This is a genomic window from Neisseria perflava (assembly GCF_024170405.1).
Taxonomy (GTDB): Bacteria; Pseudomonadota; Gammaproteobacteria; order Burkholderiales; family Neisseriaceae; genus Neisseria; species Neisseria perflava_B.
In genome coordinates this window covers 1-57671 of record NZ_JALJYC010000012.1, presented here as the reverse complement: position 1 = coordinate 57671, position 57671 = coordinate 1, and the positions used below count along the sequence as shown (strand labels likewise).

Here is a 57671-nt window from a genome sequence, read left to right as displayed (position 1 = left end):
GCTTGGCCGACAATACCATTAGCGTCGGCCAGACCCTGCGCGTGAAACCGGCCGGTTATGTTGCGCCTGCCGGAGCAACGGCTGCTGCGTCCGCACCTGCGCCGACCCGTTCTGCGCCGGTTGCCAGCCAAGCGGCTACTCCGATTGTTTCCACCGGCGGTACGCGTACTGTCAGCGGCATTACATGGCAGCGCCCGACTAACGGTACGGTGGTGACCAACTTCGGCGGCAGCAGCAAAGGTGTGGACATTGCCGGTACGGCAGGTCAGCCTGTTGTGGCGGCGGCCGACGGTAAAGTGGTGTATGCCGGTTCGGGTTTGCGCGGCTATGGCAACCTGATTATCATCCAGCACAATTCTACTTTCTTGACCGCTTACGGTCATAACCAAAGCCTGCTGGTTAACGAAGGCCAAATGGTGAAACGCGGTCAGACCATTGCCAAAATGGGTAACAGCGACGCCAACCGTATCCAACTGCATTTTGAAGTGCGCCAAAACGGTAAGCCGGTCAATCCTTCTACTTACGTCGCATTTTAAACCGACCGATTCGTAAGCAACGCCGAAGGCCGTCTGAAAAATATACTGAAGGAAATTTTATTCTTCAGTATATTTTTCAGACGGCCTTTTTTTATTTTATCTGTTTGAAATATCGTCTTCTTTACTCGAAATAGAGCTTGTTTATCGTGTCGATATGGCGTATATTGGACACTCGTCCAATATAATCCCGTTAGGAAACGTGATGATTAATGCAACCGAAGCGCAGTTTGTTTCCGCCGGTATTCATCTTTACCCGCGTTGCGGCTATCAGAAACTGTCGGAAGAGGCCGTAGCCGCCCATCTGAATGCCGACGTTGAGCGGTTTCGGCAGCTGTTTGCGGATAAAGACAAGTTTGTGAAAGCCATGCTGCGCGAATACCGCGACCGGGTATTGGGGCGGGTATCGTTTGATTTTTCTCCCGGCCTTTCTTCCCGAGAGCGTTTGCGCCAGCTTCTTTGGCGTTTGGCGGTGGTTATCCGCAGTAATCTGCCGTGGGTCAACCGCTTGTTGCTGGATAGCGCCGACGGTGTGGTAATTATCCGCCGTGCGCTTAAAATGCAAAATGAAATCATGGCATTGGGTGTAATGGCGGCGATAAGGGCCTGTCATGCGGATGGAGACAGAGATGTTTCCGATTTGGAATTGCTCAACCAATATGATTTTTTGCAGGGTGCGGTATTGACGCCGATGGTGTTAAACGTGCGCTTTCAGAAATTTGATATTTTGTCGGACGACATTTGCTGCCGGGTTCCCGATTTATTGACCGATGCATTTATCCAACAGCGGATTGATTGGGTATTGAACGCTTTATTTCCGGAATAAATTTAGGTGGTGGATAAAGGCCGTCTGAAAATATCTGCGGCTTGGGTTTTCGGACGGAATACGATTAGGGTTACAAGAGAAGAAAAATCAAGATGACAGGCAGCAGAGCACACGATAAATTTATACAGGCGGGCTTGGTGCTGTATCCCGATTTGGGCTACCGCAAATTGTCGGTACGCGCATTGGCGGCGGAGGCGGGGTTGAGCCCGGGCATGTTCCACCATTTGTTTGCCAGCAAAGACGAATTTATGCAGGAAATGCTGGCACGCTGTGATTACGAAGTATGGGGCAGCTGGGTGGTGGAGAATCTGCCGCAGACGAATCCGTTTGAGCGCTTGCGCGAGGTAACCCGCCTGTTTGCATTGAATACCCGTAATCATTTGAAAATGGCTCACCGGTTGTTGACTGACAGTGCCGACGGTGTGGATGTGATTAACCGTTCGGTCAAGCAATCTATTACCGCGCGCACGGAGGTGTTCCTTGAGCTACTGGAGGCATGCGGCCAATGCGATAACAGCCGCCCGGCAACAAGTGCGCAGCGTTTGGGCTATTTCAATGCAGCGGTTATCGGCCCGATGATTGTCGGCACGAGCTTCCGGCAGATGGATTTACTACCGGATTCATTAAACTGCGAGGTGGAGAATGTGTTGACCGACGAAGCCATTTTGCAACGTATCGACTGGAGCTTGAACGCACTGTTTCCCGGTTACATACCGGACGATAGGTAGCAGCAATAGCGTTTTGTTTCTTTTATATTAATCCACCTGAACCCTCAAACAGGAAAGAAATCATGAAAAAAATCATCACGATTGCCGTTGTCGCCGCGCTGGTTGTCGGCGGCGGTTGGTATTACTGGCAGCAACAGCAAGGCGCTTTGCCCGAGGGCATCGCCCAATCCAACGGGCGCTTGGAGCTGAACCGGATTGATGTGGCCAGCCTGTATGCGGGGCGGGTGGAAAAAATCTTGGTGGACGAGGGCTCGGAGGTGAAAGCAGGCGATGTGTTGGCGGAACTCTCTTCTGACACCGCCGTCAGCCAACTGGCAGCAGCGCAGGCGGCAGCGCAGCGCCAAGAGGAGGCGGTTGGTCGCGCCCAATCTGCGCAGGCGCAGACGCGTGATGCGGTGGCGCGTGCGCAAGCCAACGTCGAATCCAGCCGCCAGCAGCAGCGCGTGGCAAAATTGGAATTGGATAACGCCCGCCGTTTGTTGGCCGACCAACTGGTGTCGCAATCGGAAGTCACCAAACGCCAAGCGGATTACGAACGCGCCGCCGCAGCAGTGAAAGCCGCAGAAGCAGCGCGGGATGAGGCGCAGGCGGTGGTGGCGCAAAGCCGTGCGCAGATTGCCGAAGCGAAAGCCGGGGTGGAAGAGGCCAAAGCCAGAGTGAAAAGTGCGGCCTCTACGCATGACGATATGCAGATTCGTGCGCCGATTGACGGGCGTATCGACTACAAAATCGCCGAAGAGGGCAATGTTATCGGTTCGGGCAGCAAAGTGGTGAGCCTGCTCGACCCGAGCAATGTGTATATGAATATTTTTCTGCCGACCGACAGCATGAGCCGTCTGAAAGTCGGCGACGAGGCGCGGATTAAGCTGGACGGCATTGATGCCGTGTTCCCCGCCAACATCAAATTTATCTCCACCGACGCGCAATTTACGCCCAAATCGGTGGAAACCGCGAGCGAACGCGCCAAGCTGATGTTTAAAATCAAATTGCAAGTGCCGTCTGAAACTGCACAAAAATACAACCGCCTGCTCAAAGGCGGGCTGACCGGCAACGGCTATGTCAAAACAGGCAGTAAGACCGAATGGCCGTCTGAATTGGCGGTGAAACTGCCGGATTGAAGGCAGCCAGCCATATCCGAACAATCATACGGTTTTTCAGACGGCCTTGCGCCCACAGGCCGTCTGAAAAACCAGCCCCAAGAGCAGAATCATGAACGATACCGATAAACAAGCTCCGGCCGTTGCCGTTTGCGGCGTTTCCCACCGCTACGGCAGCGTGCAGGCGCTCGACAATGTGTCGCTGGCAATTCCGCGCGGCAAAACGGTCGGCCTGATCGGGCCGGACGGCGTGGGCAAATCCACGCTGCTGTCGCTGATTGCCGGTGTCAAAATCATTCAGGAGGGTGAGGTCAAAGTATTGGGTGGCGATATGGCGGATAAAGACGACCGTTTGGCCTTGTCGCACCGCATCGCCTTTATGCCGCAGGGCTTGGGGCACAACCTCTACCGCACGCTGACGGTGTATGAAAACATTGATTTTCACGCACGGCTCTTTGGCTTGGGCGCGCAAGAGCGCGAAGCGCGGATTCAAAGGCTGGTGGAGGCCACCGGTTTGGCACCGTTTACCGACCGCGCTTCGGGCAAGCTCTCGGGCGGGATGAAACAGAAACTGAGCCTGTGCTGCGCCTTGGTACACAATCCCGATTTATTGATTTTGGACGAGCCGACCACCGGCGTCGATCCCTTGTCGCGCCGCCAGTTTTGGACGCTGGTGAACGATTTGCGCCGGGAAAATCCGGGCATGACGGTCATCGTGGCGACCGCCTATATCGAAGAGGCGCAGCAGTTTGAACTGCTGCTGGCGTTGGACGGCGGCAAGCTGCTGGCCGACAAGCCGACGCAGGAAGTGTTGCGCGAATACCATACCGATGTATTGGAAGAAGCCTATATCAAAATGCTGCCGCCGGAAAAACAAACCGGCGCGGGTGGCCTGGACATCACGCCGTTCGTGCCCGACCCCAGTCTGCCGCCCGCCATCGAAGCGCACGGCCTGACCAAGCGTTTCGGCAGCTTTACCGCTGTTGACCATGTCAGCTTCACCATCCAGCAGGGCGAAATTTTCGGCTTTTTGGGTTCCAACGGTTGCGGCAAATCCACCACCATGAAAATGCTCACCGGCCTGTTGGAAGCCACCGAAGGAGAGGCCGAGCTGCTGGGCAAACCCGTCAATGCGGGCGATATGCAGACCAAAATGCGCGTCGGCTACATGTCGCAGGCGTTTTCGCTGTATGAAGAACTGAGCGTGCGCCAAAACCTGCAGCTGCATGCCGACCTCTACCAGCTGGGTGACAAAGGCGAAGCGGCGGTCAACGACGCCTTGCAGCAGTTTGAGTTGGCCGATGTCGCCGATACCGCGCCCGCCGCGTTGCCCTTGGGCATCCGCCAGCGCCTGCAACTGGCGGCGGCCTGTCTGCACCACCCCGAAGTGTTGATTTTGGACGAGCCGACCTCCGGCGTCGATCCGGCGGCGCGCGATTTGTTTTGGCGCTATTTGCTGAAGATGTCGCGCCAAGACCGCGTGACGATTTTCGTGTCCACCCACTTTATGAACGAAGCGGGGCGTTGCGACCGCATTTCGCTGATGCACAAAGGCCGCGTGCTGGCGGTGGGCACGCCGCAGGGCTTGACCGAGGAGAAACAAGCGCCGGATTTGGAAGAGACGTTTATCCAATACCTGATTGAGGCGGAGCAAACCGATGAAAGCAGTGCCGATGTTGCCGCAAGGCCGTCTGAAAACCCAACGGCGACAAGTCAGAATGGAGAAGTCAATACAGTTGAAACACATGTTGATTTAAATACCGTTTCAGACGGCCAAGAGCCGCAGGAAACGGCTGCCGAGATTGCCGCACGCGTCATCGGTCATGACCGGCAGTCGCAGGGTGACGATATGCTTTCAGACGGCCTTCAGACAGCCCAAGCGCAGCAAGCAGCTGTTAGGCCGTCTGAAAAAGCCGTAGTCGCAAAAAACGATAAAGAAGAAGCAAATACCGTTGTATCAAATACAGATAAAAAACCTTCAGACGGCCTGAATGAAGCTGCCGCCCGCCAACGCGATACCGAATCGCTGAAATACTGGTTCGCGACGGTATGGACGTTTGCCGGACGCGAAGCGAAAGAGCTGCTGCGCGACAAAATCCGCCTGTTTTTCGCCGTATTCGGGCCGGTGATTATGATGGCCTCGATTGCATGGGGCGTAACCTTTGACGTGCAGAACCTGAAATTTGCGGTGTATGACCGCGACCAGACCAGTGCCAGCCGCGGTCTGGTGGAATATTTCGCTGGTTCGCGCTATTTCATCGAGCAGCCGGAAATCGAAAACGAAGCGGACATCGACACGGTATTGAAAAGCTCGAAAGCGGTGTTGGTGATGGATATTCCGGGCGGGTTCGGCGAAAAACTGCTCAAAGGCGAACAGCCGGAAGTCGGTTTTTATATCGACGGCGCGATGCCGTTTAATGCTTCCAATATCCGGGGCTACGTCGGCGGCATTATGCAGATGTATGCGCAGGATTATGTCAAGGCCACGGGGCTGCCGGTTTCCTTGCAGGCGCCGGCGCAGATTGTGCCGCGTTACCGCTACAATCAGGATTTCAACAGCATTAATGCGATTGCGCCGGGCGTGATGATGATGGTGCTGGTGATGATTCCGGCGATGATGTGCGCCATCGGCGTGGTGCGGGAGAAAGAAATCAGTTCGATTTCCAACCTGTATGCCTCGCCCGCTTCGGTGTCGCAATACATGATCGGCAAGCAGCTGCCGTATATCGCGGTGGGCATGGTCAACTTTGCCGCGCTGCTCTTGATAATGGTGTTGTGGTTCGGCGTGCCGGTGAAAGGCTCGCTGCCGGCGCTGGTTTTCGGCACGCTGCTGATGGTGGGCGCTTCCACCGCGATGGGGCTGCTGATTTCAACCTTTATGAAATCGCAGCTGGCGGCGATTTTTGCCACGGCCATCATCACCATGATTCCGACCGTCAACTATTCCGGCTTCCTGTATCCGCTTTCCACCATCAGCGGCGGCGGCTATGTAATCGGCAAGCTGTTTCCTGCCTCGTGGTACATGACCGTCAGCGTCGGCACGTTTACCAAGGGCTTGGGCTTTGGCGAATTGCAGGAGGAATATGTGGTGCTGGCCGTGTTTGCGTTGGTGTGCATGACGCTTTCCTGCCTGCTGCTGAAAAAACAGGAGAAATAAGATGCGCGCATTACGCAATATCATGACGCTGATGATGAAGGAGTTCCGCAGCCTGTTTGGTGATCCGACGCTGATTATCCTGATTGTGTTTGTGTTTACCGGCGCGATTGTCAGCGTGGCCAAGGGCATCAGCACCGATGTGAAAAACGCCACCGTCGGCATTATCGACCTTGACCGTTCGGTGTTGTCGTACCAAATCCGCGATGCTGTCCAGCCGCCGTTTTTCCAAACGCCGAAGGAGATTACGCGCGAACAGTCGGACGAATTGATGGACAAGGGCGAATATATTTTCGTGTTGGAAATTCCGCCCGAGTTCGAGCGCGACGTACTGGCCGGGCGCAGCCCCGAAATCAACCTGCTGATTGATGCTACGGTGATGACGCAGGCGGGCGTGGGCTCGTCGTATCTGACCCAAATCATCAACCACGAAGTAAACGCGTTTGCCGCGCAATCCGGCGCGTCGCCGGTGAATGTGGTTATCCGCCAGAGTTTCAACCCCAACGGCGAAAGCGCGTGGTTTATGCCGGTAATGGAGGTGGGCAGCATGGTGACCATGATTACGCTGGTGCTGGTGGGGGCGGCGGTCATCCGCGAGCGCGAACGCGGCACCATCGAGCATTTGCTGGTCATGCCGGTGAGCGCGTTCGAGCTGATGATGTCGAAAATCCTCGCCAACGGCGCGGTGATTTTAACGGCGGCGGTGTTGTCGATGTGGTTTGTGGTGCACGAATTTATCGGCGTGCCGCTGCACGGTTCGCTGTTGCTGTATGCGGCGGGGGTAACGGTGTATCTGTTTTCCATCGCGTCCCTAGGTATTATGCTGGCGACGGTGGCGCCGACGATGGCGCAGTTCGGCCTGCTGATGCTGCCGGTGTATATCGTGATGCTGCTGTTTTCCGGCGCCTCGTCGCCGCGTGCCAACATGCCGGAATTTGCCCGCGCCATCAGCGAATATTGGCCGCTGACGCAGTTTGCCCAATTTGCGCAAAACGTGTTGTTCCGTGGCGCGGGTTTGGGCATCGTGTGGCCGCAGATGGCGGTGATGGCGGTATTGGGCGCGGCCTTTTTGGGCTTCGCGCTGTTCCGCTTCCGCAAAATGTTGGAACAGCAGGGATAGGGCGTCTGCCGATTCGTTTTCAGACGGCCTCAACGTCTGAGGCCGTCTGAAAAAACAAGGAAAAATCATGAAACTCAAACAAACAACCGCTTTATGCGCCGCTGCGCTGCTGGCGCTGTCCGCCTGCCAAAATACCCAAGTCCCGCTAGACAGCAATGTCGCCGTGCCGCAGGCGTTCAGCCAAGCCGAAGCCGCACGCGGCAGCAGCGACATCGTGCGCTGGTGGTGGCAATGGAATGACCCCGTGTTGGGCGGTTTAATCGAGCAGGGCTTGGCGCAGGGCTATGACGTGAAAATCGCCGTCAGCCGCATGAACGAAGCCCGCGCCGCCAGCCGCGCTGCCCGCGCCGATTTGGGGCCGACCGTCGGCTTGAGCGGCGGCGGGGGCGTGTCGCGCGGCAGGGTGGATAATCCCTTAGACGGCAGCACGCGCCAGATCTTATCGCAATATCCGCAAACCTCGTCTTTAAGCGGCAGTAAATTGGATGCGGACGGCAACAGCTTATACGGTGGCCTTGTCGCTTCGTGGGAACCGGATATTTTCGGCCAAAAACGCAGCGACGCCGATGCCGCCTATTACGCTGCGCTCGGCCAACAGGAGCAGGTTTACGGTGCGCAAATGCTGCTGGCGGGCGATATTGCCGACAATTATTTCAATGCCCGCGCCGCGCAACGCCGTCTGAAAACCGCTGATCACACCGTCGCCACCATGCAGCGCATGGTGCAGTATGTGAAAGGGCGTTTTAAAGCGGGGCACGTCAGCGGCTACGAAGTCAATGAAGCGCAGGTGCAGCTGAGCGCAGCCGAAGCCAAACGCGCCACGATTCAGGCGCAATACGACGCTTATGTGCGCAACATTGCCGTATTGACCGGCCAAACGCCGCAGGGTTTCACGCTGCCCGCTTTACCGGCGGACGTGTTGGCGCAACAGCCCGCCGCCCCGAGCGGCCAGACGCCGCAGGGCATGATCGAACGCCGCCCCGATTTGCGCGCCTATGCCGCCCAAATCAACGCCTACGCCGCCAAACTCGCCAGCGCCAAAGCCGATTTGCTGCCGCGTTTTACCATCAACTTTTTGGGCGGCGGCGCACGTATCGGCATTGATGGCGACGACTCGCTCAAAGGCTGGGCAGGTCTGCTCAGCGTCGGCATCCAAACGCCGCTTTTCACCAGCGGCCGTATCAAAGCCAACATTGCCGCCGCCGACGCCCGTCTTCAGACGGCCTTGCTGCAATACGACAAGCAGCTGCTGACCGCGTTAGGCGAAGTGGATAGCGCCTACCAAAGTGTCAACGCCATGCAGCGGCAAGTTGGTCTGTTGCAAACCGCCTACCGCCAATCCGCGCAACACGCGGCGGATACGGAAAAACTGTTCCGCAACGACTACAAAACGCTGGACGACGCCTTGCGCGCCCATTTGGAAGAAGACCAAATGCAGGACAGCCTGACCCAAGCGCAGCTGGCGCGGGCGCAAACGCTGGTGGGGCTGTATAAAGCATTGGGCGGCGGCTGGACGGGTTTGGACGAAGCCGGTTCATGATTGCTGCGTATTTGAGGCCGTCTGAAAGCGTAAGCGGTTTTCAGACGGCCTTTGTTTTGCGACCGTCGGATTTGGGTTTGCAAAATTTAACATTAAAAATATCTGCCGAAAATTTTTTGTCATGCGCTTTTTCAGGGATTTTTACCGGTGTCCGCCATTTTCTCGGAATGGCTTTATTTCCTAGGAGATAGCCATGCGTGAAGCAAATACGGAAAAATCGCGATTCGGATACAAGGCTTGAATAATCAGGCAAAACGGCTGTCAAGAGGAAAAGTGTAAAGGCCGTCTGAAAGAGAAAACGCTGGCGGCGAACCCCAAATCCAGCGCTTGTCAAGACTGGAAATGCTTGGAAAAATACATTATATTGTGCTATTGAAACTTATCGAATACCGTATCTTGTGTTTTGAACCGCAGATAAATACTAGGAAAAACTGATGAACGATACCACCAACATGAAAGTTACCAAACGCGACGGCCGCTTAGAGTCGATTAATTTGGATAAAATCCACCGCGTTGTCACTTGGGCTGCCGAAGGCTTGGATAATGTGTCCGTGTCGCAGGTAGAGTTGAAATCGCACATCCAGTTTTACAACGGTATCCGCACCGACGACATCCACGAAACCATCATCAAAGCGGCGGCAGACCTGATTTCCGAAGATTCGCCCGATTACCAATATCTGGCCGCGCGTCTGGCGATTTTCCACCTGCGCAAAATCGCCTACGGCGAATTTGAACCGCCGCACGTGTATGACCATGTGGCCAAACTGACCGAAGCGGGCAAATACGACAAACACATCATCGAAGATTACAGCCGCGAAGAGTTTGACGAGCTCAATAGCTACATCGACCACAGCCGAGACATGACCTTCTCCTATGCCGCCGTGAAGCAGTTGGAAGGCAAGTATTTGGTACAAAACCGCGTGACCCACCAAATCTACGAAACACCGCAGTTTCTGTATATTTTGGTGGCGATGTGCCTGTTTAGCAAATACCCGAAAGCCACCCGTTTGGGTTATGTCAAACGCTTCTATGACGCGGTTTCGACCTACAAAGTATCGCTGCCGACGCCGATTATGAGCGGCGTGCGCACACCGACACGCCAGTTCAGCTCCTGCGTTTTGATTGAATGCGATGACAGCTTGGATTCCATCAACGCCACCACCAGCGCGATTGTGAAATACGTTTCCCAACGCGCCGGTATCGGCATCAATGCCGGCCGTATCCGCGGCTTGGGCAGCGAAATCCGTGGTGGCGAGGCGCAGCATACCGGTTGTATCCCGTTTTTCAAAATGTTCCAAGCAGCGGTGAAATCCTGCTCTCAAGGCGGCGTGCGCGGCGGCGCGGCAACCTTGTTTTACCCGATGTGGCACATTGAAGTGGAAAACCTGCTGGTGTTGAAAAACAACCGTGGTGTAGAAGAAAACCGCGTGCGCCATTTGGATTACGGCGTGCAAATCAACCGCCTGCTCTATACCCGCCTGATTAAAGGCGGCAACATCACGCTGTTTTCGCCCAACGAAGTGCCTGGCCTGTATGACGCTTTCTTCGCCGATCAAGACGAATTCGAGCGCTTATATACCCAATACGAGCAGGACGAATCCATCCGCAAGCGCAGCGTGCCAGCCACCGAGCTGTTCTCCACCTTAATGCAGGAGCGCGCGGGTACCGGCCGTATCTACATTCAAAACGTCGATCACTGCAACACCCACAGCCCGTTTGATCCGCATGTTGCGCCGGTGCGCCAGTCCAACTTGTGTTTGGAAATCGCGCTGCCGACCAAACCGCTGCAAAACATCAACGATGAAAACGGCGAAATCGCCTTGTGCACCTTGTCTGCCTTCAACTTGGGCGCATTGCACAATCTGGACGAATTTGAAGAGTTGGCCGATTTGACCGTGCGCGCGTTGGATGCCTTGTTGGACTACCAAGACTATCCGGTTAAAGCCGCTTATCACGCGACCATGAACCGCCGTACCCTTGGTATCGGCGTCATCAACTACGCCTACTATCTGGCGAAAAACGGAGTGAAATACAGCGACGGCTCCGCCAACGGCCTGACCCACCGCACTTTCGAGGCCATGCAGTATTACCTCTTGAAAGCGTCGGTCAATCTCGCCAAAGAATACGGCGCCTGCCCGCTGTTTAACGAAACCGTGTATTCAAAAGGCATTTTGCCGATTGATACCTATAAAAAAGACCTGGACGCCATCTGCGACGAGCCGTTGCACTACGACTGGGAAGGCTTGCGCGCCGACATCGTCAAATACGGCCTGCGCAACTCCACCTTGACCGCCTTAATGCCGTCTGAAACCAGCTCGCAAATCGCCAACGCCACCAACGGCATCGAGCCGCCGCGCGGCTTGGTAACCATTAAAGCCTCCAAAGACGGCATTTTGAAACAGGTGGTGCCGGAATTTGAAACCCTGAAAAACCAATACGAACTGTTGTGGCAAATGCCGAGCAACGACGGCTATCTGAAATTGGTCGGCATTATGCAGAAATTCGTTGATCAGGCCATTTCCGCCAATACCAGCTACGACCCGAGCAAATTTGAAGGCAATAAAGTTTCCATGAAACAAATGCTGAAAGACTTGCTGACCGCCTACAAATACGGCGTGAAAACCCTGTATTACCACAACACTCGCGACGGTGCGGACGATACGCAAACCGATTTACATGATGATGGTTGTGCCGGTGGGGCGTGTAAGATTTAGTAACGAGATAAACAATAAGTAATAATTTCATAAATTCTTTTTTGTAAGAGTTTTGAGATATAGGCTTATAGATTTAAAACTCGTACAAGAAGAAGTTTTTATTGTCCATTTATTTTAAGGGCACAAATGAACTTCAGTTATTTGTTAAATAAAATTTTTGAGAAATTAGCAGATTTAGAAAGCTTAGCTCAGATTCCATTTTTATGGCTTTTAAGAAAAATTAGTTTTTCTTTCAGATTTAGTACTAAAGATGGAATTGAAATCCAATTTGGGATAAATAGGAAATAAGTATGTCCTGTGAACATTTAGTCATGCATTACAGCACCTTTAGCAAAGAGAAAAACGATGCTTTGAAAGAGCCGATGTTTTTCGGCCAGCCGGTGAATGTGGCGCGTTATGACCAACAGAAATTTGAAATTTTTGAAAAACTGATTGAAAAGCAGCTGTCGTTTTTCTGGCGTCCGGAAGAAATCGACGTGTCGCGCGACCGTATCGATTATGCCAATCTGCCCGAGCATGAAAAGCATATCTTCATCAGCAATTTGAAATACCAAACCCTGCTCGATTCGATTCAGGGGCGCAGCCCGAATGTGGCGTTGCTGCCCGTGGTGTCGATTCCGGAGCTGGAAACTTGGATTGAAACCTGGAGTTTCAGCGAAACCATCCATTCGCGCAGCTATACGCATATTATCCGCAATATTGTGAACGACCCGGGTATTGTGTTTGACGACATCGTTACCAACAAATACATCATCGCCCGCGCCGAAGACATCGCCTGCTATTACGATGATTTGATTGAATATACCCAGTATTACAACCTGCTGGGCGAGGGGGCGCATATCGTTAAAGGCGAGCTGATTGAAATTTCTTTGCGCGAGTTGAAAAAGAAACTGTATCTGTGCCTGATGTGCGTAAACGTGTTGGAAGCCATCCGTTTCTACGTATCGTTTGCCTGCTCGTTTGCCTTTGCCGAACGCGAATTGATGGAAGGCAATGCCAAAATCATCAAGCTGATTGCCCGCGACGAGGCTTTGCATTTAACCAGCACCCAGCATATGCTGAACCTGATGCGCAGTGGTGCGGACGATCCGGAAATGGCGGAAATTGCCGCCGAGCTGGAGCAGGATTGCTACGAATTGTTTAAAAAAGCGGCCAATCAGGAAAAAGAATGGGCGGCCTATCTGTTTAAAGACGGCTCGATGATTGGTCTGAACAAAGAAATTCTCGGCCAATACGTTGAATACATTACCAATCTGCGTATGCAGGCGGTGGGTTTGGAACCGGCGTTTGAAGGCGCAAACCAAAACCCGATTCCGTGGATTAACGCTTGGCTGTCGTCCGATAATGTACAAGTTGCGCCGCAGGAAGTGGAAATTTCTTCTTACTTAATCGGTCAGGTTGATGCCGAAATCAGCGCGGACGATTTGGGCGATTTCGAGCTGTAAAGCGGAAGTGCAGTATCGTAGGGGGTTAAAAAACACTCTGCGATGTTTCATTCTGTGACAGGCCGTCTGAAAAACGTATTTTCAGACGGCCTGATTATCATCTTTTTCAGTAACCGGTTTCCCGTTATGCCATTGATTACCACCCGCGATAAAGTGTTTGAACTGCAAGCCGGCGAAACGCTGCTGGAGGGCTTGGAGCGCACGGGGCATGAGGTCGAATACCAATGCCGCAGCGGTTATTGCGGCTCGTGCCGCGTGAAAATCACGGCGGGCAAGGTCGGCTATGATGAACTGCCGCTGGCCTTTGTCGCGCCGGGCGAGATTCTGCCGTGCTGCTGCCGGATAACAGAAGATATTACGCTGGACTGCCATGTGAAGCAGGATGAGCCGGATTTGTTTGATGTGGATTTGTTTGGTAACGACAATCAGTCATAAGCAGATAATCGGGTAAGGGAATACCTAATAAAGAGGCCGTCTGAAACGGGTAAATTGTTTCAGACGGCCTCTTATCATTTACTGCGCAGGCTGTTTAAGGCGCTGCGCTGGCGGCAATTTCGGAAGCGGATTGTGTCGGCGCAGAGGCCGCGTCACCTTCGCTAAAGTCCGGCTCGGGTTCGCTTTCCAATACCTTGCCGTTCAGTTTCAACTCGCTGTTTTGCAAGGTCAGGCGGGTTTGGATATTGCCGTTTTGCAGGGTCAGGTATTGCTGGCGCGCCATGCTTTGTACGGTGCTGTCCACCATCAGGCGCAGGGTTTCGTTGATGTCGTCTAGGCTGGCGCGTCCGGCGGCTTCATCTTCGGGGTTGACGCTGAAAATGCTGCGGGCTTGGCTGATGGCCATTTGCTCCAGCAGTTTTTGCGGCACGTGCATGTTGAAATCCGCATCGGTTTTTTTCAGCATATCGGGCAGGCTATTTAAATCTTGCGCGTTCAGCCCGTTGAAGGCCATTTTGCCGCTGACATCCACTACGCCTTGCGGCATGGTAAATTTAAAAGTTTTGACGTTCAACACCGGATTTTGAGTAAACAGCGAAGCGGCTTTGGTTTTGGCCGTTTGCAGAAGCTCGCTGCGGATTTGCTCTTCGCTCATCGGTTTGTTGGCGATTTCAGCCAGCTTGGTTTTCAGTGCCAAGAGACCGGCGGCATCGAGGTGTTCGGCAGCCACATCAATATCCAGCGAGCCGTAGGTATCGGTGCCGTACACCAGTTTGTCGAATTGGAAACGGCCTTCGCTGTTAATAAATTTATCCGCTTCGCCGGTTTGGGTGGTAAAGCTGAGTTTATTGACTTCGATTTTAGACGGCGCGATGGTACCGGTCGGGTTGATAAACGCGCCGATTTGCAAATCGGTCACTAAGTTTACCAATTCGTTTAATTTAACATTGTAATCAATGCCTTCATGCCATTGCAGCAGGAATTTTTCCAGCGTCACGCTGCTCTTGCCCAAGGCGATTTTGTTGCGGCCGTCTGAAGTTTCCGATTGGAAATGCAGGTTGGTCAGCGCCACATCGCCTTTATCGGCCAATTTGATTTGCAGCGAAGGGACGGCGTAGTCATGCTTGTAGGCGGTAAAGCCGTTTTGATAGCCGGTGGTGCCGCTCAAGCCTTTCCATGCCAGCTTGATGCCGGAGAGCTCTTCGTAGTCAAACGCGGGCACGCTCAAGGCCATTTCGCCGCTGCCATTGAGGTAAACGGTGTTGCTCATGGTTAAGGGCGTGGCGTTGCCGAAGAAGCGCGCCAATACTTTGGCCGTTTCCGGTTGGTATTGGAACTCAGTTTCCACATGCGCGCGCGTGCCGAAACCGCCGGCAAACGGGCCGTGGCTGATGTGGTTGACCACGGTAATCGGCTCTTTCAATACGGTTTTCAGATTATCCGGCAGGTATTTTTGCGTATTTTGCAGCAACGTGGGCTTCAGGCGGATAATGGTGGTTTCAGTCGAGGTAAACCAGCCGCGCTCGTATTGGTGCGATTCAACGGTGAGAAAGCCGGATTCTTGCAGCAGTTTTTGCTGCGCACTCAGGCTTTCTTCCGCTTTAATGCCGAGATAGTAAGGCGTGCCGAGCGCGGCAGCGACAACGACGGCCGCAGTCGGGATAAGAAACTTTTTCATTGCTGCAAAAGAGAGGAAAAGAAAGCGCAAAGCATAGCATTTTTTGACGGGTTTGTCTTTGGCTTGGCAGACCGTCTGAAAGGCGGGCTTATGCTAAAATCAGATATCTGCCACCAAGGGTAAATGATGATGGGTTGGAAATTTTGCAGCATAATCGGGTGCGTTTTGGTCTTGGCTGCCTGCTCAACGGAGTGGAAGCTGAGTCGGGACAAAGGCTTGTCGCTGAATGTCCAGCAAATCGGCACAGTGCCGGAGGGCGGATTGAAGTCGGGGAAACCGATTTACAGGCGGGCGATATTTTGTTTTCATCGGAGCGCAGTATCCAATCGCTGGGTATCCGTTTGATTAACCGCTCAGCCGTCAGCCATTCTTTTCTGTATTTGGGTGATGGGATGATTGCCGAAGCGGTCGGCTCGGGCGTGCAGATTATTCCGTTGCAGCAGGCTTTGCGCCACACCAATCTGGCGGCGGTTTACCGCTATCCGGGTTTGGACGGGCAGGCGGTTTTTGAGATGAACCGCTTTGCGCGCAGTTTGGCGGGCAGCCCGTATAATTTCGGCGGTATCGTCAAACAGACGCCGTATTCGCTGACGCGCAAAGTGTGCGAAGTATCGGTGGTGCCGCGTCAGTTGCGCCATTTGTGTTTGAATTCGCTGGCTTTTGTTCAAATCACGCCGTTTGACAGCGAACGCTATTCTTGTTCGCAATTTGTGATTGAGGCGTTTAACCACGCCGGCAGACCGTTAACCAAAACCAAGCCGGAATGGGTCAGCCCGTCGGATATGCTGCATTTTCGCGAAGGCGATGTAACGGCGGTCATACCGGAGGTGCGGCTGAAATATGTCGGGCATCTGCAATGTACGGATTCTTTGTGGAACAGCAACTGCAGCAAAGTAGCGGTTAAATAGTAAATAGGTTTGCGTTTGCAAGCAAAGGCCGTCTGAAAACCATAGGGTTTTCAGACGGCCTCATTATGCTGCCTCACTAAATCAGCCTTTTTTCGCCGCCAGCATGCTGCGCAGATTCGCCAAATTGCTTTTGCCTTCTTCCTTGCTGACGACCGGCTCGCCGCCTTTGCGCCCCAAGAGCTTGATGTCTTCGGGCGGCATTTCGTCGATAAAGCGGCTGGGCTCGGGGAACTGCCAGTTGCCCATGCGCTTGCGTTTGAGGCAGTGGGTCAGGGTAAGTTGGCGTTTGGCGCGGGTAATGCCGACATACATCAGGCGGCGTTCTTCTTCAACATTGTCTTCTTCCACGCTGTCGCTGTGCGGCAAAATGCCTTCTTCGCAGCCGACCAAAAAGACATACGGATACTCCAAACCTTTGGAGGCGTGCAGGGTGGAGAGTTTGACCGCGTCGTTTTCTTCCTCGTCTTTGCCTTCGAGCAGGGTCATCAGCGCGATGGTTTGCGCGATTTCAATCAGGGTTTTGCCATCTTCCTCGCCTTTGCGTGCCAGCCAGCCGGTTAAATCGGTGACGTTGCGCCACTTGATTTCGCCGGCCTTGCCTTCTTCGTTGGCCAGCAGATGGTTTTCATAGCCGATTTCTTCCAACAAATCGTTGATGACTTCGCCCGCGTCATCGCCATCGGCACGGCTGCGGTAATGCTCCATCAGCCGCATAAATTCCTGCACATGCTCGCGGTTGGCGGCATTAAGCGCAGACAGCGCTTCATCGCTTTGCGCCGCCTGATACAGGCTGCACTCGTGTTCGTGCGCATAAGCGTTGAGTTTGCCTAGCGTTACCTCGCCGATACCGCGCTTGGGTGTGGTGACGGCGCGTAAGAAGGCGGGATCGTCGTCGGGATTGGCCATCAGGCGGATATAAGACAGCACGTCTTTAATCTCGGCTTTGTCAAAAAAGCTCTGCCCGCCGGAAAGCTGGTAGGGTACGCGCGCGCTGCGCAAGGCTTCTTCAAACGCCCGCGCCTGATGGTTGCCGCGATATAAGACGGCAAAATCGGCGTATTGGGTTTTGTCGCCGCCGACCAGCTTTTGCTTCACAATCTGGCTGACCACCCATTCGGCTTCGTGCTGCTCGTTTTGGCAGGCCACCACTTTCACCACTTCGCCCATGCCGAATTGCGACCACAATGTTTTTTGGAACAATTTAGGGTTGTTTTCAATCACCTTGTTGGCGATTTTCAAAATTCGCGCAGTGGAGCGGTAGTTTTGCTCCAGCTTGATGATTTTCATCTGCGGGTAGTCTTGCTGCATTTTGCGCAGATTTTCCATGTTTGCGCCGCGCCAGGCGTAAATCGACTGGTCGTCGTCGCCCACGGCGGTAAACATGCCTTCCGCGCCGGTCAGGAGTTTCATCAGGGTAAATTGGCAGGTGTTGGTGTCTTGGCATTCGTCTACCAAAAGATAGCGCAGGTGCAGCTGCCATTTGTTGCGCACTTCGCTGTTTTGCTGGAGCAGCAGAGCGGGCAGGCGGATTAAATCGTCAAAATCCACCGCCTGATAGCTTTCCAAAGTGGCCTGATAGCTGGCGTAGGCTTGCGCGGTTTGGTGTTCCCATTCGTTTTGCGCGTTTATCAGCGCTTGTTCGGGTGTTTGTAAATCGTTTTTCCACAGCGAAATCTGGTGCTGCGCCTTGAATACCGCTTCTTTGCCGCTGCCGCCGATGAGCTCGCTGATGATTTTGGCGCTGTCGGTGGCATCGAGAATGGAAAAATTCTTTTTATAGCCGATGTGGTTGGCTTCTTCGCGCAAAATGCGCATGCCGAGTGAGTGGAAGGTGCAAATCGTCAGCCCGCGCGTTTGCGACTTGGGCAGCATTTTCGCCACGCGCTCCTGCATTTCTTTGGCGGCTTTATTGGTAAAGGTAATGGCGGCCACTTGGTGCGCGGGATAGCCGACGTTGACAATCAAATGTTTGATTTTCTGCGTAATCACGCCGGTTTTGCCGCTGCCGGCACCGGCCAAAACGAGCAGCGGCCCGCCCAGATAATTGACGGCCGCCTGCTGTTGTGGATTGAGTTTCATGGCTAAATCAGGAAAGGGAATCAGGCGGCTATTATAGCATTGTGGCAGATAGAGAAAGGCCGTCTGAAAACGGTTTCAGACGGCCTGTTGCGATGTCATGATGGTGTGTAAACGATGTCATTTATTCCGCTTGCGCCAGCCATTCGTTAAGCGCGGTTTTCAGACGGCCTAAGCCTTCTTCCAAATCTTCATCGCTCAACAACAGGCTCGGCGCAAAGCGCACCACATTGCTGCCCGCCACCAAGACCATCAGGCCGTGTTTCAGCGCGGCAGACATGATTTCGCCCGCGCGTCCTTGATATTCGTCGCTCAACACTGCCCCCAGCAGCAAGCCCATGCCGCGTACTTGTTTGAATACGCCGGTTTCTTGGCCTATGCTTTCTAAGGCACGGCGCAATTTTTCACCTTGCGCCACAACATGCGCCAGCGTTTCGGGCGCATTGATGATGTCGAATGCACGGCTGCCGACGGCGCAGGCCATCGGGTTGCCGCCGAAGGTCGAACCGTGCGTACCCGGGCCGAAAGTGGGGGCGATGGTGTCGGTGGTCACAATCGCGCCGATGGGGAAGCCGCAACCCAGCGCCTTGGCCAGACTCATGATGTCGGGCACGATACCGTAATGCTCGTAAGCAAACAGCTTGCCGGTGTGCCCCATGCCGGTTTGCACTTCATCGAAAACCAGCAGTGCGCCGTGTTGGTCGCACAGGCGGCGGGCGGTTTCCAAATATTCTTGGGTAGCGGGCAGAATGCCGCTTTCGCCTTGAATCGGCTCGATAATCACGGCGCAGGTTTTTTCGCCGACGGTGGCTTCCAGCGCGGCGATGTCGTTAAACGGTACATGGGTAATGCCTTGCGGCAGTGGCGCGTAGTCTTGGCTGTATTTGGGTTGGCCGCCGACGGACACGGTAAATACGGTGCGGCCGTGAAAACTGTTGAGGCAGGCGACGATTTCGTTTTTCTCGCCGTTTGAGCGGTCGCGGCCGTATTTGCGCGCCAGTTTCAGCGCGGCTTCATTGGCTTCGGCGCCGGAGTTGCAGAAAAAGACTTTGTCGCCGAAAGAATGCTCGACCAGCTTCTGCGCCAATTCCTGCGCCGGGCCGGTGGTGTAGATATTGGAAATGTGCCACAGCTTGTTTGCCTGCTCGGATAGGGCTTCGATTAAGACGGGGTTGCTGTGACCTAAGGCGTTAACGGCAATCCCGCCCGACAAATCGACATATTCTCGGCCTTCGGTATCCCATACGCGGCTGCCGAGCGCACGCTCGGGAATCATCGGGGCGAAGGAGAAATTCGGGGTCAGGTAGTTATGCATGGCAGGATTCCTATGGGGTGGGTTGAGGGGAAAACGTATGGCTGATTATGCGCCGATTGTTAACAATATTCAATATCTGAAAAGGCCGTCTGAAAAACCGATGTGCATACGGTTTTTCAGACGGCCTTGGCTTGAATGGCATTAAATCGAAAATTCAATCAGCTCGTTTTGCGAGAATACATACACCTGCTTCGGCGACAAGGCCAAGGTTTGGCCGACGGTGAGGTTCAGGCGGGCGCTGTCGCTGCCGCCGAGGGTGATGTGTACGTCTTGCTTGCCGTGTTTGACGGTGACGTGGGTAAGCGCACCGACGGCGTGGATTTTTTCAATCGGCGCGGTAATCATGGCTTGCACCCCCTCGGCCGCAGGCTGCCATTCGTGCGGGCGCACGTAGCCGATGGCGGTCTGCTCCTGCCATTTGTATTGGCGGTCGAGCGGCCACGCAAAATCGCCGTAGTGCCATGCGCCTTTTTCGATACGGCCTTCAAAGGCGTCGGTTTCGCCGAGAAATTCGGTGACAAAGGCGTTTTCCGGTTTACGGTAAATGGCTTCGGCGCTGCCGGTTTGCTCGATTTTGCCGTGGTTCATCACCACGATTTCATCGGATACTTCCAAGGCTTCTTCTTGGTCGTGGGTCACCAAAATGCTGGTCACGCCGAGATTGTGGTGGATGTCGCGCAGCCAGGTGCGCAATTCTTTGCGCACTTTGGCATCGAGTGCGCCGAAAGGCTCGTCCAGCAGAAGAAGTTTTGGCTCGACGGCCAAAGCGCGGGCGAGGGCGATACGCTGGCGTTGGCCGCCAGAGAGTTGGTGCGGATAGGCTTTGGCCAAATGCGACAGTTGCACCAAGCCCAGCAGCTCTTCCACTTTGGCACGGATTTTTTCTTTGCTCGGGCGTTCGGCCTTGGGCAAAACGGAGAGGCCGAAGGCGATGTTGTCAAACACGTTCATATGGCGGAACAGGGCGTAGTGTTGGAACACAAAGCCGACTTTGCGCTCGCGCACGTGTTTGTCGGTTACGTCTTGGCCGTCAAATAAAATTTTGCCGTCGTCGGCATTTTCCAAACCGGCGATAATCCGCAACAGCGTGGTTTTGCCGCAACCGGAAGGCCCCAGCAGCGACACCAGTTTGCCGGTGGGGACATTGAGGTTGATGTTTTTCAGCGCGTGGAAATTGCCGAAGTGTTTGTTTAATTGTTGGATGGTGATACTCATGCGTTACGCTCCGCAGCGGCGAGTTTTTTCTCTTGGGTTTTGGTAATGAAATTTTGTACGGCCAGTGTCGCCAAGGCGAGCAAGGCCAATACGCCGGACAGGGCAAAGGCGCCGGTAAAGTTGTATTCGTTGTAGAAGATTTCCACTAACAGCGGAATGGTGTTGGTTTCGCCACGGATATGGCCGGAAACCACGCTCACCGCGCCGAATTCGCCCATGGCGCGGGCGTTGGTGAGGATAATGCCGTAAAGCAGCGCCCATTTGATATTGGGCAAGGTCACGCGCCAAAACATTTGCCAGCCGCTTGCGCCGAGAATCAGCGCTGCTTGCTCCTCGCTGTCGCCCTGCGCCTGCATTAAGGGAATCAGCTCACGCGCCACAAAGGGGAAGGTCACGAACAGCGTGGCTAAAATAATGCCCGGGATGGCGAAAATAATCTGAATGCCTTGCGCTTCCAGCCAGCCGCCCAAAACGGTATTCGCGCCGAAAAGCAGCACAAACATCAAACCGGCCACCACCGGCGACACAGAAAACGGTAAATCGAGTAGGGTAGTCAAAAGCTGTTTGCCGCGAAAATCAAAGCGGGTCAGCAGCCAGGCCATCGCAATGCCCAATACGGCATTGACAGGCACGACAATCGCAGCGGTAATCAGCGTCAGCTTGATGGCCGACCATGCTTCCGGATCGGTCAGCGCTTGGACATACAAATCCCAGCCGCCTTTCAAGGCTTCGTAAAACACCGATACCAGCGGCACGACCAGCATGACCAGCAGAAACAGCAGGGCTACGGCGGTCAGCATGACCCGCAGCCAGCGCGGTTCGGTCAGATTGGGATTAGGGGAGTTGGTTCTCATGGTTTGTCTTTTTTATGATTTGGATTATTGATTTTCAGACGGCCTATGCTTTCGCGCCCGCGCGTTTGCTCAAAGCCCACTGCATGATGTTCAGCGCAAACAGAATTACAAACGAAATCAGCAGCATAAACAATGCCACTGCCGACGCGCCCTGCACGTCAAACTGCTCCAGCTTGCCGGTAATAATCAGCGGCAGGATTTCCGACACCATCGGGATATTGCCGGCGATAAAAATCACCGAGCCGTATTCGCCGGTGGCGCGGGCAAACATCATGCCGGCGCCGGTCAGCAGAGCGGGGGTAATTTCTGGCAGCAAAACGCGGCGGAAAGTGGTGAAACGGCTTGCGCCCAAGGTTGCGGCAGCTTCTTCGTATTCGCCTGAGAGCTCTTCCAATACCGGCTGCACCGCCCGCACGATAAACGGCAGGCTCACCACCACCAGCGCAATCCAAATGCCGATGGGCGTAAAGGCGATTTTGATGTCAAACGGCGCAAACAGGCTGCCAATCCAACCGTTGGGTGCGTAGAGTGTGGCCAGTGCGATACCGGTTACCGCCGTCGGCAGGGCGAAGGGCAAATCCACCAGCGCGTTAACCAGGTTTTTACCCGGAAAATCATAGCGCACCAATACCCACGCTACCAACGTGCCGAACACGATATTGGTCAGCATGGCGTAAAATGACATTTTCAGGCTCAACCACACCGCCGCCAACACATTAGGCTCGGTAATGGTCTGCCAAAACGCCGTCCAGCCGATTTCGCCCGCTTTGGTCGCCATCATCGCAAACGGCAACACCACCAAGAGCGACAGGCACAACACAGTCAGGCCGAAGCTGAGGTTAAAACCGGGCAGCACGCTGGGTTTTTTGAGCAACAGCATAAAACAAAATCCCATGGTAATTTCACATTAGCGATACTGTAACAATGCCGTCTGAAAAAAGGAAAGAATGGATGGTTGTAATAAAAGATGGAATGGTTATATAACGTGAATTTGGCATGAGCAAAGAGGCCGTCTGAAAATACGGTAAGCGGATTTACCGGTATTTTCAGACGGCCTTTTTCGTGAAATGCGGCGGCAAGATGGTTACAGCGGCTGCACCGTAAACGGCATATCCACTTTCTGCCATTGCGCGCTTTCATAGGCCAGCGCGTCGGCAATCAGCGGATGTTCGTCCAGCCAGAGGCCGTTAATGCGCAAGACGAAGCCTTTGCCCGAATCATCGGCACGCAATTGGGTTTGCGCGGGTAATTCCAGCGGCAGGCGGGCGCGGCAGAACAGGGCGGCAAGACGCAGCGACAAAATCGCGTACCAGCGCATTTCATTGCCGCTGACGATATCAGTCATTTTCTTCACATCGCCACGGTGCCCCAAGGCCAGCTGCGCCAAAGCGGTCTGCTCTTTGCGCGAAAAACCCGGCATATCGGCGTTTTCCAGAATATAGGCCGAATGCTTGTGGTAGCCGGCGTGGGCGATGTCGGTGCCGATTTCGTGCAGACGACCCGCCCAGCCCAATAATTGCTGCCAGTATTTCAAATCCTGTATCGGCACATTTTTCGCCACGCACAGGCTTTCCATGAATTTTTGCGCCGTTTCCGCCACGCGGTTGGCCTGATTCAGGCTGACGTGGTAGCGTTTTTGGAATTCGGCACAAGTTTGGTCGCGCATGTCTTCGTTGAGCTGGCGGCCAATCATGTCATACAACACACCATCGCGCAGCGCGGCTTCCGTTACCCGCATTGTGCTGATTTCCAGCTCTTCAAACGCCGCCATCATCACCGCTAAACCGCCGGAGAAAACTTCGAGGCGGTCGGGTTTCAAACCCTCGAATTTGGCTTTTTTGACCGTACCCGCTTCGATAATCCGTTCGGCCAGATATTTCATGCCCTCATAGGTAATATCGGCGGCTTGCGGTTTTTCCGCCGCCAACACATCGCGGATGGATTTGGCCGAGCCGGAAGTGCCGACGGCAAAATCCCAGCCGTTGCGCTTCATCAGCTTGCTGATGCGCTGGATTTCGTTACGCGCGGCGGAAATGGCGGCTTGAAAATCTTTATTACTGATTTTGTTTTGGAAAAAACGCAGGCTGTACGTTACGCAGCCCAGCGGCAGGCTTTCGGTGGTGTCGGGTTTTAAATCAGCGCCGATGACAAATTCGGTAGAACCGCCGCCGATGTCGATGACCAGCATTTTGTCGCCGTTGGGCGGCAGGGTATGCACCACACCGGTGTAAATCAGACGCGCTTCCTCGCGGCCGGCGATGATTTCAATCGGAAAGCCCAGCGCGGCTTCGGCCTTGGGCAGGAACGCGCCGATGTTTTTTGCTACGCGGAAGGTGTTGGTGGCGACCACGCGCACCTGTTCGGGCGAAAAACCGCGCAGGCGTTCGCCGAATTTGGCCAAGCAATCAAGCGCGCGCTCTTGCGATTCTTCGCTCAATATTTTGTTTTCATCCAAACCGGCGGCAAAACGCACCATCTGTTTGAACGAATCAATCACTTTGAGCTGGCCGTTGTTGTTCTCGCAGATTTGCAGACGGAAGCTGTTGGAACCCAAATCGACGGTGGCAAGGAGGTTGGCAAAAGGTAAAGGTGCGGTCATGGCAGATACCGTTTGGAATAAAGACTGCTTATGTTACCTTGCAGTCAAACTGCTGTCATCTGTCGGCGGGCTTTGTATTTGATGTTTCTCAAGAAAAAATGGCCGTCGCAATATGCATTAAAACGCATACAAGGCCGTCTGAATTATACAAATTTTTCATGTTCTTTGTTTTTATTAACAAAAATTAAGATAGAATCTTGCCTGTTATATTGTAACAAGGAGTTTCTTTTGAATTTATCCGTCAAACTGCAAACCGCTTTTTTATCCGCCGTCGTTTTGGTGGCTGCGCTGCCCGCACAGGCGGAAGACCGCATTGTCCGCCCGGAAACCGCCGGTAAAACCGTTGCCGCCAATCAAGGCATTACGCAGGAGTATATGGACGAATTTGTGCAGCAGAAAATTCTGCGCCTGCCGCAACAGCAGCCTGCGCAGACAGCCGACAGCGTCATCCGCCCCAACCAGCCGCGCTTTATGATGCCCGTATCCAATTACCGCAAAAGCTCGGGCTACGGCTACCGCAACCATCCCGTGTTGCGCAAAGTCAAATTCCACAGCGGCGTGGATTATGCCGCTCCCACCGGTTCGCCGATTTATGCGGCAGAAAGCGGTAAAGTCGAATTTGCCGGTTGGAAAAAAGGCTACGGCAAAACCGTGATTATCCAGCACGACGAGCGTTTTGCTACTTTATACGGCCATGCCAGCAAATATGTTGTCAGCCCGGGAGAGGAAGTCAAACGCGGACAGCTGATTGCCTATGTCGGCAGCACCGGCCGCAGCACCGGCCCGCACCTGCATTTTGAGGTGATGGACGGTCAGCGCAAAGTGAATCCCGATGCATTTGTCCACCCGTAAAAAGGCCGTACCACAGGCAGGTTTTGCACGCTGCAAACGGTAAAATATTCAAAATCAACATGCTGCGGAAAAAATAACCTAAAACCGCAGGCCGGATATTCTTCCGGCAAGCCCAAAAGGTTGGCAAATATGCTAAGCTACGGTTTTAGGTTATTTTTTTAAGCATGAACGGCGGTTTTGCCGCCGAATAAGATTTTGAAATGAAACACAGCAATTTTACCGAATCCGAAACCTTTTCCTTGAGCCGCCGCCGTCTCTTGACGGTCGGCGGCGCATTGTTATGCGCACCGCAGCTGGTGTGGGCGGGGGCGCAGCGCGAAGAAACCCTGTCGGACGATGTCGCCTCGGTCATGCGCGGCTCGATTAACAATGTCAATCCCGCACGGCTGGTGTTTTCCAGTCAGGCCGAAGGCGAACGCTGGCTCAACGCCATGTCTTCGCGCTTGAGCAAATATGTGCCCGACGAAGGCGAACGCCGCCGCCTGCTGACTAACATCCAATACGAATCCAGCCGCGCCGGTTTGAATACGCAGGTAATTTTGGGCTTGATTGAAGTGGAAAGCGCGTTCCGCCAATACGCCATCAGCGGCGTGGGCGCGCGCGGGCTGATGCAGGTCATGCCGTTTTGGAAAAACTATATCGGTAAACCCTCGCACAACCTTTTCGATATCCGCACCAACCTGCGCTACGGCTGTACCATTCTGCGCCATTACAACAACATCGAGAAAGGCGATATGGTACGCGCACTGGCGCGTTTCAACGGCAGCCTGGGCAGCAACAAATATCCCAATGCGGTGTTGGGCGCGTGGCGCAACCGTTGGCAGTGGGGGTAAAGGCGGGCGGTATGCCGTCTGGAAATCAGGCGGATGCAAAGCAGCCTGATTACTGTATAATCCTGTTATCGAAATTCCTTATTTTCAGACGGCCTCTGCACCGCAAAGGCCGTCTGAAAACATTATAAAAAACAAAATGTCCAGAACCAACCGCGTTACCATGTTCCCGCACGAATGGCGTGCCAGCACCACTTTATCCGGCGTTTATGCCCTGCGTATGCTGGGCATGTTTTTGGTGTTGCCGGTGTTTGCCCTCTATGCGGCAACGCTGCCGGGGGCGGAAAAACATCAGGCGCTGGTCGGCGTGGCGATGGGGATTTACGGCCTGACGCAGGCGCTGTGCCAACTGCCCTTGGGCATGGCTTCCGACAAATTCGGCCGCAAAAAAGTAATTTACGCCGGTCTGATTGTGTTTGCGGCGGGCAGTTTTGTGGCGGCGGCAGCGGACACGCTGCCCATGCTGGTCGTGGCGCGGGCGGTGCAGGGTGCGGGCGCGGTAAGTGCGGCGGTAACGGCGCTGCTGGCGGATTTGACCCGCGAAGAAGTGCGCACCCGGGCAATGGCGATGATTGGTCTGAGTATCGGTCTGACGTTTTCCGTGAGTTTGGTGGCGGCGCCGCTGATGGCCGATTGGATAGGCGTATCCGGTCTGTTTGCGTTAACGGGGATTCTGACGCTTATCAGCATAGGCGTGGTGGCGTGGCTGACGCCGAATCCTGAAACGTCCAAATTACATGAAGATGCACAGGCGCAGCCGTCGCGCTTTGGCGAGGTGTTGAAAAATCCGCAATTATTGGGTTTGGACTTCGGTATTTTTGCCCTTCATGCCGCGCAAATGGCGCTGTTTACCGCGCTGCCGTTTGCCATGCTGGAGCTGGGTTTGGATAAAATCCAACATTGGAAAGTGTATCTGCCTGCCACCATTACCGGTCTGATTGTGATGGTTCCGCTGATTATCATCGGCGAAACGCGCAATAAATTGAAGCAGGTGTTTATGCTCGGCATTGCCTGTATCGCGCTGGCGCAAATCGGCCTGCTGTTCGGGCTGAATTCCATTTGGCTGATAACGGCCTATCTGATGGTTTACTTTATCGGTTTTAATGTGCTGGAAGCCAGTCTGCCCTCTATGGTGTCGAAAATCGCGCCAACCGATTTGAAAGGCACGGCGATGGGGGTTTATAACACTTTGCAGTCGGTCGGCCTGTTTGTCGGCGGCGCCTGCGGCGGATTATTGTTCCAGCATTACGGCTTCGGCGGCGTGTTTGCCTTTTGCAGTGCGCTGATGTTGTTGTGGTTGGCAGTCGCATGGCTGCTGCCCGCGCCCAAGCCGGTAAAAAATATCAGCCTGCGCGTACCGATCACTTGGCAAGGTCAGGAATCCGCTTTACACTCTGCGCTGACCGACTTGGCGGGTGTGGAAGCCGTCAGCTTCAGCCGCGACAAGCAAACCGTTTACATCAAAGCGTTGCAGAAAGGTTTTGACCAAGCCGCTGCCGAAAAAATCATCTCAGGAGTATAAAATGTCATCAGTTAACAAAGTCATCCTTATCGGCAACTTGGGGCGCGATCCCGAAGTGCGCTACATGCCCAACGGCGAGGCCGTCTGCAATTTCAGCATTGCCACCAGCGAAACTTGGAATGACCGCAACAGCGGCCAACGCCAAGAGCGCACCGAATGGCACAACATTACCATGTATCGCCGCTTGGCCGAAGTTGCCGGCCAATATCTGCGCAAAGGCAGCTCGGTGTATATCGAAGGCCGTATCCAAAGCCGCCGTTATACCGATAAAAACGGTATCGAGCGCACCGCTTACGACATCATCGCCAACGAAATGAAAATGCTCGGCAGCCGCAACAGCGGTGGCGGTGCGCCTTATGACGAGGGCGGTTACCAGCAGCAAAACTACCAATCTGCCCCCGCGCAACAGCAAGGCGGCTATCAGCAGTCCGCTCCGGCTTACCAGCAGGAAGCGCCGAGCGCACCGCCCGCCGCACCAGCCCGCCGCGCACCGGTTGCGCCCGCCGCGCCGGTGGATGATATCGACGACGATATTCCGTTTTAATTTTTTATCCGTATTGCCGCCATATATGCAGGCCGTATGAAAATAAGGGATTGTGAATACAGGTTCTTTGCTTTTAGACGGCCTCGACGGGGCAATAAGCGCGTGAAAAGCGTTTCAATATTGAATTTTCCCGTATCTTTGGTACAATACGTTTAATTGATTTTTACCACAGCAAGCCGCCGGCAACAGGCGGCTTGTATTTTTATTTTGCGCCGACAGATGATTGACCCATCCGTCGGCGCGTATGTCATTATAAAAAAGCGCCAAGCGCTTTTACGGAGAACCACCATGCAAAAAATTCCTTTGACCGTTCGCGGCGCAGAAATGCTCAAGCAAGAATTGCAACAGCTCAAAAGCGTTGCCCGTCCGCAAATTATTGAAGCGATTGCCGAAGCGCGCTCGCACGGCGATTTGTCGGAAAACGCCGAATACGAAGCGGCCAAAGAACGTCAAGGCTTTATCGAAGGCCGTATTGCCGAGCTGGAAGGCAAATTATCGCTGGCGCATATCATCAATCCGGCAGAAATCCATGCCGACGGCAAAATCGTGTTCGGCACAACGGTAACACTCGAAGATTTGGAAACCGAAGAGCAGGTGACCTACCAAATCGTCGGCGAAGATGAAGCGGACATCAAAGAGCGCAAAATCTATGTAGGCTCGCCGATTGCCCGCGCACTGATTGGTAAAGAAGAAGGCGACGTGGCTGAAGTGCAGGCGCCGGGCGGCGTACGCGAGTATGATATTATTGCGGTTGAATATATCTAAGCGTTGTTGCGTGTTTAACTGAACCATGAAAGGCCGTCTGAAAAGTGCATGAAATGAAATTGCAGATTTTTCAGACGGCCTGATTGCTAACAAAGGATTCAAAAGGAGGAAAACATGAACAGAATCGCGGCGGCATTGGCCGCATTTTGGTTGGGTTTGCAGGTGATGGCGGGCTATATCGCCGCGCCGGTCTTGTTTCAGATGTTGCCGAAATTGCAGGCGGGTGCGATTGCGGGCAAGCTGTTTGATGTGGTGTCGTATGTTGGCTTGGCGGTGTGGCTGCTGGTGTATGTCGTTGGTAAGCGCGAAGCAGCGCAACGAGCTGCCGGTTCGTTAAACGGCAAATTGACGGCTGCCATCATTATTTTACTGGCTATCAGCCAGTTTCTGATTACGCCGGTAATCGAAGCCATTAAAACGCAAATGACCAACTGGCTGCTGTCGCTGGTCGGCGGCTCATTCGGCATGTGGCATGGCATTTCCAGCCTGATTTATTTGTTGTGCGCGATTTTTGCCGTGGTAATGGTGTGGCGGATTGTACGCTGGGAGTGGCGTTAAATCGGCGAGTTGGCCAAGTGCCGTAGAGCAGAAAAGCAAACTGCGTAGGTTGGGATGAAATCCCAACGGAAGTTTAGGTGTAGGTTGGGTTTACAACCCAACCTACACCGTATAGATGGTTTGTTTTTAAGTAATTCCACTATATCGTCATAAAAAATGCCGTCTGAACGGGTGTAACAAAAATCCTTGATTTTATGTTCACACCTGTTCAGACGGCATTGTGGTATTTCACCTATTATTTTTTAGGCGACAACTGATCTACCAAGCCGCCGTCGGCAAAGTATTTCTTCATGATTTCTTCCCAAGTACCGAATTTTTCATTGGGTTTGAAGGTCTCGATGTCGGGGAAGTCGGCTTTGTGTTTGGCCAATACATCAGCGTTTTGCGGACGCAGGTAGAGTTGCGCGGCCAGCTCTTGTGCCGGTTCGCTCCACAGATATTGCAAGTATTCGGTTGCGGCTTGTTGCGTGCCTTTTTTCTCAACCACGCTGTCCACTACGGCCACAGGGCTTTCCGACAGGATGGTGTAGCTCGGATACACGATTTCAAACTGGCCTTGAGTCAGTTTTTTGCTGACATGGTTGGCTTCGTTTTCAAAGGTAATCAGCACATCGCCGATATTGCGTTGGCTGAAGGTGGTGGTGGCTGCGCGGCCGCCGTTTTCAAACACGGGCGCGTTTTTCAGCAGGGCGGCAACAAATTCTTTGGTTTTGCCCTCATCGCCGTTGTTCGCTTTCAAGCCGTAGCCGTAAGCGCCGAGGAAGGCATAGCGGCCGTTGCCGGTGGTTTTCGGATTGGCAAGCACGATTTGCACGCCGTCTTTGGTTAAATCGTTCCAGTCTTTAATCTGTTTCGGGTTGCCTTTGCGCACCAAGAAGACGGTGGTGCTGGTAAACGGCACAGCGTTGTCGGGCAGACGTTTCGTCCAGTCGGATTTTACCAATCCTTTTTTCTCCAATAACTCAATATCGGAGGTTTGGTTCATGGTAACGACATCGGCTGCCAAACCATTGGCTACTGACAGCGCTTGCTTGCTTGAACCGCCGTGCGACTGTTGCACGTCTATGCTTTCGCCCGGATGTTTGCCTTCGTATTCTTTAACAAACAGGGGGTTGTATTCTTTGTAAAAATCGCGTGCCACATCATAAGAGACGTTCAGCAGGGTAATGCCTTTGCCGTTGGCGGCTGCGGGCGCGGCGGAAGCGGCTTGATTATCGGCAGCCGGTTCGGATTTGGGCGAGCAGGCGCTGAGGGCGACGGCTGCGCTAACGGCAGCTAGGGTCAGGGTGCGGATGGTCATAACGGATTTCCTCAATTCATGGGAGATGGGTTTATTTTAACTAAATCGGGTAATTTTGGAAAATAATGTTTGCTTTGCAGCTTATCAGTTTTGCTTATATAAAGGCCGTCTGAAAATGCAAAACTTTCAGACGGCCTCGTCGGTTTAGAGATATTTGCGCATCAGTTCGCATTTGACTTTGACGGTTTCGCACAAGGGCAATACTGCCGAACCTAGCGAATCGTAGCCGTTTAAGCGGTAAAACGGAACGGAATTGAGCGAGGCATACAGCTTTAAAAAGCTCAAACCGGCCTGCCGCGCCAGTTCTTCAGCACGTTGCAGCAGAGCCGTACCCAAACCGTGATTATGAAACAGAGGGTGGACATACAGGGCATCCAGTTGCGCCTCTTTAAAATCCACTTGGAAAAAGCCCTGAATCACACCTTTGTATTCCACTACCCACAGCGCTTTGCTTGAGTCCTGAATGGTGGCATGGTAGCTTTCGATGTCGAGCAGGGCTTCCCAAGCTTTTAATACGCGCTCGTTGTAACTGCGGATACAGGCGTATTGCACGGCGTGCAGGTGGGCATTATGGATAAAACGGCAATCCCCCTCAGTTGCGGGGCGGAGTATGGTTAGCAGGCTCATAGAAAAACGGATGGTGTAGGGAGGGTTTTAACCCACCCTGTTTTTTGTTACATAACATAAAAGGCGGGTCAAGACCCTACAAAGGTTAGGCAAGGCCGTCTGAAAATTACAGGCTATTGTGCAGCTGCTGCGCTTTTTGCAGCGCAATGTCCGCATCGTCGGCCAAGGTAACGAAATGCCCCATTTTACGGCCTTTGCGCGCGGCTTTTTTGCCGTATAAATGCAGGTGGCTTCGGGTATCGCTTTGCAGTGGCAGCCAATTCGGTTCGCCGCCGTCATCCGCCCACACATCGCCCAAAATATTCGCCATGCAGCAGGCCGACAAGAGGCGCGTATCGGCCGGCGGCAGTTTGCACATCAGGCGTACCTGCTGTTGGAACTGGCTGGCGGCGCAAGCGTCAATGGTGTGGTGGCCGGAATTGTGCGGACGCGGCGCGATTTCGTTGACCACCAATTCATGCGTATCGCCGACCACAAACATTTCCACCGCCAACACGCCGATATAATCCAATTCATCCGCCAAACGCCGCGCCATCTGCTGCGCCTGCTGCTGGATGTCTTGCGGCAGACGGGCGGGTACGATGGAATAAGCCAAAATACCGTCTGCATGGATATTTTCGGCCGGATCAAAGGTCTGCACATTCTCGCTGTTCAAACGGCAGACAATCACGGAAATTTCGCCGCGTAAGTCCACCATTTTCTCCAACACGCAGTCCACGCCGCCATGCGCCGCAAATGCCGCACTCAGCTCTTCCAGCGTTTTCACACGGATTTGGCCTTTGCCGTCATAGCCTAAAGTCGCGGTTTTCAGAATCCCCGGCAAAAATGCCGCGCTGTCGGCGCTGATGTCTTCCGCTTTGCAGACGGCCTGATACGGCGCGGTCTGCAAGCCGGCTTTGCGTATCCACGCTTTTTCCTGAATCCGGTTTTGCGCAATTGCTACGCAGTCGCCGCTGGGCGATACGTTGGTATGCTGCGCCAAAAAACGCATGGCGTCGGCGTTGACGTTTTCAAACTCGGTGGTGACCGCCGCGCATTTGGCCAATTCGTCCAAAGCCGCTTTATCGTCAAACGGCGCACACAAATGGCAGTCGGCAAATTCTGCCGCCGGCGCATTCGGATCGGGATCGAGCACGGTCACTTTATAGCCCATGGTTTTGGCCGCTACGGCAAACATACGGCCAAGCTGGCCGCCGCCGAGTATGCCGAGCATGGAAGGAGGGAGGATGGGGGTGTTTTGCATGGTGGTTGTCATGGATAATGTCAGTTTGTATATGCGAATAAAGTGTTTTGATTGGCAATACTATCAAATTTTCAGAACTGTATTTTTTTAAGGCAGACAGAAAATCTGGCGATTTTCTGTCTGCCTACCAGCATAAATTACCGAAAAGAATAGAGATAAAAATGCTTATCTCAAATTTTCGTTACTTATCCAACCCCTCCTGCACCATCTGTGCCGCGCGTACTACTGCCCGCGCTTTGTTTTGGGTTTCGTTCCATTCGGATTGCGGGTCGGAATCGGCAACGACACCGGCGCCGCTTTGCACGTATAACACGTTGTTTTTAATCACGGCGGTGCGGATGGCGATGGCCAAGTCCATATCGTTGTTGAAGCTCCATACGCCGAGGGCGCCGCCGTAGATGCCGCGTTTGCTCGGTTCGACTTCTTCGATGATTTCCATCGCGCGCACTTTCGGTGCGCCAGAGAGGGTACCGGCGGGGAAGGTGGCGGCGAGGATGTCCATATTGGAAACTTCGGGTTTCAGACGGCCTTCTACGTTGGAAACGATGTGCATGACGTGGGAGTATTTTTCAATCACCATTTTATCAGTGACTTTGACTTCTCCGGTTTGGCTGATGCGGCCGACGTCGTTGCGGCCGAGATCGATCAGCATGACGTGTTCGGCGATTTCTTTAGCGTCGGAGAGCAGATCCTGCTCGTTGGCGAGGTCTTCGGCGGGAGTTTTGCCGCGCAGACGGGTACCGGCAATCGGGCGCACGATAACGGTATCGCGTTCGCGGCGCACGAGGATTTCCGGCGACGAGCCGACGATGTGAAAATCGCCGAAATCGTAGTAAAACATATACGGCGAGGGATTGAGCGTGCGCAGGGCGCGGTAGAGCGCGAGCGGGCTGTCTCGGTATTCCATGTAGCTGCGTTGGCTGGGTACGACCTGCATACAGTCGCCGGCGAAGATATAGTCTTTGATTTTGGCTACGCAGGCTTTGAAAGGCTCTTCGCCAAATTCGCTGACGGCTTCGGTTTTGGAGCTGCCCAAAGACAGGGGGATGGCGCTGCTTTGACGCAGTTGCAGGCGCAAATCTTCCAAACGCTCGCGGGCGCGTTCGTAGCCGTCGGACTGGCTCGGATCGGCATACACAATCAGGTGGATTTTGCCGCTGAGGTTGTCGATAACTGCCAATTCGGTGGACAACATCAACAGCATATCGGGTGTGCCGATGGGGTCGGCTTTGGGGGTGTTTTTCAAACGGTGGGCAAAATGCTCGAAGCTGTAAATGGTTTCGTAGCCGAAGTAGCCGCATAAGCCGCCGGTAAAGCGCGGCAGGGCGGGGATTTCAGGAGTGTTGAAACGCTTGTGGAAGGCTTCGATAAAGTGCAGCGGATTACCGTCGTATTGCTCGACGATTTCGCCGTTGAGATACACGTCAACGTGTTGGCCGTTGACTTTCAGATAGTGGGTGCACGGCAGGCCGATAAAGGAATAGCGGCCGAAACGCTCGCCGCCGACCACGGATTCCAACAGATAGGTATAAGGGCGGTTGGCAAGTTTGAGATAGAGGGATAAGGGAGTATCCAAATCCGCCAGCAGCTCCTGCACCAGCGGAATGCGGTTGTAGCCTTGCGCGGCTTGTGCCAGATATTCTTGTTTGCTAATCATTTTCAGACGGCCTTTGGTGGGTGGTGTTAATTTGTGTGAAGATTATACCTGCTTTTGCGGCGGGATAACAGCGCAAGGCCGTCTGAAAACAGACGGCTCGGCAGATTTATCCATACGGTATCGGAAATCAGAAGCTGGAATTTATGGAAATTTTGGTTTGGCGGGCACGCTTCCATTTAAATGCATAACCCAGCGCTACCGGAATGGCAGCCAGAATGATTTTAAATGTCCAACCGGCATACCACGGTTTTGCCACGACAATGGCTTGGCTCTCCGCTCCGGGCGCGATAAAATCTTTGACCGCATACCAATCCAGCCACGGCCACCAGCAGGCGACCAGTGCGCCGAGAAACAGCGGCCAAATTAGGCGGCTGAGACCGCGTTGCCACAGGAAGAAACAGACAACTGCCCACACAGCGGTCAATACGCTGATCAGCAAAACAGTATAGGCGGCCGCGCCGGTATAGGCGGCGAGGAAGTAGGTCAGGACGATCCACAGGACGGCCAGTATCAAAACGATTAATTCTTCGGGACGCTTGAACATCGCGGTTTCTCCAAGTATGACGGGCTGTTTATGGTTTGTAAGAACGCTACTATACCCGAAATCAACAGGCTTGAACACGGCTTCAGACGGCATTATGGTTTGCAGCGGACGGACTCTGTGGCAGAATCAAAAACGCTTTCAAACGGACAATTATCATGCGGCAAAAAATTATCATCAGTGGCCACAGCAGCGGTTTGGGTAAGGCTTTGGCAGAATATTATTTACAGCGGGGCATACCGGTTTTGGGTATTTCCCGCCGCGCTTTGCCTGAGCAGGCCGGGTTGCAGCAATGCGCTTTGGATTTATCTGACGGTTCGGCTTTGGCCGAAGTCTTGCAAAACGGCTTGTTGGACGCATTTATTGATGATGCGGATGAAGCCGTGCTGATTAATAACGCCGGTACGGTAGCGCCGAATGCGCTGTGCGGAAGACAAAGGCCGTCTGAAATTCTGACGGCGGTGCAGTTGAATATTGCCGCGCCTTTGTTGTTAAGCAACGATTTGCTGGCGCGCCAGCGTGAGGGCATGTGCTTGAAAATCGTCCACATCAGCAGTGGTGCGGGGCGCAAAGCCTATATCGGCTGGAGCGTGTACGGCGCGACCAAAGCGGCTTTGGATCAGCATGCTCAATGCGTGGCGGCGGAAGGCAAAGCCGGTGTCGGCATTATATCGCTGGCGCCGGGCGTGGTGGATACCGACATGCAGGCGCAAATACGGGCGCAATCGGTCGAGGATTTCCCGTTGTTGGCGCGGTTTCAGCAATTGAAGACAAACCATGCGTTGAGCACGCCGCAAACCGTAGCAGCTAAAATCGCCGCCATCATTGCGGATAGAGATTTCGGCAGTAAGGTCATTGGTGATGTACGAGATTGGAAAAAAGCGGGAAAATTGCTGGGTTTTCTCCTAAAAAAACAGTAAGCCGTCTGAAAACAAGGAATAGCAAAAACAAGGAATAACGACATGACGATGGATTTTCAAGCAACACTGAAAGCCTTGGGCAAACAGGCAAAAAAAGAAGCGGAAGTACGCGCAGCAGTGGAAGCGGAAGCAAAAAAACGCGTCGAAGAGGTGGTGGATTTTGCCAAAGAAATGGGCGGCTCGGTCAAGCCGCTGAAAAACACCAACCGCTACGAAGCCCCCCGCGATAAAACGCCGTTGAAACCGCGCCCGAAGGATGAGCAGACGCTGGCGGAAGAAGACTATTTCTATATCGGCCACGGCAGCACCGATTGGAGCGAGCCGCCGGCCACGTTCAGCAAAAACGGGCAGGGCAAAAACGACATCCAGCGCTTGAAAAATGGCCATTATCCGGTGGTGGCCGATGTGGATCTGCACGGCTATTCGCAGGAAGAAGCGCAGCAGGTGTTAAACGAATTTATCGAATTTACCAAAAAGCGCGGCGTGTGCGGCGAAATCGTGCACGGCAGCGGCTTGGGTTCGTCCGGTTATAAACCGGTATTGAAAAACATGACCCGCCGCTGGCTCATGCAGCACCCTGATGTTTTGGCTTATGTCGAGCCGCGTGCGAATAACGACGGCGCGGTACGGATTTTGCTCAAGCGCAACCGCCGCGATTCGGAGGAATAAATCCGGTGTCATAGCGGGCGTTGGTTAAGTTTGCAAACAAAAGGCCGTCTGAAACAGTTACTCGGGTTTCAGACGGCCTTTCTTCCGATGGAATAGGAGATTGTTTAGGAGATTGTTTATATATTAATTTAATGGGGATTTACATGCTTTAACGGTAGTGGGTTAAAGCAGGAGAAAATGGGCAGTCATCCAATTTATTGTTCAAAATCTCAAAAATTATGGCGTGGAAGATTCGTTTTTTGTGAGATTTAAAGTTTACTTTGTTGTTTTTAGAATTTTAAATGTTGTTATTGGAAAAACGGGTCATAGCGAAAAGCAATATTGGCCGTCTGAAACGCTAATGACGGTTTGCAAGCTGTTCTGATTACTGATAGGATTTACGCTGAAACAAAATGTAATCGTCACTCAAATCCGTTGTAGTTTTGATTTTTCTGTTTGAAATCATTACATTTATTGCGGTTTCGTTTTTTACGTTTTGCCAACGGTTCGTTTATGAGCTTTAATTTTTCATAATCGAAAATATATGCACCGGTTTGAAATTCTTAATTCTACTGACGAGAGAAGCCGGGATTTGTAACTCAAGAGAGGATAATTGATATGTCCACCAAGTCCAATCAAGTGACTGACGTTGATCCGATTGAAACACAGGAATGGTTAGACGCTTTAAGCTCCGTACTGGAAAACGAAGGTACCGAGCGTGCGCATTTCCTGCTGGAAAATCTGGTGAAATACACCCGCCGCCGCGGTATCCACATGCCGTTTGACGCTACTACTGCTTATTTGAACACCATTCCGGTCGGCCAGGAGCAAAAAATCCCCGGCAATCAGGAATTGGAACACCACATCCGTTCGGCCTGCCGCTGGAATGCCGCTGCGATGGTATTGCGTGCCGGTAAGAAAAATTTGGAATTGGGCGGCCATATCGCCTCTTATCAATCTGCGGCCACGCTGTATGACGTTGGTTTCAACCATTTCTGGAAAGCCAAAGGCGACGGCGAAGAAGGCGATTTGGTATTCTTCCAAGGCCACGTTGCGCCGGGTATCTATTCGCGTGCTTACGTTGAAGGCCGTCTGACTGAAGAGCAGTTGGATAACTTCCGTCAAGAAGTGGACGGCAAAGGTATTCCGTCTTACCCGCACCCGCACCTGATGCCTGAATTCTGGCAATTCCCGACCGTATCCATGGGCTTGGGCTCGTTGATGGCGATTTACCAAGCGCGTTTCCTGAAATACTTGGAATCACGCGGTTTGAGTAAAACCAAAGGCCGCAAAGTATGGGTATTCTGCGGCGACGGCGAGATGGACGAGCCGGAAAGCCAAGGCGCGATTTCTCTGGCCGCCCGCGAAGGTTTGGACAACCTGATTTTCGTCATCAACTGTAACCTGCAACGCTTAGACGGCCCGGTACGCGGTAACGGTAAAATCATCCAAGAATTGGAAGGCAACTTCCGTGGCGCAGGCTGGAATGTATTGAAAGTGATTTGGGGCAGCCGCTGGGACGCTCTGCTGGCACGCGATACCAACAATGCGTTGAAACAGCGCATGGAAGAGGTGTTGGACGGCGACTACCAAACCTACAAATCCAAAAACGGCGCGTATGTACGCGAGCACTTCTTCAATACGCCCGAATTGAAAGCCTTGGTTGCCAATATGTCCGATGATGAAATTTGGGCATTGAACCGTGGCGGTCACGACCCGCACAAAGTGTATGCGGCCTATTACGAAGCCGTGAACAATGCCGGCGGCCGTCCAACCGTGATTTTGGCGAAAACCATTAAAGGTTACGGCATGGGCGAATCCGGCGAAGGCCAAAACGTAGCGCACCAAGCCAAAAAAATGGACAGCAAATCGCTGAAACAAATGCGTGACCGCTTTAATATTCCGGTAACCGACGAGCAAATCGAGAGCGGTGACTTGCCTTACTACCGTTTTGCCGAAGACAGCGAAGAAATGCGCTACCTGCGCGAACGCCGCGAGGCTTTGGGCGGCTACCTGCCGCAGCGTCATCCGAACACCGAAACCTTGCCGGTACCGGCTTTGGAAGCGTTTGATGCGCAGCTGCAATCGAGCGGCGACCGCGAGTTCTCTACCACCATGGCATTCGTGCGTATCCTTTCTACTTTGTTGAAAGACAAACAAATCGGTAAACGCATTGTGCCGATCGTGCCGGACGAAAGCCGTACTTTCGGTATGGAAGGTATGTTCCGTCAATACGGTATTTGGAACCCGAAAGGCCAACAATACACCCCGCAAGATAAAGACCAACTGATGTTCTATAAAGAATCTGTTGATGGTCAGATTTTGCAGGAAGGTATTAACGAACCGGGTGCGATGGCTGACTGGATTGCTGCGGCAACCTCTTACGCCAACAACCATTACGCCATGATTCCGTTCTACATTTACTACTCAATGTTCGGTTTCCAACGCGTAGGCGACTTGGCTTGGGCTGCCGGCGATATGCAGGCGCGCGGCTTCTTGTTGGGCGGTACTGCCGGCCGTACCACCCTGAACGGCGAAGGTTTGCAACACGAAGACGGTCACAGCCACATTCAGGCCGACCTGATTCCGAACTGCGTTTCTTACGACCCGACTTACCAATACGAAGTGGCCGTGATTATTCAAGACGGTCTGCGCCGCATGTATGTCGAACATGAAGACGTGTTCTACTACCTGACCCTGATGAATGAAAACTACACTCATCCGGCTCTGCCGCAGCGTCCGGGTATCGAACAGGAAATCTTGAAAGGTATGTACCTGCTTCAAGAAGGCGGTAAATCCGACAAGAAAGTACAGCTGATGGGTTCCGGCGTGATTCTGCGCGAAGTATTGTTTGCCGCCGATTTGCTGAAAGAAGAATTTGGCGTGGATGCTGATGTTTGGTCTTGCCCGTCATTTAACCTGCTGCACCGCGATGCCATCGAAGTGGAACGCTTCAACCGTCTGCATCCGCTGGAAGAGCAAAAAGTGCCGTTTGTGACTGCCCAACTGAAAGGCCACGAAGGTCCGGTAATTGCTTCTACCGACTACATCCGCAGCTTTGCCGACCGTATCCGCGCGTACATCCCGAACGACTACCACGTATTGGGTACCGACGGTTTCGGCCGCTCCGACAGCCGCGCCAACCTGCGCCGCTTCTTTGAAGTGGACCGCTACAACGTCGTTGTGGCTGCATTGAGCGCATTGGCCGACCAAGGCAAAGTCAGCAAAGAAACCGTAAAACAAGCCATCGAGAAATACGGTATCGCTACCGATACCGCTCCGAGCTGGAAACGCTAAAGTGTGTTTCAGACGGCCTTTGACGTTTTATCACGATGAGGCCGTCTGAAAATCCGGCGGTATCAAACCGCAGCATTTTCCAGGCTTGTTTCAGACGGCATATGCACGAAATTCTGGCAGAGGCCGTCTGAAAACAAACGTTTCAATATCCCTGATTGCAAGCGCACAAATGCGGTTGCAATACCATTAAGGAACAAGACGATGAGTCAAATCGTAGAAATCAAAGTACCCGACATCGGCGGTCACGAAAACGTAGATATTATTGCCGTCGAAGTCAAACCGGGTGACACCATCGCGGTGGATGATACCCTGATTACATTGGAAACCGATAAAGCAACCATGGACGTACCGGCTGATGCCGCAGGCGTGATTAAAGAAGTTAAAGTCAAAGTCGGTGACAAAATCTCCGAAGGCGGCGTGATTCTGACCGTAGAAACCGGCGAAGCTGCCGCTGCCGCACCTGCCTCAGCTCCGGCGCAGGAAAGCGCGCCCGCTGCCGCCCCTGTTGCGGCTGCACCCGCAGCTGCTCCGGCCGCCTCCGGTGGTGTCGAAACCGTTACCGTGCCGGATATCGGCGGTCACAGCGATGTGGACGTAATTGCGGTAGAAGTCAAAGTCGGCGACACCGTTGCCGTGGACGATACCCTGATTACCTTGGAAACCGACAAAGCCACAATGGATGTGCCTTCTACCGCCGCCGGTGTGGTAAAAGCGGTATTGCTGAAAGTCGGCGATAAAGTGTCCGAAGGTTCGGCCATTATCGAAGTAGAAGTTGCCGGTGGTGCTGCGGCTGCCGCGCCTGCACCAGCCGCTGAAGCTCCTCAAGCTGCCGCCCCTGCTGCTGCTCCGGCACCAGCCGCTGCACCGGCTCCGGCTGCACCTGCTGCTCCGGCCGCTGCTTTCGGTAGTGCACCGATTAACGAAGAAGGTTTTGCCAAAGCCCACGCCGGCCCGTCTGCCCGTAAATTGGCACGCGAATTGGGTGTGGATTTGAGCTTGGTAAAAGGCACCGGCTTGAAAGGCCGTATTATCGGCGACGATATTAAAGCCTTCGTTAAAGCCGCTATGCAGGGCGGTGCAGGCAAAGGTGCGCCGGTTGCCGCTTCTTTGGGCGGTGGTTTGGACTTGCTGCCGTGGCCGAAAGTGGACTTCAGCAAATTTGGTTCTGTTGAAGTTAAAGAATTGAGCCGTATCAAAAAAATCTCCGGTCAAAACCTGTCTCGCAACTGGGTGATGATTCCGCATGTTACCGTAAACGAAGATGCCGACATGACCGAGCTGGAAGCTTTCCGCAAACAGCTCAACAAAGAATGGGAACGCGAAGGCGTAAAAGTGTCGCCTCTAGCCTTTACCCTTATGGCTTCCGTAGCCGCATTGAAAGCTTTCCCAGAATTTAATGCATCACTCGACGGTGAAAACTTGGTGTTGAAAAACTATTACAACATCGGTTTCGCGGCGGATACCCCGAACGGTTTGGTTGTGCCGGTGATTAAAGACGCGGACAAAAAAGGCTTGAAACAAATCAGCCAAGAATTGACCGAGTTGTCGAAAAAAGCCCGCGAAGGCAAACTCAAACCGCAGGAAATGCAAGGCGCATGCTTTACCATTTCCAGCTTGGGCGGTATCGGCGGTACCGGCTTTACGCCGATTGTGAATGCACCTGAAGTGGCCATTTTGGGCGTGTGCAAATCGCAAATCAAACCGGTTTGGAACGGTAAAGAGTTTGAACCGCGTCTGATGTGTCCGTTGAGCCTGTCATTCGACCACCGCGTGATTGACGGTGCTGCCGGTATGCGTTTTACCGTTTATCTGGCTAAATTGTTGCAAGACTTCCGCCGTATTACGCTGTAAGCGTGTTTTCAGACGGCCTGATGGCTATTTAAAGTTTAAAGGCCGTCTGAAAATGCAGAGATGGGTGTGGGGTGGGTGTAAACCCGCCACTTAGTCGGTTTGACAAGCAAAATGGTGGGTTTGCGCATACCCTACAAAGCCTGTTCTCAATACAGTCAAACGGATTTTTCAGACGGCATTTTGGTTTAGGCCGTCTGAAAACAACGGAATATTTTAAGAAAGAAGCAAACATGAGCTTAATCGAATTGAAAGTCCCCGACATCGGCGGCCACGAAAATGTGGATATTATCGCGGTAGAAGTTAAAGCTGGCGATACCGTTGCCGTGGACGATACCCTGATTACCTTGGAAACTGACAAAGCGACCATGGATGTACCGGCGGAAGCTGCCGGTATGGTCAAAGAAGTTAAAGTCAAAGTCGGCGATAAAATCTCCGAAGGCAGCGTGATTCTGGTATTGGAAGCTGCCGCAGCAGCCGAAGCACCGAAGGCTGAAGAAGCCCCTGCTGCCGCACTTGCTCAAGAAGCGCTTCAGGCAGCCGCTGCTGCTCCTCAGGCTGCTAATTTCAGCGGCAATGCCGATGTCGAATACGATGTAGTCGTTTTAGGCGGCGGCCCGGGCGGTTATTCTGCTGCGTTTGCCGCCGCCGACGAAGGTTTGAAAGTTGCCATCGTCGAGCGTTATGCCACTTTGGGCGGTGTCTGCCTGAATGTGGGCTGTATCCCGTCTAAAGCTTTGCTGCACAACGCCAACGTGATTGATGAAGTGCGCCACTTGGCTTCGCATGGTATTACTTACCAAGAGCCGGATTTGAATCTCGATATGCTGCGCGGCTATAAAGACAAAGTAGTCGGTCGGTTGACAGGCGGTTTGTCCGGCATGGCCAAAATGCGCAAAGTGGATGTCATTCGCGGCGACGGTCAGTTTGTCGGCCCGAACCACATGGAAGTCAAGCTGACTGCCGAAGTCGGCTATGACGAGCCGTTGCAAGAAACCGGCGAAAAACGTGTGATTCAGTTTAAAAACGCCATCATCGCAGCAGGCAGCCGCGTGATGAATCTGCCGTTTATCCCGAAAGATCCGCGCATTATCGACTCTACCGGCGCATTGGCGCTCAAAGAGCTGCCGGGCAATATGCTGATTATCGGCGGCGGTATCATCGGTTTGGAAATGGGTACGGTGTACAGCACCTTGGGCACCCGTTTGGAAGTTGTGGAAATGATGGACGGCCTGATGCAGGGTGCTGACCGTGACTTGGTGAAAGTTTGGCAGAAAGCCAACGAACACCGTTTCGACCGCATCATGATTAATACCAAAACCGTGGCTGTTGAAGCGCGTGAAGACGGTATTTATGTGACCTTTGAAGGCGAGAATGCACCGGCCGAACCGCAACGTTATGACTGCGTCTTAGTGGCTGCCGGCCGTGCGCCGAACGGCAAATTGATTGGCGCAGAAAACGCCGGTGTTGCCGTAACTGATCGTGGTTTCATCGAGGTGGACAAACAAATGCGTACCAACGTGCCGCATATCTATGCCATCGGTGATATTGTCGGCCAACCGATGTTGGCGCATAAAGCCGTGCATGAAGGTCACGTTGCCGCTGAAAACTGTGCCGGTCACAAAGCCTATTTTGATGCGCGCGTGATTCCGGGTGTGGCCTTTACCGCACCGGAAGTGGCATGGGTTGGCGTTACCGAAACCCAAGCCAAAGCCAAAGGCATTAAAATTACCAAAGCAAACTTCCCGTGGGCGGCTTCTGGTCGCGCGATTGCTAACGGCTGTGACGATGGCTTTACCAAACTGATTTTCGATGCCGAAACCGGCCTGATTATCGGCGGCGGTATCGTCGGCCCGAACGGTGGCGATATGATTGGCGAAATCTGCCTGGCGATTGAAATGGGCTGTGATGCAACTGACATCGGTAAAACCATCCACCCGCACCCGACCTTGGGCGAATCCATCGGTTTGGCTGCAGAAGTGGCTTTGGGTACTTGTACCGACTTGCCGCCGCAACGCAAGAAAAAATAATATCGGAAAATTTACGCTCAGCCTGATCAACTGAGCGTAACGCAGATATAATAAGGCCGTCTGAAACAGCGATTGTTTCAGACGGCCTTTCTTTTATAGTCGCGTTCCATTGGTTTGATACAGCGTTGCTGCATATTGCTCAGGGAGGGAATGAACTAAACTGAGAAGTAAGTCAGTTCATTTTATCCGTACTGTCTGTGGCTTGCTGCCTTGTTTCAAACTAACGAAACGACTATATTGCGCAAGTCAATCCAATTTTTTGAAATGGCGGCGGCGTTCCAACTCGCTTAAGTAGCGTTTGCGCAGACGGATGGACTGCGGCGTAATTTCCACCAACTCGTCATCATCGATAAATTCTACCGCACTTTCCAGTGTCAGCTTAATCGGCGTGGTCAGGCGCACGGCTTCATCGGTACCGCTGGCGCGCACGTTGGTCAGTTTTTTACCTTTGAGCGGGTTGACCACCAAATCGTTGTCGCGGCTGTGGATACCGATAATCATGCCTTCGTAAATTTTATCGTTGGGCGATACAAACATACGGCCGCGGTCTTCCAAGTTCCACAATGCGTAAGCCACCGCTTCGCCTTGCTCTTGTGACACCAATACGCCGTTGTGACGGCCGGGCATATCGGGTTTTACCGGTGCGTAGTCGTCAAATACGTGGCTCATCAGGCCGGTACCGCGCGTCATGGTCATAAATTCGCCTTGGAAACCAATCAAGCCGCGGGCAGGGATATGGTATTCCAAACGGGTACGTCCGTTACCGTCGCTTTCCATATTGGTCAATTCACCACGGCGGCGGCCGAGTTCTTCCATCACCGCACCTTGGTTGTCATCAGGTACGTCAACCGTCAGGTTTTCATACGGTTCACATTTTTGACCGTCGATGTCGCGATACACCACGCGCGGTTTGGCAACTGCCAGCTCGAAACCTTCACGGCGCATGTTTTCCAGCAAAATGGTCAAATGCAGTTCTCCACGGCCGGATACGCGGAATACATCGGCGTCTTCGGTGTCTTCCACGCGCAGGGCGACGTTGGTCAGCAGTTCTTTTTGCAGGCGGTCGCGGATTTGGCGCGAGGTAACGAATTTGCCTTCAGTACCGGCCAGCGGGGAAGTGTTAACCATAAAGTCCATGGTCAAGGTCGGCTCATCCACGCTCAACATCGGCAGGCCTTTGGGATTGTCTTTGTCGGTAATGGTGACGCCGATACCGATGTCTTCAATACCGGAAATAATCACGATGTCGCCCGCTTCGGCTTCTTCAAGCGGCACGCGTTCCAAGCCTTGGAAACCCAACAGTTGGTTGATGCGGCCTTGTGCGACTTGTTGGTCGTGGTGCATGACGGCAACGGTTTGACCCGGTTTGATACGGCCGTTCAAAATGCGGCCGATACCCAAGCGGCCGGTGTAGTTGTCGTAGTCGAGCTGGGAAATTTGCAGTTGCAGGGTTTCATCCGCGCTGCCGCTCGGGGCAGGGGTATATTTCAGAATGGTATCAAACAGCGGACGCATGTCTTCGTTGGTATCGGTTTCTTCCAAGCGGGCAAAACCGGCCAAACCGGAAGCGTACACAATCGGAAAATCCAACTGCTCGTCACTTGCGCCGAGGCTGTCGAACAATTCAAAGGTTTGGTCAATCACCCAGCTCGGACGTGCGCTCGGTTTGTCGATTTTGTTGATGACGACAATCGGTTTCAAGCCCAAAGCCAAGGCTTTTTTGGTGACGAAACGGGTTTGCGGCATAGGGCCTTCTTGCGCATCAACTAACAAAACCACGCAATCGACCATGCCCAATACGCGCTCTACCTCGCCGCCGAAGTCGGCGTGTCCGGGAGTGTCGACGATGTTGATGTGGTAGCCGCCGTATTCGATGGCGGTGTTTTTGGCAAGAATGGTAATGCCGCGTTCTTTTTCGATGTCGTTGCTGTCCATCACGCGCTCGTCAACCTGCTGGTTGTCGCGGAATGTACCCGACTGGCGCAGTAATTGGTCAACTAATGTGGTTTTGCCGTGGTCAACGTGGGCGATGATGGCGATGTTGCGGATTTGTTTCATGGCTTATGTGGTGCCTTAATAGATAATCGGTTTAAAAAATAACTCAGCATTATAACACGATATACGGCCAAAGGATTGTTTGGCGTAACTTTAGTTTGGAAAAACAGGGAGATTTAGGCCGTCTGAAAGAAATGGAGAAAGATGATAATGATTCATTATTAAATTTGATTGAATTTTGTGGGTCGGTTGCTTTTATTTATGGTTAAGCCGCGTAAATATTTTTTAGCAATGCAATGGATTCTTAATATTAATGGCAATAAATCATAATAGAAAACAGGGAGTTGAAATTTTCAGACGGCATTTTGCTATCCATATATTTTTGATAATTGTTTGTATTTTAAATAGAAAATTTGTGAAATTTCAAAATCTTGCCTACAATGCACGCATTCCGAAACACAACACAACCCGTCCTGAGGGACTCTCACAGAAAGAGAAAGAATTATGCAAGGCAATCAAGCTGTTTTAGATTATATGAACGAACTGCTGTCAGGCGAACTGGCTGCACGTGACCAATATTTCATCCACTCACGCCTGTATTCAGAATGGGGCTACACTAAATTGTTCGAGCGTCTGAATCACGAGATGGAAGAAGAAACCGAACACGCTGAAGACTTTATCCGCCGTATTTTGATGTTGGGTGGTACGCCGAAAATGACGCGTGCCGAATTGAACATCGGTACCGACGTGATTTCTTGCCTGAAAGCCGACTTGAACACCGAATACGAAGTGCGCGACGCCTTGAAAAAAGGCATTAAATTGTGCGAAGAAGTACAAGACTACGTTACCCGCGACATCATGGTCAGCCAGTTGAAAGACACTGAAGAAGATCACGCCCACTGGTTGGAACAACAGCTGCGCTTGATCGAATTGGTCGGCGAAGGCAACTACTACCAAAGCCAAATGTAATTAAACCGAACGAAAGGAGCATCATATGCAAGGCGATCGTTTGGTGTTACGCGAACTCAATAAAAACTTGGGTTTGCTGCTGATTACCATCAACCAATATTTTCTGCATGCGCGCATTCTGAAAAACTGGGGTTTTGAAGAGCTGTCCGAGCATTTCTACAAACAATCCATCGTAGAAATGAAATCGGCCGACGCTTTAATCGAACGCATCCTGTTTTTGGAAGGCCTGCCCAATTTGCAAGAGCTGGGCAAGCTGCTCATCGGTGAAAAAACCGAAGAGATTATTGCCTGCGACTTGACCAAAGAGTATGACAAACATACCGCTTTGATTGAAGCCATCGCGCTGTGCGAAGAAAAACAAGACTATGTCAGCCGTGATTTGTTGGAAAAACAAAAAGACATCAACGAAGAACACATCGACTGGCTGGAAACCCAGCAGGATTTGATTGCAAGCATCGGCTTGCCCAACTACCTGCAAACCGGGGCGCAAGAGGACTAAAACACAAACCACTGCCAAATACAGCAGTTCTCTTGAGTACGAAAAACGGCATATCCCATCCCTGCGGATATGCCGTTTTCTTTTGTTTTCAGACGGCCTGAACTTTCAGTATAATATGCGTCTGTCTCTCATCCGCATTGTGCGCCATACAAGAAGATTACCATGACCGAATCCATCCGATTGCCCGCCGCCAAATTAAAACCCTCCACTGTTGCGCTGCCCGGCTCGAAAAGCATCAGCAACCGCACGCTGCTGTTGGCCGCTTTGTCTGACAATGTATGCGAAATCCGTTCACTGCTCAAATCCGACGATACCGACCGCATGCTGGAAGCCTTGGAGAAATTGGGTGTTAACATCGAATTTCTGGACGAAGGTCGTCTGAAAGTACACGGCACGGGCGGTGCGTTTCCCAACCGCCAAGCCGATTTGTTTCTCGGTAACGCAGGGACGGCGTTTCGCCCGCTGACCGCAGTGCTGGCGGTGTTGGGCGGCGATTACCACCTGCACGGCGTGCCGCGTATGCACGAGCGGCCGATTGGTGATTTGGTCGATGCGCTGCGCATTGCCGGAGCAGATATCGACTATTTGGGCAACGAAGGCTATCCGCCGCTGCAAATCAATGCCCGCAGCGACAAGGGCGTGCGCGAGATTCCGATTAAGGGCAATGTGTCCAGCCAATTTCTGACTGCGCTTTTAATGGCCTTGCCGCTGACCGGCGAAGCCTTTGCCATCCGCATGGTGGGCGAGCTGATTTCCAAGCCGTATATCGACATTACTTTGAAACTGATGGCGCAGTTTGGTGTCAACGTGCGTCATGACAATTATCAAGTGTTTCACATTCCGGCCGGTGCGCGTTACCAGGCGCCGGAAGTGTTGCATGTTGAGGGCGACGCCTCCAGCGCGTCTTATTTTCTCGGTGCTGGGCTGATTTCCGGCGCGCCGATTCGCGTCACCGGTATCGGTTTGCACAGCATTCAGGGCGATGTGGCTTTTGCCCGCGAATTGGAAAAAATCGGCGCGAATGTGGTGTGGGGCGACAATTTTATTGAAGTTTCCCGCCCAGAAAATCAAGCGGTGCTGCCGTTTGACTTGGACGCCAACCACATCCCCGACGCCGCCATGACGTTGGCGATTGTCGCGCTGGCGAGCGGCCAAGCCTGTACCCTACGCAACATCGGCTCGTGGCGCGTGAAAGAAACCGACCGTATCGCGGCGATGGCAACCGAATTGCGCAAACTCGGCGCGGAAGTAACGGAAGAGCCGGAAGCCATCCACATCACGCCACCTAAGCAACTGAATGCCGAAGTCGCCATCGACACTTACGATGACCACCGCATGGCGATGTGTTTCTCTTTGGTGTCGCTGCTGGGCGTGCCGGTGGTGATTAACGACCCGAAATGTACCTATAAAACCTTCCCAACTTATTTTGAAGTCTTCGCTTTGATTACCGAAGCGGTTTAACAGGTCAAGGCCGTCTGAATTCAGACGGCCTTTTTGCTATAATCCGTTTTTTCATTTTCCCTGCTCACCATGACCCCGAAAGCCTTCGCCATTCTCGGCCCGACCGCCAGCGGCAAAACCGGCCTCGCGCTGCGCCTTGCCGAGCAGTTACCCGTTGAAATCATCAGCCTGGACTCCGCGCTGGTGTTCCGCGATATGGACATCGGTACGGCCAAGCCGACGGCGGCGGAACGGGCGGCTGTGCCGCACCATCTGATTGACATCATCTCGCCGCTGGAAAGTTACAGCGCGGCTCAGTTTGTCGCCGACTGCGTACGCTTGGCGGGCGAGATTCAGGCGCGGGGGCGATATCCGCTGATTGTCGGCGGTACGATGATGTATTTTCACGCGCTCACCGAAGGCTTGAACGATTTGCCCGAAGCGGACGAAGCCGTGCGTGCGCGTTTGCAGGCAGACAAAGCGGCGCACGGTTTGGATTATCTCTATCAGCAGTTGCAACAATGCGATCCGGCCACGGCAGGCCGTCTGAAAGCCAACGACAGCCAGCGCATTGAGCGGGCGCTGGAAGTGTTTTTGCTGACCGGCAAGCCTTTAAGTCAGCATATTGCCGAGCAAAGTAGCCATACGCCGCCGCTGGATTTGTGCACCCTTGCCCTGATTCCCGAAGAACGCGCTTTGTTGCACGCGCAAATCGGCAAGCGTTTTGATACCATGCTGGAGCAGGGTTTTTTAGACGAAATGCACGCGCTGCGCCGCAAATATCCGGCGCTGAATGCCGATATGACTTCCATGCGCTGCGTCGGCTACCGGCAGGCGTGGGATTATCTCGAAGGGCGGGACGATTACGCGGAGTTTGTAGAAAAAGGCAAGGCCGCCACGCGCCAGCTGGCCAAGCGCCAACTGACCTGGCTGCGCAAAATCCCCTTGGCGCACAGCTTAGATCCGTATGCCGATCAAGATTATATTCAGACGGCCTGCAACTTGGCCGCGCAGCATTTCGGGGCATAACATGACGCCGCTGACCACGCCGCCGCTGGCGCCGAAAACCCTGAGCGCTTTGCAGAAGATGGGTATTGTTATGCTGGAAGATTTGCGCACACAAGGTGCAGTCAAGGCTTTTTTATTGCTGAAAGCCGCCGGACTGACGCTGACCAACAGTACCTTATGGCAGCTGGCGGCTTTGTGCGACGGCGCAGACGTGCACGAAATGGAGGCGGAGCAAAAAGAAAAATTGCGGCAGGCCGTAAAAAACCATCCGCCCGTAGCCTTGTTCCCGAGGCCGTCTGAAATGGTGGACTTTATGCGCACGGCTTTGCAACAGGCGCACATGGCGGCGCAAATCGGCGAAATTCCCGTCGGCGCGGTGGTGGTGAAAGACGGCGCAATCATCGCCGCCGCGCACAACAGCTGTATCCAAGACTGCAACATCAGCCATCATGCCGAAATCCGCGCTTTGGCGCAGGCGGGCGCGGCGCTGGGCAATTACCGCTTGGACGGCTGCGATGTGTATGTGACGCTGGAGCCCTGCGCCATGTGTGCTTCTGCGATGATACAGGCGCGGGTGGCGCGGGTGGTTTTCGGTGCGGCCGAGCCGAAAACCGGCGCGGCGGGCAGCGTGTTGGATGTGTTCGGCAATCGTGCATTGAATAAGCACACTGCTGTACAGGGCGGCATATTGGAAGAGGAATGCCAAGCAATATTGCAACAGTTTTTTGCGCAGAAGCGCGGATAAGCAGAACTATAGTGAAATAAGTAAAAAAACAAACTGCGTAGGTTGGGATGAAATCCCAACGGAACTTTAGGTAAATGTTGGGTTTACAACCCAACCTACACCGTATCGATGGTTTGGTTTTTAAATAATTGCACTATAAGGCCGTCTGAAAATGAATGACATCATTTTCAGACGGCCTTGGCTTTATCAGCTGGGGCGTTGGGCAGCACTAACCCGCATTTACCACCAGCCAAACCACAATCGCCGCCACTGCGACCGCTGCCGCCAACGCTTTTGCGCCGGCAAATTTCAATACAGGCAGCTTGCCTTCCAGTTCCTTATAGCCGGTAATCATCGGCTTAATCAAATCGTGTTTTTTCAAAAACTTATAAACTAAAATGGTCACGATATGCAGCACCGCCAAAACCGCCAGCAGGTTAAACAGGCCGATATGGATTTTGCGCAGGGCGTTGCCGGTGCTGTCGCTGACCAAATGGTTCAGATAGCCGCTGTGCATAAAAGTGTTTTCATCCGGCGCAAACAGGCCGGTAACGACCTGCACCGCCACGGCCGCCAGCAGCGCCAACACCATCAGCGCACCCAGCGGGTTATGCCCCGGCTGCTCGTTTTCGCTGATTTCGCCGCGCAGGTAGCGCACAATCTGCCTCGGGCCGCGCACGAAGTTGGCAAAGCGGGCGGTGTCACTGCCCCATAAGCCCCAACACAGGCGGAACACCAGCAGCGCCAGTATCAGCGCCCCGCATCGGATGTGCCAGGCCAACAGATTGCCGCCTGTTTCCGCGCTGTACCACATAAAGGCGACGGCGGCGGCGAGCGTCCAATGGAAAAGGCGCGTGGGCAAATCCCACACTTTGATTTTTTGTTTCATAATGGTGTGCTTTCTTATACTATGGGAGGGCAGGCGCGCCTTGCCCCCGAGTTTGTGTCCGCGCTATTTTATCCGACTTCTCAGGCTGAATCATCATGTTTACCCAAGCTTATCAACTGATTCATAGCGAATTGTATTTTCAGACGGCCGCGCAGTTTCCCGATGTCTTCAAACCGCGTGCCGCAGAAAGCCATAAAGGAACTTACGGCACGCTGGCCGTCATCGGCGGCGCGGCGGGCATGAGCGGCGCGGTGGTGATGGCGGCGACGACGGCGATGTATCAGGGCAGCGGCAAGGTGTGGGCGGGTTTTAACCAGCCGCAGTTGCCCTTTGCCGTGATTCCCGAGCGCCCCGAAATTATGCTGGCAACGGCGCACAATCTGCTGGCTCGCCGCGACATCAGCGGCTGGGTGTGCGGTTGCGGTTTGGGTTTGGACGATGCAGCGGCGCAGCTGGTGCGGCAGGTGTTGGCGCAAGCGCAGGGAAAACCGCTGTTACTCGATGCCGACGCGCTGACCTTATTGTCCAGGCCGTCTGAAAACGGTTTAAAAATGCTGGCGCAGCAACACGGCAGCTTGGTGTTGACCCCGCACCCCGCCGAAGCTGCGCGGCTGCTGGGCGTAACCACCACCGAGATTCAAGCCGACCGTCGCGTGGCAGTACGGGCTTTGAGTGAAAACTATCAGGCCGTAGCGGTATTGAAAGGCCATCAGACTTTGGTGTGCGCGCCCGACGGCGGAATTTATACCAACCGCAGCGGCAACGCGGGTTTGGCGACGGCAGGCAGCGGCGATGTTTTGAGCGGCATCATCGGCAGCCTGCTGGCGCAGGGGGTGGATACGGCTCAGGCGGCGCAGGCGGGCGTATGGCTGCACGGCGCGGCGGCGGATGTGTTGCGCGATTCGCAAATCGGAGAAATCGGTATGCTGGCGGGAGAAATCGCCCCGGCCGCGCGTTGGCTTCGTAACCGGCTGAACTCGGGCAAAAGGTAAAGCGGAATGAGCGCAAAGACCGTCTGAATCTTCAGACGGTCTTTGTCTTTGCATATTATTACAAATTGGCGTATTCTTTACCCATAGTCACCCCGTTAGCTTGATACGGCGTTGCTGCGCCTTGCTGCCTTGTCTCAATCTAAATTGGAACGACTAATTATCAAGAACGACTAATTATCAATTTGGGAACGCTCAATCATGGAAAAATTAACGCAAATCAGCCATTTTATCGGCAAGACTTTTGCATTTTGGGCGGCGCTGTGCGCCGTGATTGCTTTTGTATCGCCGCAAACCTTTACTTGGGTTTTGCCGCATGTGTCGCTGCTGTTGGGCATTATTATGTTCGGCATGGGGCTGACGCTCAGTCCGAACGATTTTAAAATCATCGGCCAACATCCGCGTGCGGTGGTGATTGGGGTGATTGCCCAGTTTGTGATTATGCCGCTGACGGCTTATGTGTTGACTAAAGTATTCAATCTGCCGCCGGAAATCGCTGTGGGCGTGATTTTGGTCGGCTGCTGCCCGGGCGGGACGGCTTCGAATGTGATGACTTATTTGGCGCGCGGCGATGTGGCTTTGTCGGTGGCGGTTACTTCGGTTTCCACGCTGTTGGCGCCTGTATTGACCCCGGCGATTTTCATGCTGCTGGCGGGGGAAATGCTGGACATCGGTGCGTCGGCAATGTTTGTGTCGATTTTGAAAATGGTGTTGTTGCCGATTGTGTTGGGTGTGATTGCGCACACTTTGTTCCGCAAACAGACCGAACGCGCCGTCGGGGTGTTGCCGCTGGTGTCGGTGGTGGCGATTGCTTTGATTATCGGTGCGGTGGTCGGCACGAGCAAAGGCAAAATTGTGGAAAGTGGCCTGCTGATTTTCTGCGTGGTGGTGCTGCATAACGGTATCGGCTATCTGCTCGGCTTTTTGGCGGCCAAGTACTGCAAATTACCGTATGACGCGCAAAAAACGCTGGCGATTGAAGTGGGCATGCAAAACTCCGGCTTGGGCGCAGCGCTGGCGGCGGCGCATTTTGCGGCTGCTCCGGTGGTGGCCGTGCCCAGCGCTTTGTTTAGCGTATGGCACAATATTTCCGGTTCGCTGCTGGCTTCTTATTGGGCGGCGAAAGCGGACAAGCAGGAAAATAAACCGCAATCATAGCGGGTTCAGGCTGTCTGAAATGCCTGATAATCAAATACCCCAAACTCTATTGTTGGTTTGGGGTATTTGATTTTGGGATGGAAATAATGGGATATAGGACGTGGTAGGGCGCAGGTGTTTGCGAAAAGGTGTTCAGACGACCTTGCGCTACGGCTTTACTTATCCAAGCAATACGCCTGATACCGCTCGGCCAAGCTGTATAGGATAATCGCCGTCAAACCCCAGATATTGTAGTGCAGATAAGGCAATACGGGCGCGTCTATGCTGCTGCCGTTAAACTGCAAAGGGCGGCTGCGGTAAGCCGTCGTATCCAATACCGTGTACAGCGGCACATAAAAAATTTCGGCCACTTCGTCGGGATTAGGCGCGGTATGCGGCGCGTGTGCGGCAGTATATAAGGCGGGAACGGGATGGACTTCATAACCAGAAGGGGTGTAATGCGGCGGCAGCAGCGGGAAAGTCTGCCATGCTGCGGCGCTGATGCCGGTTTCTTCTTCGGTTTCGCGCAGGGCGGTTTGGTTGAAATCGGCGTCTTGCGGTTCCCACCGTCCGCCGGGCAGGGCGACTTGTCCGGTATGGTGGCGCAGGGTATCGGCACGGCGCGTCAGCAGTAATTGCCATTGCTGTTGGCGGCAGACGACTGGCAGCAAAACGGCGGCTTCGCAGCGCTGTTGCGGCTGAATAAAACGGTTGCGCAGGTTTTCCTTGTCGCTGGGATAAGCGGCGGCGCGGTTGAAAAAATCGGTCAGGTGGCCTGGGCTCATGGCGTGTGTCATCAATCAGGATAAACCGATTATACGGCGGACGAGGGCGGTTTAGATACCCCGTGTCTGCTCATGCTTTTTGCCGATACGCCTGTTTTGACCGAAAATTGCGGCCAAACAGGGGGTAAAGGCGGTATCTTGCCTTAGCTTTTCGGTCAGGCTAATCTACAAATCGGGCGGCTTGTGATAAAGTTATGCCCATTGAGGCCGTCTGAAAACGCGGCGGCTTTTGGCATAGAGGATTCCTTATGTTGTTTACCCGTACCCGTATCCGCGCTGCGGCGGCTGCCGTGATGATGTTGTTTGCCTGCGAAACCTATGCGGCTTCCGACGCGGCAACCCCTAAAACCGTCAAAACCGTTAAAGTCAAAGCCAGTCCGACCGTCCAGCGCAAAAGTGCTTATTCGCCGGAAGATTTGGCTGCCGAACGCCAACGCCGCGTGCGCATTATCGAGCGTTCCAATACCATTTTTACCCTGTTGGGCGGCGAAATGGCGCTGCAAAAAGGTGATGCGGGCACGGCGCTGGCGACTTATATGGTTATGCTCGATCGCACCAAATCGCCGGAAGTGGCCGAACGCGCGATGGAAATGGCGATTTCGCTCAATGCTTTTGACCAGGCGGAGATGATTTACCAAAAATGGCGTGAAATCGAGCCGGTGGCGGGTGAGGCGCAGAGGCGCATGGGCTGGGTGCGCGATTTGATGTTGGGGCATACCAACCAAACCGTTCGCGGATTGGATGATGTGTTGCAAAATGCCACGCCCGAGCAGACGCAGCGGATTTTCTTGGTTTTGTCGCAAGCCGCCGTGCAACAGCCCGGTTTGGCGGAAAAAGCGGCGAAAGAAGTGCACAAAGCCGCCGCGAATTATCCTGATATGCCGGAAGCGGCGATTGCGGATGTGATTTTCAGCGGCCAAGACCATAAAGACCGTCATGCGGTGGCGGCTTTGCAGCGTTTGGCGGGGTTGGATACGGAAATCCTGCCGCCGACTTGGTTGACGCTGCGCCTGATGGCGCAACGCAATCCCGAAGTGTTGAGCCGTTTCTTTGCGAAAACGGATACGGCCAAATTGTCTCCGGCGTGGCAGGAATTGGAAATCGGTACGCTGATTGCAAGCAAGCAGCCGGAGAAGGCGTTAGATCGTCTGAAAGTATTGCTGGCGGAAAATCCGAATGCCGATTTGTATATTCAAGCAGCTCTGTTGGCCAATAGTCAAAAAGACAGCATTGCGGTGGTCAATACCTATTTGGAAAAAGCCTACAACATCGGCACCAGCGAGCAGCAAAGCCGTGCTGCCATTATCGGCGCCATGCGTTATGCCGATGACAAGGATTATGCCAAGGCCGACGCTTGGGCGGATAAAATTAACGCTGCGGAATATGTGTTTGACAAAGCGGTATTGAAAGCTTCGATTGCCGCCGAGCGCGGTGATGCGAAAACGGCGCTGGCCGAAGCGCGTAAAGCGCAGAAATTGCCGGAGCAGCAAGGGCGCTTTTTCGGCATCGCCGAATTGCAGCGCGTGTATCTGTATGCTTTGGCGCAACACAACCGTCCGCAGGAAGCTTTGGCTGAGTTGAATACTTTGGCCGCCCAAGCTGCCAAACAGCCGAATGCCGAAGAAATATTGCCGGAAATTTTATACCAGCGTGCGATGGTGTATAGCCGTTTGAATCAAAGTGATAAGGCTGTTGCCGATTTGCGCCGTTTTTTAGCCATGAACCCCAATAGCGCCAGCGGGATGAATTCGCTGGGTTATACTTTGCTGACTGCACCCGACGGACAAAACCACTTGGACGAGGCATTCCGGCTGATTCAGACGGCCTATAATATGGAGCCAGATTCTGCCGCCATCAACGACAGCATGGGTTGGGTCTATTATAAAAAAGGCGATGCGCAGTCGGCGCTGCCGTATCTGCAATATGCCTACAAGCATTATCCCGATGCCGAAGTTGCCGCGCATTTGGGCGAGGTATTGTGGCAGACAGGCGAGCAGGCGGAGGCCAAACGGATTTGGGCAGAAGGTTTGCAAAAAGACGGTGACATCAAGCTGTTGCAGGAAACCATGCAGCGTTTCGGCGTGAGCGTACCGGCTGCCTCAAAAACCGGTAAATCCGCCCGCTAATCAAAGAGGCCGTCTGAAAAATTATCTTTTTCAGACGGCCTTAATGGAGTAAATATGAACATCAAACTGATTTTTTCCGCTGTCGCGCTGCTGTTGCTGGCAGCCTGCGCCCAACCCGATTTGCCGCAGCAAAACAGTTGGCCTTCGGCTGCCGATACTGCCGACTTTACCGCTGATGGTCGCTTGGCAGTCAAAGTAGAAGCCAAAGGCTCGTATGCCAATTTTGACTGGAGTTATCAAAACCACGTTCAAACCATCGATATCAATACGCCGCTGGGCAATACCGTCGGCCAGTTGTGCCAAGATGTTCAAGGTGTGTTGGCGGTGGATGTCAAAGGTAAAGTATATCAGGCGGACACGGCGGAAGCCTTGAGCGAGCAACTGCTGGGCTTTGCTTTACCGGTGCAATATCTGCATATTTGGGCGCACGGCAACCGTGTGGCTGATGCGCCGTATCAGATTCTTTCAGACGGCCGTTTGGCGCAGTTTGGCTGGAGTATTAGCCGAACTGTATCAGCAGAGGGTAAACCGCGCGTTTTACAGCTGGAAAATGCCAAATTGTCGGTGCGGCTGGTGTTCGACGAAGTCAATACCCAACTGCAGGCTGTTGCGCAAACCCAATGTGCCGCGCGTGGCTAAGGCTAAGGGAGTAGTTAAATGAATATTCCCGCCCATGCGCAGGCTTTTTTAGCACCGGCCAAGCTCAATCTCGATTTACGCATTACCGGCAAACGAGCCGACGGTTATCACAACCTGGAAAGCATTTTCTGCCTGATTGGTTTGTATGATACGGTGTATCTGGCCGTGCGCGAAGACAGCCGGATTATCATGCACACGCCGGTAGAGGGCTGCGCACCCGAACAGGATTTGGCTTATCGGGCGGCGGCGCTGTTGCAGCAAAACAGTGGCAGCAGCCGGGGTGTAGAAATTTGGCTGGAAAAGCAGATTCCGATGGGCGGCGGCTTGGGCGGCGGCAGCTCCGATGCAGCAACGGTTTTATTGGCGCTTAACCATCTATGGCAGTGCGGTTTCAGCCGCCAGCAGCTGATTGATATGGGGGTTACGTTAGGCGCAGACGTACCGTTTTTTATTTTCGGCCGCAGCGCATTTGCCAAAGGCGTAGGTGAAAAATTAGTGGAAATTGATGTGCCGGAACAATGGTATGTCATCGTAAAACCGCCTGTCCATGTGGCAACGGCGAAAATTTTTGCCCATCCGCGCTTGACACGCGATTCGAAACCCAGCATAATGCCGACTTTCCAAACATTACAGCCCTTGCGTAATGATATGCAGGCGGTGGTATTTCAGGAGTATCCTGAAGTTTGGCAAGCCTATGTTGAATTGTCACAGTATGGTAATGCATTAATGACTGGTTCCGGCGCATGTGTTTTTATCGGGATTGATAACCAACAGGCAGCAGAAAATTTATACCGACAGGTTTCTAAAAAATATGAAGCATATTGCGTTGCCGGTTTAGCGCAACATCCTCTGTTTCATATGGTTTGAAAGCAGTTGGGGAGTCGTCAAGCGGTTAAGACACTGGATTTTGATTCCAGCATGCGAAGGTTCGAATCCTTCCTCCCCAGCCACAACCTTGTTGGGGAGTCGTCAAGCGGTTAAGACACTGGATTTTGATTCCAGCATGCGAAGGTTCGAATCCTTCCTCCCCAGCCACAACCTTGTTGGGGAGT

The 57671-nt window shown here is 53.4% G+C and carries 48 protein-coding genes and 2 tRNA genes (1 of these 50 running past the window's edge); 34 read left to right on the top strand and 16 right to left on the bottom strand.

Annotated features, from left to right (window positions below; genetic code table 11):
• The 7 genes from J2T37_RS05900 to J2T37_RS05870 all read left to right on the top strand — a co-directional run.
• Nucleotides 1–536, top strand: the 3' portion of a protein-coding gene (locus J2T37_RS05900) for a peptidoglycan DD-metalloendopeptidase family protein (RefSeq protein ID WP_253354494.1). 388 nt of this gene lie to the left of the window's left edge; the window shows 536 of its 924 coding nt (coding positions 389–924); its start codon lies off the left edge, out of view; the stop codon is at nt 534–536.
• Between the two features lie 202 nt (nt 537–738).
• Nucleotides 739–1359 carry a TetR/AcrR family transcriptional regulator gene (locus tag J2T37_RS05895; RefSeq protein ID WP_253354493.1) on the top strand — a complete coding sequence of 207 codons (621 nt, stop codon included), beginning with the start codon at nt 739–741 and terminating at the stop codon, nt 1357–1359.
• 92 nt (nt 1360–1451) lie between these two features.
• On the top strand, nt 1452–2087 hold the full coding sequence (locus J2T37_RS05890; RefSeq protein ID WP_253354492.1) for a TetR/AcrR family transcriptional regulator: 636 nt from the start codon (nt 1452–1454) through the stop codon (nt 2085–2087).
• 62 nt (nt 2088–2149) lie between these two features.
• Nucleotides 2150–3205 (top strand): HlyD family secretion protein, encoded by a 1056-nt coding sequence (locus tag J2T37_RS05885; protein ID WP_253354491.1) that lies wholly within the window; start codon nt 2150–2152, stop codon nt 3203–3205.
• Nucleotides 3206–3296: 91 nt separating this feature from the next.
• On the top strand, nt 3297–6341 hold the full coding sequence (locus tag J2T37_RS05880; RefSeq protein ID WP_253354490.1) for an ABC transporter ATP-binding protein/permease: 3045 nt from the start codon (nt 3297–3299) through the stop codon (nt 6339–6341).
• Nucleotide 6342: 1 nt separating this feature from the next.
• Nucleotides 6343–7458, top strand: coding sequence for an ABC transporter permease (locus J2T37_RS05875; RefSeq protein ID WP_253354489.1), 1116 nt, complete (start codon nt 6343–6345; stop codon nt 7456–7458).
• Nucleotides 7459–7525: 67 nt separating this feature from the next.
• On the top strand, nt 7526–8998 hold the full coding sequence (locus J2T37_RS05870) for a TolC family protein (RefSeq protein WP_253354488.1): 1473 nt from the start codon (nt 7526–7528) through the stop codon (nt 8996–8998).
• 40 nt (nt 8999–9038) lie between these two features.
• On the opposite strand, the gene J2T37_RS05865 is transcribed toward J2T37_RS05870, so the two are convergent.
• Nucleotides 9039–9332 carry a hypothetical protein gene (locus J2T37_RS05865; RefSeq protein ID WP_253354487.1) on the bottom strand — a complete coding sequence of 98 codons (294 nt, stop codon included), beginning with the start codon at nt 9330–9332 and terminating at the stop codon, nt 9039–9041.
• Between the two features lie 100 nt (nt 9333–9432).
• On the opposite strand from J2T37_RS05865, the gene nrdA reads away from it, so the two are divergent.
• The 3 genes from nrdA to yfaE all read left to right on the top strand — a co-directional run bounded on the left by nrdA (nt 9433) and on the right by yfaE (nt 13592).
• A complete protein-coding gene (gene nrdA / locus J2T37_RS05860; protein ID WP_253354486.1) occupies nt 9433–11712 on the top strand; it encodes a class 1a ribonucleoside-diphosphate reductase subunit alpha in 2280 nt (759 codons plus the stop codon).
• Between the two features lie 311 nt (nt 11713–12023).
• Complete coding sequence (nrdB, locus tag J2T37_RS05855) at nt 12024–13157, top strand: class Ia ribonucleoside-diphosphate reductase subunit beta (protein ID WP_253354512.1); 1134 nt, start codon at nt 12024–12026, stop codon at nt 13155–13157.
• Between the two features lie 126 nt (nt 13158–13283).
• A complete protein-coding gene (gene yfaE, locus J2T37_RS05850; protein WP_253354511.1) occupies nt 13284–13592 on the top strand; it encodes a class I ribonucleotide reductase maintenance protein YfaE in 309 nt (102 codons plus the stop codon).
• A 94-nt stretch (nt 13593–13686) separates the two neighbouring features.
• Here the strand turns inward: yfaE and J2T37_RS05845 are convergent, their stop codons facing one another.
• Nucleotides 13687–15270 carry a YdgA family protein gene (locus J2T37_RS05845; protein ID WP_253354485.1) on the bottom strand — a complete coding sequence of 528 codons (1584 nt, stop codon included), beginning with the start codon at nt 15268–15270 and terminating at the stop codon, nt 13687–13689.
• Between the two features lie 158 nt (nt 15271–15428).
• On the opposite strand from J2T37_RS05845, the gene J2T37_RS05840 reads away from it, so the two are divergent.
• Nucleotides 15429–16178 carry a YiiX/YebB-like N1pC/P60 family cysteine hydrolase gene (locus J2T37_RS05840; RefSeq protein WP_253354484.1) on the top strand — a complete coding sequence of 250 codons (750 nt, stop codon included), beginning with the start codon at nt 15429–15431 and terminating at the stop codon, nt 16176–16178.
• Between the two features lie 81 nt (nt 16179–16259).
• Here J2T37_RS05840 and rep read toward each other — a convergent pair whose 3' ends face one another.
• The 6 genes from rep to ppx form a co-directional block, all read right to left on the bottom strand.
• Nucleotides 16260–18257: a DNA helicase Rep gene (rep, locus tag J2T37_RS05835; RefSeq protein ID WP_253354483.1), complete on the bottom strand. Its 1998-nt coding sequence runs from the start codon at nt 18255–18257 to the stop codon at nt 16260–16262.
• Nucleotides 18258–18378: 121 nt separating this feature from the next.
• Nucleotides 18379–19569, bottom strand: a complete 1191-nt coding sequence (locus J2T37_RS05830) for an acetylornithine/succinyldiaminopimelate transaminase (RefSeq protein WP_253354482.1) — start codon at nt 19567–19569, stop codon at nt 18379–18381.
• Between the two features lie 141 nt (nt 19570–19710).
• On the bottom strand, nt 19711–20784 hold the full coding sequence (locus J2T37_RS05825) for a sulfate/molybdate ABC transporter ATP-binding protein (RefSeq protein WP_253354481.1): 1074 nt from the start codon (nt 20782–20784) through the stop codon (nt 19711–19713).
• Nucleotides 20781–21638 (bottom strand): sulfate ABC transporter permease subunit CysW, encoded by an 858-nt coding sequence (gene cysW, locus J2T37_RS05820; protein WP_253354480.1) that lies wholly within the window; start codon nt 21636–21638, stop codon nt 20781–20783. Before cysW ends, J2T37_RS05825 begins: the two co-directional genes overlap by 4 nt.
• A 43-nt stretch (nt 21639–21681) precedes the next feature.
• A complete protein-coding gene (gene cysT, locus J2T37_RS05815) occupies nt 21682–22518 on the bottom strand; it encodes a sulfate ABC transporter permease subunit CysT (RefSeq protein ID WP_253354479.1) in 837 nt (278 codons plus the stop codon).
• Between the two features lie 204 nt (nt 22519–22722).
• Nucleotides 22723–24237 carry an exopolyphosphatase gene (gene ppx, locus J2T37_RS05810; protein WP_253354478.1) on the bottom strand — a complete coding sequence of 505 codons (1515 nt, stop codon included), beginning with the start codon at nt 24235–24237 and terminating at the stop codon, nt 22723–22725.
• A 228-nt stretch (nt 24238–24465) separates the two neighbouring features.
• On the opposite strand from ppx, the gene J2T37_RS05805 reads away from it, so the two are divergent.
• The 6 genes from J2T37_RS05805 (at nt 24466) to J2T37_RS05780 (ending at nt 29308) form a co-directional block, all read left to right on the top strand.
• Nucleotides 24466–25089, top strand: coding sequence for a M23 family metallopeptidase (locus J2T37_RS05805; protein ID WP_253354476.1), 624 nt, complete (start codon nt 24466–24468; stop codon nt 25087–25089).
• A 200-nt stretch (nt 25090–25289) separates the two neighbouring features.
• Nucleotides 25290–25922: a lytic transglycosylase domain-containing protein gene (locus J2T37_RS05800; protein ID WP_253354475.1), complete on the top strand. Its 633-nt coding sequence runs from the start codon at nt 25290–25292 to the stop codon at nt 25920–25922.
• A 136-nt stretch (nt 25923–26058) separates the two neighbouring features.
• Entirely contained in the window at nt 26059–27441 is a 1383-nt protein-coding gene (locus tag J2T37_RS05795) for an MFS transporter (protein ID WP_253354474.1), read from the top strand.
• Between the two features lies 1 nt (nt 27442).
• A complete protein-coding gene (locus J2T37_RS05790) occupies nt 27443–27985 on the top strand; it encodes a single-stranded DNA-binding protein (RefSeq protein ID WP_253354473.1) in 543 nt (180 codons plus the stop codon).
• A 288-nt stretch (nt 27986–28273) separates the two neighbouring features.
• Nucleotides 28274–28750, top strand: a complete 477-nt coding sequence (gene greA / locus J2T37_RS05785; protein WP_253354472.1) for a transcription elongation factor GreA — start codon at nt 28274–28276, stop codon at nt 28748–28750.
• Nucleotides 28751–28864: 114 nt separating this feature from the next.
• Entirely contained in the window at nt 28865–29308 is a 444-nt protein-coding gene (locus J2T37_RS05780; protein ID WP_253354471.1) for a DUF4149 domain-containing protein, read from the top strand.
• 235 nt (nt 29309–29543) lie between these two features.
• Here J2T37_RS05780 and J2T37_RS05775 read toward each other — a convergent pair whose 3' ends face one another.
• The 5 genes from J2T37_RS05775 to J2T37_RS05755 form a co-directional block, all read right to left on the bottom strand.
• Nucleotides 29544–30602, bottom strand: a complete 1059-nt coding sequence (locus J2T37_RS05775; RefSeq protein WP_437179464.1) for a sulfate ABC transporter substrate-binding protein — start codon at nt 30600–30602, stop codon at nt 29544–29546.
• 150 nt (nt 30603–30752) lie between these two features.
• Complete coding sequence (locus J2T37_RS05770) at nt 30753–31235, bottom strand: GNAT family N-acetyltransferase (protein WP_253354469.1); 483 nt, start codon at nt 31233–31235, stop codon at nt 30753–30755.
• Between the two features lie 106 nt (nt 31236–31341).
• Nucleotides 31342–32478 (bottom strand): 5-(carboxyamino)imidazole ribonucleotide synthase, encoded by a 1137-nt coding sequence (locus J2T37_RS05765; RefSeq protein WP_253354510.1) that lies wholly within the window; start codon nt 32476–32478, stop codon nt 31342–31344.
• Nucleotides 32479–32659: 181 nt separating this feature from the next.
• A complete protein-coding gene (gene trpE, locus J2T37_RS05760) occupies nt 32660–34135 on the bottom strand; it encodes an anthranilate synthase component I (protein WP_253354467.1) in 1476 nt (491 codons plus the stop codon).
• A 127-nt stretch (nt 34136–34262) separates the two neighbouring features.
• Nucleotides 34263–34679 carry a hypothetical protein gene (locus J2T37_RS05755; protein ID WP_253354465.1) on the bottom strand — a complete coding sequence of 139 codons (417 nt, stop codon included), beginning with the start codon at nt 34677–34679 and terminating at the stop codon, nt 34263–34265.
• Nucleotides 34680–34834: 155 nt separating this feature from the next.
• On the opposite strand from J2T37_RS05755, the gene J2T37_RS05750 reads away from it, so the two are divergent.
• The 5 genes from J2T37_RS05750 to lpdA all read left to right on the top strand — a co-directional run bounded on the left by J2T37_RS05750 (nt 34835) and on the right by lpdA (nt 43419).
• The gene (locus J2T37_RS05750; protein ID WP_253354463.1) at nt 34835–35596 is read left to right on the top strand and encodes an SDR family NAD(P)-dependent oxidoreductase; all 762 of its coding nucleotides are present in this window, start codon (nt 34835–34837) and stop codon (nt 35594–35596) included.
• A 42-nt stretch (nt 35597–35638) separates the two neighbouring features.
• Nucleotides 35639–36265 carry a Smr/MutS family protein gene (locus tag J2T37_RS05745; protein WP_253354461.1) on the top strand — a complete coding sequence of 209 codons (627 nt, stop codon included), beginning with the start codon at nt 35639–35641 and terminating at the stop codon, nt 36263–36265.
• A gap of 597 nt (nt 36266–36862) precedes the next feature.
• Nucleotides 36863–39541: a pyruvate dehydrogenase (acetyl-transferring), homodimeric type gene (gene aceE, locus J2T37_RS05740; RefSeq protein WP_253354459.1), complete on the top strand. Its 2679-nt coding sequence runs from the start codon at nt 36863–36865 to the stop codon at nt 39539–39541.
• Nucleotides 39542–39742: 201 nt separating this feature from the next.
• Nucleotides 39743–41392, top strand: a complete 1650-nt coding sequence (gene aceF / locus J2T37_RS05735) for a dihydrolipoyllysine-residue acetyltransferase (RefSeq protein WP_253354457.1) — start codon at nt 39743–39745, stop codon at nt 41390–41392.
• Nucleotides 41393–41622: 230 nt separating this feature from the next.
• The gene (lpdA, locus tag J2T37_RS05730; protein WP_253354455.1) at nt 41623–43419 is read left to right on the top strand and encodes a dihydrolipoyl dehydrogenase; all 1797 of its coding nucleotides are present in this window, start codon (nt 41623–41625) and stop codon (nt 43417–43419) included.
• Nucleotides 43420–43665: 246 nt separating this feature from the next.
• Here lpdA and typA read toward each other — a convergent pair whose 3' ends face one another.
• Nucleotides 43666–45477 carry a translational GTPase TypA gene (gene typA / locus J2T37_RS05725; protein ID WP_253354453.1) on the bottom strand — a complete coding sequence of 604 codons (1812 nt, stop codon included), beginning with the start codon at nt 45475–45477 and terminating at the stop codon, nt 43666–43668.
• A gap of 441 nt (nt 45478–45918) precedes the next feature.
• Here typA and bfr (J2T37_RS05720) point away from each other — a divergent pair, with 441 nt between their 5' ends.
• The 5 genes from bfr (J2T37_RS05720) to tadA all read left to right on the top strand — a co-directional run bounded on the left by bfr (J2T37_RS05720) (nt 45919) and on the right by tadA (nt 50075).
• Complete coding sequence (gene bfr / locus J2T37_RS05720) at nt 45919–46383, top strand: bacterioferritin (RefSeq protein WP_253354451.1); 465 nt, start codon at nt 45919–45921, stop codon at nt 46381–46383.
• 25 nt (nt 46384–46408) lie between these two features.
• Nucleotides 46409–46882 (top strand): bacterioferritin, encoded by a 474-nt coding sequence (gene bfr, locus J2T37_RS05715; protein WP_253354449.1) that lies wholly within the window; start codon nt 46409–46411, stop codon nt 46880–46882.
• Nucleotides 46883–47044: 162 nt separating this feature from the next.
• Nucleotides 47045–48343: a 3-phosphoshikimate 1-carboxyvinyltransferase gene (aroA, locus tag J2T37_RS05710; protein ID WP_253354447.1), complete on the top strand. Its 1299-nt coding sequence runs from the start codon at nt 47045–47047 to the stop codon at nt 48341–48343.
• Between the two features lie 69 nt (nt 48344–48412).
• A complete protein-coding gene (gene miaA, locus J2T37_RS05705) occupies nt 48413–49351 on the top strand; it encodes a tRNA (adenosine(37)-N6)-dimethylallyltransferase MiaA (RefSeq protein ID WP_253354445.1) in 939 nt (312 codons plus the stop codon).
• Nucleotide 49352: 1 nt separating this feature from the next.
• Complete coding sequence (gene tadA / locus J2T37_RS05700; protein ID WP_253354443.1) at nt 49353–50075, top strand: tRNA adenosine(34) deaminase TadA; 723 nt, start codon at nt 49353–49355, stop codon at nt 50073–50075.
• Between the two features lie 208 nt (nt 50076–50283).
• On the opposite strand, the gene J2T37_RS05695 is transcribed toward tadA, so the two are convergent.
• Nucleotides 50284–50943: a cytochrome b/b6 domain-containing protein gene (locus J2T37_RS05695; protein ID WP_253354441.1), complete on the bottom strand. Its 660-nt coding sequence runs from the start codon at nt 50941–50943 to the stop codon at nt 50284–50286.
• A gap of 95 nt (nt 50944–51038) precedes the next feature.
• Between J2T37_RS05695 and J2T37_RS05690 the strand changes: the two genes are divergently transcribed.
• Both J2T37_RS05690 and J2T37_RS05685 read left to right on the top strand, forming a co-directional pair.
• A complete protein-coding gene (locus tag J2T37_RS05690) occupies nt 51039–51935 on the top strand; it encodes an NAD(P)H-hydrate dehydratase (protein WP_253354439.1) in 897 nt (298 codons plus the stop codon).
• A gap of 198 nt (nt 51936–52133) precedes the next feature.
• A complete protein-coding gene (locus tag J2T37_RS05685; protein WP_253354437.1) occupies nt 52134–53090 on the top strand; it encodes a bile acid:sodium symporter family protein in 957 nt (318 codons plus the stop codon).
• 155 nt (nt 53091–53245) lie between these two features.
• Here the strand turns inward: J2T37_RS05685 and J2T37_RS05680 are convergent, their stop codons facing one another.
• Nucleotides 53246–53854 (bottom strand): NUDIX hydrolase, encoded by a 609-nt coding sequence (locus tag J2T37_RS05680; protein ID WP_253354435.1) that lies wholly within the window; start codon nt 53852–53854, stop codon nt 53246–53248.
• A 248-nt stretch (nt 53855–54102) separates the two neighbouring features.
• Here J2T37_RS05680 and J2T37_RS05675 point away from each other — a divergent pair, with 248 nt between their 5' ends.
• The 5 genes from J2T37_RS05675 (at nt 54103) to J2T37_RS05655 (ending at nt 57654) form a co-directional block, all read left to right on the top strand.
• Nucleotides 54103–55980 (top strand): tetratricopeptide repeat protein, encoded by a 1878-nt coding sequence (locus tag J2T37_RS05675; RefSeq protein ID WP_253354433.1) that lies wholly within the window; start codon nt 54103–54105, stop codon nt 55978–55980.
• A 54-nt stretch (nt 55981–56034) separates the two neighbouring features.
• Nucleotides 56035–56619: an outer membrane lipoprotein LolB gene (locus J2T37_RS05670; protein ID WP_253354431.1), complete on the top strand. Its 585-nt coding sequence runs from the start codon at nt 56035–56037 to the stop codon at nt 56617–56619.
• 18 nt (nt 56620–56637) lie between these two features.
• Nucleotides 56638–57486 carry a 4-(cytidine 5'-diphospho)-2-C-methyl-D-erythritol kinase gene (ispE, locus tag J2T37_RS05665; protein WP_253354429.1) on the top strand — a complete coding sequence of 283 codons (849 nt, stop codon included), beginning with the start codon at nt 56638–56640 and terminating at the stop codon, nt 57484–57486.
• 7 nt (nt 57487–57493) lie between these two features.
• Nucleotides 57494–57569, top strand: a tRNA-Gln gene (locus J2T37_RS05660).
• Nucleotides 57570–57578: 9 nt separating this feature from the next.
• Nucleotides 57579–57654 (top strand) — tRNA-Gln (locus J2T37_RS05655).
• Nucleotides 57655–57671: the final 17 nt, after the last annotated feature.

Excerpts from the sequence above, each read along its gene's own strand:
- J2T37_RS05895 (WP_253354493.1), top strand. The coding sequence starts at position 739 with ATGATTAATGCAACCGAAGCGCAGTTTGTTTCCGCCGGTATTCATCTT.
- J2T37_RS05890 (WP_253354492.1), top strand. The coding sequence starts at position 1,452 with ATGACAGGCAGCAGAGCACACGATAAATTTATACAGGCGGGCTTGGTG.
- J2T37_RS05885 (WP_253354491.1), top strand. The coding sequence starts at position 2,150 with ATGAAAAAAATCATCACGATTGCCGTTGTCGCCGCGCTGGTTGTCGGC.
- J2T37_RS05880 (WP_253354490.1), top strand. The coding sequence starts at position 3,297 with ATGAACGATACCGATAAACAAGCTCCGGCCGTTGCCGTTTGCGGCGTT.
- J2T37_RS05875 (WP_253354489.1), top strand. The coding sequence starts at position 6,343 with ATGCGCGCATTACGCAATATCATGACGCTGATGATGAAGGAGTTCCGC.
- J2T37_RS05870 (WP_253354488.1), top strand. The coding sequence starts at position 7,526 with ATGAAACTCAAACAAACAACCGCTTTATGCGCCGCTGCGCTGCTGGCG.
- nrdA (WP_253354486.1), top strand. The coding sequence starts at position 9,433 with ATGAACGATACCACCAACATGAAAGTTACCAAACGCGACGGCCGCTTA.
- nrdB (WP_253354512.1), top strand. The coding sequence starts at position 12,024 with ATGCATTACAGCACCTTTAGCAAAGAGAAAAACGATGCTTTGAAAGAG.
- yfaE (WP_253354511.1), top strand. The coding sequence starts at position 13,284 with ATGCCATTGATTACCACCCGCGATAAAGTGTTTGAACTGCAAGCCGGC.
- J2T37_RS05845 (WP_253354485.1), bottom strand. The coding sequence starts at position 15,270 with ATGAAAAAGTTTCTTATCCCGACTGCGGCCGTCGTTGTCGCTGCCGCG.
- rep (WP_253354483.1), bottom strand. The coding sequence starts at position 18,257 with ATGAAACTCAATCCACAACAGCAGGCGGCCGTCAATTATCTGGGCGGG.
- J2T37_RS05830 (WP_253354482.1), bottom strand. The coding sequence starts at position 19,569 with ATGCATAACTACCTGACCCCGAATTTCTCCTTCGCCCCGATGATTCCC.
- J2T37_RS05825 (WP_253354481.1), bottom strand. The coding sequence starts at position 20,784 with ATGAGTATCACCATCCAACAATTAAACAAACACTTCGGCAATTTCCAC.
- cysW (WP_253354480.1), bottom strand. The coding sequence starts at position 21,638 with ATGAGAACCAACTCCCCTAATCCCAATCTGACCGAACCGCGCTGGCTG.
- cysT (WP_253354479.1), bottom strand. The coding sequence starts at position 22,518 with ATGCTGTTGCTCAAAAAACCCAGCGTGCTGCCCGGTTTTAACCTCAGC.
- ppx (WP_253354478.1), bottom strand. The coding sequence starts at position 24,237 with ATGACCGCACCTTTACCTTTTGCCAACCTCCTTGCCACCGTCGATTTG.
- J2T37_RS05800 (WP_253354475.1), top strand. The coding sequence starts at position 25,290 with ATGAAACACAGCAATTTTACCGAATCCGAAACCTTTTCCTTGAGCCGC.
- J2T37_RS05795 (WP_253354474.1), top strand. The coding sequence starts at position 26,059 with ATGTCCAGAACCAACCGCGTTACCATGTTCCCGCACGAATGGCGTGCC.
- J2T37_RS05790 (WP_253354473.1), top strand. The coding sequence starts at position 27,443 with ATGTCATCAGTTAACAAAGTCATCCTTATCGGCAACTTGGGGCGCGAT.
- greA (WP_253354472.1), top strand. The coding sequence starts at position 28,274 with ATGCAAAAAATTCCTTTGACCGTTCGCGGCGCAGAAATGCTCAAGCAA.
- J2T37_RS05780 (WP_253354471.1), top strand. The coding sequence starts at position 28,865 with ATGAACAGAATCGCGGCGGCATTGGCCGCATTTTGGTTGGGTTTGCAG.
- J2T37_RS05770 (WP_253354469.1), bottom strand. The coding sequence starts at position 31,235 with ATGAGCCTGCTAACCATACTCCGCCCCGCAACTGAGGGGGATTGCCGT.
- J2T37_RS05765 (WP_253354510.1), bottom strand. The coding sequence starts at position 32,478 with ATGCAAAACACCCCCATCCTCCCTCCTTCCATGCTCGGCATACTCGGC.
- trpE (WP_253354467.1), bottom strand. The coding sequence starts at position 34,135 with ATGATTAGCAAACAAGAATATCTGGCACAAGCCGCGCAAGGCTACAAC.
- J2T37_RS05755 (WP_253354465.1), bottom strand. The coding sequence starts at position 34,679 with ATGTTCAAGCGTCCCGAAGAATTAATCGTTTTGATACTGGCCGTCCTG.
- J2T37_RS05750 (WP_253354463.1), top strand. The coding sequence starts at position 34,835 with ATGCGGCAAAAAATTATCATCAGTGGCCACAGCAGCGGTTTGGGTAAG.
- J2T37_RS05745 (WP_253354461.1), top strand. The coding sequence starts at position 35,639 with ATGACGATGGATTTTCAAGCAACACTGAAAGCCTTGGGCAAACAGGCA.
- aceE (WP_253354459.1), top strand. The coding sequence starts at position 36,863 with ATGTCCACCAAGTCCAATCAAGTGACTGACGTTGATCCGATTGAAACA.
- aceF (WP_253354457.1), top strand. The coding sequence starts at position 39,743 with ATGAGTCAAATCGTAGAAATCAAAGTACCCGACATCGGCGGTCACGAA.
- lpdA (WP_253354455.1), top strand. The coding sequence starts at position 41,623 with ATGAGCTTAATCGAATTGAAAGTCCCCGACATCGGCGGCCACGAAAAT.
- typA (WP_253354453.1), bottom strand. The coding sequence starts at position 45,477 with ATGAAACAAATCCGCAACATCGCCATCATCGCCCACGTTGACCACGGC.
- bfr (WP_253354451.1), top strand. The coding sequence starts at position 45,919 with ATGCAAGGCAATCAAGCTGTTTTAGATTATATGAACGAACTGCTGTCA.
- bfr (WP_253354449.1), top strand. The coding sequence starts at position 46,409 with ATGCAAGGCGATCGTTTGGTGTTACGCGAACTCAATAAAAACTTGGGT.
- aroA (WP_253354447.1), top strand. The coding sequence starts at position 47,045 with ATGACCGAATCCATCCGATTGCCCGCCGCCAAATTAAAACCCTCCACT.
- miaA (WP_253354445.1), top strand. The coding sequence starts at position 48,413 with ATGACCCCGAAAGCCTTCGCCATTCTCGGCCCGACCGCCAGCGGCAAA.
- tadA (WP_253354443.1), top strand. The coding sequence starts at position 49,353 with ATGACGCCGCTGACCACGCCGCCGCTGGCGCCGAAAACCCTGAGCGCT.
- J2T37_RS05695 (WP_253354441.1), bottom strand. The coding sequence starts at position 50,943 with ATGAAACAAAAAATCAAAGTGTGGGATTTGCCCACGCGCCTTTTCCAT.
- J2T37_RS05690 (WP_253354439.1), top strand. The coding sequence starts at position 51,039 with ATGTTTACCCAAGCTTATCAACTGATTCATAGCGAATTGTATTTTCAG.
- J2T37_RS05685 (WP_253354437.1), top strand. The coding sequence starts at position 52,134 with ATGGAAAAATTAACGCAAATCAGCCATTTTATCGGCAAGACTTTTGCA.
- J2T37_RS05680 (WP_253354435.1), bottom strand. The coding sequence starts at position 53,854 with ATGAGCCCAGGCCACCTGACCGATTTTTTCAACCGCGCCGCCGCTTAT.
- J2T37_RS05675 (WP_253354433.1), top strand. The coding sequence starts at position 54,103 with ATGTTGTTTACCCGTACCCGTATCCGCGCTGCGGCGGCTGCCGTGATG.
- J2T37_RS05670 (WP_253354431.1), top strand. The coding sequence starts at position 56,035 with ATGAACATCAAACTGATTTTTTCCGCTGTCGCGCTGCTGTTGCTGGCA.
- ispE (WP_253354429.1), top strand. The coding sequence starts at position 56,638 with ATGAATATTCCCGCCCATGCGCAGGCTTTTTTAGCACCGGCCAAGCTC.